General features: G+C 33.3%; 51 protein-coding genes (2 of these 51 only partly in view). 21 read left to right on the top strand and 30 right to left on the bottom strand.

Translation table 11 applies throughout. The features are described 5' to 3' along the window. Together I130_RS03860 and I130_RS03855 are read right to left on the bottom strand one after the other, a co-directional pair. A protein-coding gene (locus tag I130_RS03860; RefSeq protein ID WP_157480495.1) for a hypothetical protein crosses the window boundary here: on the bottom strand, positions 1–221 show its beginning. The gene continues 325 nt to the left of window position 1, outside the view; only the first 221 of its 546 coding nucleotides appear in the window; it begins with the start codon at positions 219–221; its stop codon lies off the left edge, out of view. A gap of 589 nt (positions 222–810) precedes the next feature. Then, positions 811–2,376 (bottom strand): hypothetical protein, encoded by a 1,566-nt coding sequence (locus I130_RS03855; RefSeq protein WP_034919697.1) that lies wholly within the window; start codon positions 2,374–2,376, stop codon positions 811–813. Positions 2,377–2,732: 356 nt separating this feature from the next. Here I130_RS03855 and I130_RS03850 point away from each other — a divergent pair, with 356 nt between their 5' ends. The 9 genes from I130_RS03850 (at position 2,733) to I130_RS03805 (ending at position 15,246) form a co-directional block, all read left to right on the top strand. Next, positions 2,733–2,957, top strand: coding sequence for a hypothetical protein (locus I130_RS03850; RefSeq protein ID WP_034919696.1), 225 nt, complete (start codon positions 2,733–2,735; stop codon positions 2,955–2,957). Beyond that, positions 2,957–3,382: a hypothetical protein gene (locus tag I130_RS03845; protein WP_034919693.1), complete on the top strand. Its 426-nt coding sequence runs from the start codon at positions 2,957–2,959 to the stop codon at positions 3,380–3,382. The genes I130_RS03850 and I130_RS03845 overlap by 1 nt, the downstream gene beginning before the upstream one ends. Before the next feature lie 159 nt (positions 3,383–3,541). Further along, positions 3,542–5,950 carry a type I restriction-modification system subunit M gene (locus tag I130_RS03840; protein WP_034919691.1) on the top strand — a complete coding sequence of 803 codons (2,409 nt, stop codon included), beginning with the start codon at positions 3,542–3,544 and terminating at the stop codon, positions 5,948–5,950. Continuing rightward, complete coding sequence (locus I130_RS16180; RefSeq protein WP_051119602.1) at positions 5,941–7,137, top strand: restriction endonuclease subunit S; 1,197 nt, start codon at positions 5,941–5,943, stop codon at positions 7,135–7,137. The genes I130_RS03840 and I130_RS16180 overlap by 10 nt, the downstream gene beginning before the upstream one ends. Before the next feature lie 24 nt (positions 7,138–7,161). Then, positions 7,162–8,982, top strand: coding sequence for a DUF262 domain-containing protein (locus I130_RS03825; RefSeq protein ID WP_034919689.1), 1,821 nt, complete (start codon positions 7,162–7,164; stop codon positions 8,980–8,982). Next, positions 8,975–11,074 carry a DUF262 domain-containing protein gene (locus tag I130_RS03820; protein ID WP_034919686.1) on the top strand — a complete coding sequence of 700 codons (2,100 nt, stop codon included), beginning with the start codon at positions 8,975–8,977 and terminating at the stop codon, positions 11,072–11,074. Before I130_RS03825 ends, I130_RS03820 begins: the two co-directional genes overlap by 8 nt. Before the next feature lie 7 nt (positions 11,075–11,081). Then, complete coding sequence (locus I130_RS03815) at positions 11,082–14,192, top strand: type I restriction endonuclease subunit R (RefSeq protein WP_034919684.1); 3,111 nt, start codon at positions 11,082–11,084, stop codon at positions 14,190–14,192. Then, positions 14,192–14,905 carry a M48 family metallopeptidase gene (locus I130_RS03810; protein ID WP_034919682.1) on the top strand — a complete coding sequence of 238 codons (714 nt, stop codon included), beginning with the start codon at positions 14,192–14,194 and terminating at the stop codon, positions 14,903–14,905. Before I130_RS03815 ends, I130_RS03810 begins: the two co-directional genes overlap by 1 nt. A 131-nt stretch (positions 14,906–15,036) precedes the next feature. After that, positions 15,037–15,246, top strand: a complete 210-nt coding sequence (locus I130_RS03805; RefSeq protein ID WP_034919681.1) for a DUF6140 family protein — start codon at positions 15,037–15,039, stop codon at positions 15,244–15,246. Between the two features lie 87 nt (positions 15,247–15,333). Here I130_RS03805 and I130_RS03800 read toward each other — a convergent pair whose 3' ends face one another. From I130_RS03800 to I130_RS03780, 5 genes are all read right to left on the bottom strand, one after another. Then, the gene (locus I130_RS03800) at positions 15,334–15,870 is read right to left on the bottom strand and encodes a hypothetical protein (RefSeq protein WP_034919679.1); all 537 of its coding nucleotides are present in this window, start codon (positions 15,868–15,870) and stop codon (positions 15,334–15,336) included. After that, complete coding sequence (locus I130_RS03795; protein WP_034919676.1) at positions 15,861–17,852, bottom strand: dynamin family protein; 1,992 nt, start codon at positions 17,850–17,852, stop codon at positions 15,861–15,863. Before I130_RS03795 ends, I130_RS03800 begins: the two co-directional genes overlap by 10 nt. A gap of 1 nt (position 17,853) precedes the next feature. Next, the gene (locus tag I130_RS03790; RefSeq protein ID WP_034919674.1) at positions 17,854–19,653 is read right to left on the bottom strand and encodes a dynamin family protein; all 1,800 of its coding nucleotides are present in this window, start codon (positions 19,651–19,653) and stop codon (positions 17,854–17,856) included. After that, positions 19,653–21,443, bottom strand: coding sequence for a dynamin family protein (locus I130_RS03785; RefSeq protein ID WP_034919672.1), 1,791 nt, complete (start codon positions 21,441–21,443; stop codon positions 19,653–19,655). Before I130_RS03785 ends, I130_RS03790 begins: the two co-directional genes overlap by 1 nt. Before the next feature lie 75 nt (positions 21,444–21,518). Next, positions 21,519–22,178, bottom strand: coding sequence for a hypothetical protein (locus I130_RS03780; protein WP_034919670.1), 660 nt, complete (start codon positions 22,176–22,178; stop codon positions 21,519–21,521). A gap of 460 nt (positions 22,179–22,638) precedes the next feature. On the opposite strand from I130_RS03780, the gene I130_RS03775 reads away from it, so the two are divergent. Beyond that, complete coding sequence (locus I130_RS03775; RefSeq protein WP_034919668.1) at positions 22,639–22,908, top strand: hypothetical protein; 270 nt, start codon at positions 22,639–22,641, stop codon at positions 22,906–22,908. A gap of 56 nt (positions 22,909–22,964) precedes the next feature. Here I130_RS03775 and I130_RS03770 read toward each other — a convergent pair whose 3' ends face one another. The 16 genes from I130_RS03770 to I130_RS03695 form a co-directional block, all read right to left on the bottom strand. After that, entirely contained in the window at positions 22,965–23,855 is an 891-nt protein-coding gene (locus tag I130_RS03770) for a helix-turn-helix transcriptional regulator (protein ID WP_034919666.1), read from the bottom strand. A 9-nt stretch (positions 23,856–23,864) separates the two neighbouring features. Continuing rightward, positions 23,865–24,356 (bottom strand): YqiA/YcfP family alpha/beta fold hydrolase, encoded by a 492-nt coding sequence (locus tag I130_RS03765; RefSeq protein WP_034919663.1) that lies wholly within the window; start codon positions 24,354–24,356, stop codon positions 23,865–23,867. A gap of 2 nt (positions 24,357–24,358) precedes the next feature. Then, complete coding sequence (locus I130_RS03760) at positions 24,359–24,586, bottom strand: hypothetical protein (RefSeq protein WP_034919661.1); 228 nt, start codon at positions 24,584–24,586, stop codon at positions 24,359–24,361. Positions 24,587–24,950: 364 nt separating this feature from the next. Further along, positions 24,951–27,830 (bottom strand): histidine kinase, encoded by a 2,880-nt coding sequence (locus tag I130_RS03755; protein WP_034920465.1) that lies wholly within the window; start codon positions 27,828–27,830, stop codon positions 24,951–24,953. Between the two features lie 82 nt (positions 27,831–27,912). Further along, the gene (locus I130_RS03750) at positions 27,913–28,665 is read right to left on the bottom strand and encodes a LytR/AlgR family response regulator transcription factor (protein WP_034919659.1); all 753 of its coding nucleotides are present in this window, start codon (positions 28,663–28,665) and stop codon (positions 27,913–27,915) included. Positions 28,666–28,813: 148 nt separating this feature from the next. Further along, positions 28,814–29,419, bottom strand: coding sequence for a hypothetical protein (locus I130_RS03745; protein ID WP_157480492.1), 606 nt, complete (start codon positions 29,417–29,419; stop codon positions 28,814–28,816). A gap of 539 nt (positions 29,420–29,958) precedes the next feature. Then, positions 29,959–30,846, bottom strand: a complete 888-nt coding sequence (locus I130_RS03740; RefSeq protein WP_034919655.1) for a dienelactone hydrolase family protein — start codon at positions 30,844–30,846, stop codon at positions 29,959–29,961. 360 nt (positions 30,847–31,206) lie between these two features. Further along, a complete protein-coding gene (locus tag I130_RS03735; protein WP_034919652.1) occupies positions 31,207–31,569 on the bottom strand; it encodes a BfmA/BtgA family mobilization protein in 363 nt (120 codons plus the stop codon). Positions 31,570–32,155: 586 nt separating this feature from the next. Then, a complete protein-coding gene (locus I130_RS16175) occupies positions 32,156–32,821 on the bottom strand; it encodes an ATP-binding protein (protein ID WP_051119601.1) in 666 nt (221 codons plus the stop codon). Next, positions 32,814–33,617 (bottom strand): hypothetical protein, encoded by an 804-nt coding sequence (locus tag I130_RS03725; protein WP_034919650.1) that lies wholly within the window; start codon positions 33,615–33,617, stop codon positions 32,814–32,816. Before I130_RS03725 ends, I130_RS16175 begins: the two co-directional genes overlap by 8 nt. 4 nt (positions 33,618–33,621) lie before the next feature. Beyond that, complete coding sequence (locus I130_RS03720) at positions 33,622–33,852, bottom strand: helix-turn-helix domain-containing protein (RefSeq protein ID WP_034919649.1); 231 nt, start codon at positions 33,850–33,852, stop codon at positions 33,622–33,624. Positions 33,853–33,965: 113 nt separating this feature from the next. Beyond that, positions 33,966–34,340, bottom strand: coding sequence for a hypothetical protein (locus tag I130_RS16590; RefSeq protein WP_157480491.1), 375 nt, complete (start codon positions 34,338–34,340; stop codon positions 33,966–33,968). 422 nt (positions 34,341–34,762) lie between these two features. Next, positions 34,763–35,866 (bottom strand): Fic family protein, encoded by a 1,104-nt coding sequence (locus tag I130_RS03710; RefSeq protein ID WP_034919644.1) that lies wholly within the window; start codon positions 35,864–35,866, stop codon positions 34,763–34,765. A 586-nt stretch (positions 35,867–36,452) separates the two neighbouring features. Beyond that, positions 36,453–37,256, bottom strand: a complete 804-nt coding sequence (locus I130_RS03705; RefSeq protein WP_034919641.1) for a hypothetical protein — start codon at positions 37,254–37,256, stop codon at positions 36,453–36,455. A 176-nt stretch (positions 37,257–37,432) separates the two neighbouring features. Next, positions 37,433–38,470, bottom strand: coding sequence for an endonuclease/exonuclease/phosphatase family protein (locus I130_RS03700; protein ID WP_034919639.1), 1,038 nt, complete (start codon positions 38,468–38,470; stop codon positions 37,433–37,435). Positions 38,471–38,574: 104 nt separating this feature from the next. Then, on the bottom strand, positions 38,575–39,072 hold the full coding sequence (locus tag I130_RS03695; protein ID WP_034919638.1) for a DUF456 domain-containing protein: 498 nt from the start codon (positions 39,070–39,072) through the stop codon (positions 38,575–38,577). Between the two features lie 107 nt (positions 39,073–39,179). Here I130_RS03695 and I130_RS03690 point away from each other — a divergent pair, with 107 nt between their 5' ends. The 4 genes from I130_RS03690 to I130_RS03675 all read left to right on the top strand — a co-directional run bounded on the left by I130_RS03690 (position 39,180) and on the right by I130_RS03675 (position 42,668). Further along, positions 39,180–39,539, top strand: a complete 360-nt coding sequence (locus I130_RS03690) for a BlaI/MecI/CopY family transcriptional regulator (protein ID WP_034919636.1) — start codon at positions 39,180–39,182, stop codon at positions 39,537–39,539. A gap of 1 nt (position 39,540) precedes the next feature. Next, positions 39,541–40,995 (top strand): M56 family metallopeptidase, encoded by a 1,455-nt coding sequence (locus I130_RS03685; protein ID WP_034919634.1) that lies wholly within the window; start codon positions 39,541–39,543, stop codon positions 40,993–40,995. Then, positions 40,988–42,130 (top strand): tetratricopeptide repeat protein, encoded by a 1,143-nt coding sequence (locus I130_RS03680; protein WP_034919632.1) that lies wholly within the window; start codon positions 40,988–40,990, stop codon positions 42,128–42,130. Before I130_RS03685 ends, I130_RS03680 begins: the two co-directional genes overlap by 8 nt. 61 nt (positions 42,131–42,191) lie before the next feature. Beyond that, positions 42,192–42,668, top strand: a complete 477-nt coding sequence (locus I130_RS03675; RefSeq protein ID WP_034919629.1) for a hypothetical protein — start codon at positions 42,192–42,194, stop codon at positions 42,666–42,668. 98 nt (positions 42,669–42,766) lie between these two features. On the opposite strand, the gene I130_RS03670 is transcribed toward I130_RS03675, so the two are convergent. Beyond that, a complete protein-coding gene (locus tag I130_RS03670; protein WP_034919627.1) occupies positions 42,767–43,921 on the bottom strand; it encodes a glycosyltransferase in 1,155 nt (384 codons plus the stop codon). 114 nt (positions 43,922–44,035) lie between these two features. Between I130_RS03670 and ruvC the strand changes: the two genes are divergently transcribed. Genes ruvC through I130_RS03650 form a run of 4 tightly spaced genes read left to right on the top strand, consistent with a single transcriptional unit; the run spans position 44,036 to position 46,912 of the window. Continuing rightward, positions 44,036–44,593 (top strand): crossover junction endodeoxyribonuclease RuvC, encoded by a 558-nt coding sequence (gene ruvC / locus I130_RS03665; RefSeq protein ID WP_034919626.1) that lies wholly within the window; start codon positions 44,036–44,038, stop codon positions 44,591–44,593. Between the two features lie 17 nt (positions 44,594–44,610). Beyond that, positions 44,611–44,970 carry a four helix bundle protein gene (locus I130_RS03660; RefSeq protein WP_034919624.1) on the top strand — a complete coding sequence of 120 codons (360 nt, stop codon included), beginning with the start codon at positions 44,611–44,613 and terminating at the stop codon, positions 44,968–44,970. A 32-nt stretch (positions 44,971–45,002) separates the two neighbouring features. After that, positions 45,003–46,130: a radical SAM family heme chaperone HemW gene (hemW, locus tag I130_RS03655; protein WP_034919622.1), complete on the top strand. Its 1,128-nt coding sequence runs from the start codon at positions 45,003–45,005 to the stop codon at positions 46,128–46,130. A 35-nt stretch (positions 46,131–46,165) separates the two neighbouring features. Next, a complete protein-coding gene (locus I130_RS03650) occupies positions 46,166–46,912 on the top strand; it encodes a cyclase family protein (protein WP_034919619.1) in 747 nt (248 codons plus the stop codon). A 66-nt stretch (positions 46,913–46,978) separates the two neighbouring features. Here the strand turns inward: I130_RS03650 and tsf are convergent, their stop codons facing one another. The 4 genes from tsf to rplM all read right to left on the bottom strand — a co-directional run bounded on the left by tsf (position 46,979) and on the right by rplM (position 49,849). After that, positions 46,979–47,803: a translation elongation factor Ts gene (gene tsf, locus I130_RS03645; RefSeq protein WP_034919617.1), complete on the bottom strand. Its 825-nt coding sequence runs from the start codon at positions 47,801–47,803 to the stop codon at positions 46,979–46,981. A 93-nt stretch (positions 47,804–47,896) separates the two neighbouring features. Next, positions 47,897–48,850 carry a 30S ribosomal protein S2 gene (gene rpsB, locus I130_RS03640; protein WP_034919615.1) on the bottom strand — a complete coding sequence of 318 codons (954 nt, stop codon included), beginning with the start codon at positions 48,848–48,850 and terminating at the stop codon, positions 47,897–47,899. Positions 48,851–49,007: 157 nt separating this feature from the next. Further along, positions 49,008–49,394, bottom strand: a complete 387-nt coding sequence (rpsI, locus tag I130_RS03635) for a 30S ribosomal protein S9 (RefSeq protein ID WP_010231655.1) — start codon at positions 49,392–49,394, stop codon at positions 49,008–49,010. Beyond that, positions 49,394–49,849 (bottom strand): 50S ribosomal protein L13, encoded by a 456-nt coding sequence (rplM, locus tag I130_RS03630; RefSeq protein ID WP_034919612.1) that lies wholly within the window; start codon positions 49,847–49,849, stop codon positions 49,394–49,396. The genes rpsI and rplM overlap by 1 nt, the downstream gene beginning before the upstream one ends. 383 nt (positions 49,850–50,232) lie before the next feature. On the opposite strand from rplM, the gene I130_RS03625 reads away from it, so the two are divergent. After that, the gene (locus I130_RS03625) at positions 50,233–50,817 is read left to right on the top strand and encodes a DUF5004 domain-containing protein (RefSeq protein ID WP_034919610.1); all 585 of its coding nucleotides are present in this window, start codon (positions 50,233–50,235) and stop codon (positions 50,815–50,817) included. Between the two features lie 133 nt (positions 50,818–50,950). Here the strand turns inward: I130_RS03625 and polA are convergent, their stop codons facing one another. Together polA and I130_RS03615 are read right to left on the bottom strand one after the other, a co-directional pair. After that, the gene (gene polA, locus I130_RS03620; RefSeq protein WP_034919607.1) at positions 50,951–53,782 is read right to left on the bottom strand and encodes a DNA polymerase I; all 2,832 of its coding nucleotides are present in this window, start codon (positions 53,780–53,782) and stop codon (positions 50,951–50,953) included. A gap of 471 nt (positions 53,783–54,253) precedes the next feature. Next, the gene (locus I130_RS03615) at positions 54,254–55,249 is read right to left on the bottom strand and encodes a N(4)-(beta-N-acetylglucosaminyl)-L-asparaginase (RefSeq protein WP_034919604.1); all 996 of its coding nucleotides are present in this window, start codon (positions 55,247–55,249) and stop codon (positions 54,254–54,256) included. Between the two features lie 233 nt (positions 55,250–55,482). Here I130_RS03615 and I130_RS03610 point away from each other — a divergent pair, with 233 nt between their 5' ends. Beyond that, positions 55,483–56,967 (top strand): sodium/pantothenate symporter, encoded by a 1,485-nt coding sequence (locus tag I130_RS03610; RefSeq protein ID WP_034919601.1) that lies wholly within the window; start codon positions 55,483–55,485, stop codon positions 56,965–56,967. Next, positions 56,964–57,671: the 5' portion of a class I adenylate-forming enzyme family protein gene (locus tag I130_RS03605; RefSeq protein WP_034919598.1), read on the top strand. Its footprint extends 816 nt past the window's final position; 708 of the gene's 1,524 nt are visible here — the first part of the coding sequence; it begins with the start codon at positions 56,964–56,966; its stop codon lies off the right edge, out of view. Before I130_RS03610 ends, I130_RS03605 begins: the two co-directional genes overlap by 4 nt.

Here is a 57,671-nt window from a genome sequence, read left to right as displayed (position 1 = left end):
GATCGTATGGTTTTTACCTCGGCCGGGTCTATGACGCTTTCATTTCCTGCCTCATCTTTAAACTTCAGCTTCACTTCTGCCGGATTAAAAATTTTGGTACCCCGGGTAACACTCCCATAGATAGTATCCTTGGATTTGGTTACAATATATTCCCGTTCCTGGGCATGGCTTAGAACATTCATAAGAAAAAGGGCACACAGTAGAAGGAATTGTTTTTTCAAAGGTGATAGCTGTTGAAGGTAAAAAACTTAAAATTTAATAGACCAAATGTAGTATATATTCGCATTCAAAATACCGGCACCCCCGTCAGTTTGAATGAATTTATTTCGACCGTCAGGGAGAATAAATTTTTATCGAGAACCGTAGGGGAGAAACGTGTTCGCCTCTGTTCTCGATACATTTTTTTCCTCAGCTTTCGCCTCGGTAAAAAACACTCGCCTATCAGACGGGCATACTCGCACTTACGGCTTATTGGAATGTTAGCTTCAGAAAATTACATGAATTGACGGCTAAGAATTAAAAGAGAAAAAATATCAATTAAACCTGAGGTACCCATCCCCGTCAGTTCGAGTGAATTTCAAAACCCTGAGAGTTCTTTTTCAAAATTATATTCTTTTTAAAAACACTGCCTCAAACAAATTTTAATTTTTCAATATTGGGAATTATTTAATTAAAAAAATAAAAAATATCGGGGATTGAAAACCCGATATTTTCTACCGCTACAGCTTTTTTAATAAACTCATATTTATAGATAACCTATTCCTTTAAATAATTGCAAATCCTATGATATTTGCAGCATTCAACATATATTTATATACATAGGTTTTCCTCAAATTCGATCACTTCTTGATCTATAATTATGATCTCCCCAGATGGGGTGATCCTTAAATGAAATCTGTCTATCTGTAAAGGCGTGCAATAACTTACTATTTTATTCACAATTAACTCGTAACCAGTGCAGGTCTCTTTTATGGCTCCATTTTCAATATTGTTTGTACTCCAATAGTAATCTTTCGACAATGCTAATAACAAAGCATCGCCTTTGGAATCTATGCTTCCTAAAAATTCCAGTAGTTCTTCATCGGTAGAAACCAACTGATTTACACCATCTGTTTGGTGTCTAATGAATGTATAGCAACCTGCAGGAAGACAACTAATATAAAATCCATCTTCAGCAATAAGATTATTGAATTCGTTGATGCAGGTTACCATATCTAAAGCATCCGCACACAATTCTCCTTGGGAAAAACTAAATAAAATCCCATCCAAATAATTCACAATTTCGAAATAATCTACAGGGTCTTTCGGGATAATTTCATTATAAAAGGATGATTCGGGAATGGCTTCAAACTCACCACAGTCCGGGGAGGTATCACAATTAATAAAAACATGTATGTATTCCATAGTATTTTTATCATCATTGAACAAGACATTTATATCATTCCAACTTAAGCCTTCTTCTGCTAGTGCTGTGTTGTCTATATCTCCATAAGCATCTGAATTTTCAGGGGAAATGGTATAGAATAGATAATTTTGATCATTTTCTATCCCTTCTGGTGGGCCGGGAATTACCAAACAAAGTGGTTGGGAAAAATATTCACCATTTTCATATTGACCAGTTATTGGCTTGGCATTGGTATCCCCATTATTGTATAATTGAATACGGACACCATTAGCATCCTGTACAAAGAGATCTAAACTATAATTACCTGGATAGTGCCTGCCATCGGAATGACAATAGTTTGCGAAGAAACAAAGCTTAAAAAGTTTTTGCGGGATCAGCTCTAAGAACGAATATCCATATTCATTAACCATTTGCTGGTCAAAGCAAAACACCTCTATTGCCTCATATTTTTTGGTGCCGGGGCGGACAATGATATCCAAAGGTAGTAACTTATCTACATAGCCTAGAAAGTCCCCATCTCCAGTGGGAGCTACCCAAATTAAATTTCCGGCTCCATCTGGATCACCATCATAGATCAAAAATTCTGAAAGGGTCACCGTAGTGTAATCATTCTCATTATCACCATCATCACTAACTACTACAGGAATTTTCAGGTCGTTAGAATAATCGGTATAATAATTAGTTCCATTAGTAAGGATGTCTACAACCACGGTTTTAGTTTCCCCGTTAAAGCTAATGCTGAGCCTTGCCACTGCTGGGGCTGCATCATCATTACAATTGGGTATCTGATTAAAATTTTCTTTACTGATCACTTTGTTGGATAGATCATTGAGCAATGCGCCAAGCTCTAGCGAAATGCTTTGTGTGTAGGAGTCATTATTTACAGCGACTTCTTCTTCCTCCTTACTACAACTTGTAAATAGTGGTGATAATAGAATCATAAAAGCTAGATAACGTGTATTTGTTTTCATACTGTTATTATTTGGTTAATAAAGTAATTATTACTTCCAAGGTGTGTTTTGTGTAACTATTTGTAGGGTGCAATACAGGGAGAGGGAGATCAAAAAAAATGATATTATTAAGAATAGAAATTAAGCAATTCTACAGGACGCGCCTATGGGGCAATTCCCTTAAAATTAAAAAGACATTATTCTAAGCATTGTGTACGTTTCGAAATATCATGAAGAAGGAAAAACTTCATATTTAACACCTAAATATTTATCGAGGCTCAATCTAGTGAAGAAATGCGGTAATTAGGTGCGTCTAATATTTTAAGCGACACCTCTTGTCCACTTTGATTTTGACCTTTGGTCATCAAATTAGAAAGATGAGAAAATTAGAGATCATCCTTACCGAGGAACAATATCAACATTTTATAGAAGAACGTAGTTATGGCAACCGTACCAATCTTGCAGAAGAAACCTTTGGAGGTTATGAGTTATGCTTGCATGTGGGCAGTCCTGACGTCTTTCCTGCTACCCTAGAAATGAAAATGATCAATACCATAAATCTGGGAGAAGTGGAGTGGGAGTTTAAAAAAGTGCGAGGCTAATGGGACTAAAGGATATAGCCTTTTTTAGAGGACTTAATAAAACAGGTGCTTTTGCCCGATTATCTTTATTTACTGTTAAGGAAAGTGTTTTAGCCTGTGTTCTGGACGATTTTGAACCTCAGTCTTTTGTAGTTGAAAATCATGAAGAGAAATGTATAACCTATTACAATTCAGAACATTTAGTTTTTGTATTAGTTGAAAATAATAAGATGGTACTGTTAGAAATAAATAAAGCAGTAAAACAGATCAAACATCTCAATACTATTGTAATTCTAATAGAGCAGGGTGTAAAGGTAGCTATGCCTAAAAATTATTATAATTTAGGGGTGCCCGATATTATTGCAGGCGCTAAGAAAAGAGATATTCCCAGTAGAAATTTATTCTTGAGTTTTTTAAAGATTCTTTTTGATTATCCAAACCTTTAATAATTATGGAAACCCATAATTATGGTTTATAACATTTCATTATTTTGCATTTTAAACTTTCAAAGTTTTAAGAAAACATTTAGATTTACGACAAGACTAAACCTGCATTTTTACCCTACTTCGCAGTTAATAATATTACTACAAAATCACATCCTATAAATGGCAATAAAAAAATCTGAATTATACAGCTCCCTATGGGCGAGTTGTGACGAATTACGTGGAGGAATGGACGCAAGTCAATACAAAGATTATGTATTGGTTATGCTCTTCCTAAAATACATAAGCGATAAATGGGCTGGACAAGCCTATGCACCTATAACGATTCCTGAAGGGGCAAGTTTTAAAGATATGGTTGCCTTAAAAGGTTCTACCGATATAGGTGACCAAATCAATAAAAAGATTATTTCTCCTATTGCAGAAGCGAATCAGTTGGCAGATATGCCAGATTTTAATGATGTTTCCAAATTAGGAAGCGGAAAAGAAATGGTAGATCGCTTAACCAATCTAATTTCCATTTTTGAAGATCCAAAACTTGACTTTAGTAAGAACTTAGCCGAAGGTGATGATATTTTAGGAGATGCCTACGAATATTTGATGCGTCACTTTGCTACTGAAAGCGGTAAAAGTAAAGGCCAATTTTATACTCCTGCCGAAGTAAGCCGAATATTGGCTAAAATTATTGGTATAGATAAAGAAGCAACCACTGCCGAAACTACTGTTTATGATCCTGCATGTGGTTCGGGTTCTTTATTATTGAAAATTAGCGATGCAGCCAAGGGTAAGGTCACTTTATATGGGCAAGAAAAAGATGCAGCCACCTCTGGTTTGGCTCGTATGAATATGATTTTGCATAATGAACCAACCGCTCTCATAAAACAAGGAAATACCTTAGCGAATCCGTTGTTCGAGAATAAAGACGAAAGCCTTAAAACCTTTGACTATGTGGTTGCCAATCCTCCATTTAGTGATAAACGTTGGAGCAACGGATTAAACTTGCCAGAGGATAATCCTTATAACCGTTTCCAAGACTACGGAATTCCTCCCGAAAAGAATGGTGACTATGCCTTTTTACTTCATATTGTACGCTCTTTGAAGCGTAACGGAAAAGGAGCTGTTATCTTACCTCACGGAGTATTGTTTAGAGGAAATGCCGAGGCAGAAATACGTGAAAACTTAATTAGAAAAGGTTATATAAAAGGGATTATTGGTTTACCTGCCAACTTGTTTTATGGTACAGGTATTCCTGCTTGTATTATTTTAATTGATAAAGAAAATGCCCAGAATAGAAAAGGTATTTTCATGGTAGATGCCGGTAAAGGTTTTATAAAAGATGGGAATAAAAACCGTTTAAGAGAGCAAGACATTCATAGAGTTGCAGATGTTTTTAACAACCAAGAAAATATACCCGGTTTTAGTAAAATGGTATCATTAACCGATATTGAAGCCAATGAGTTTAACCTAAATATTCCCAGATATATTGAAAGTCAGGAAACAGAAGACATTCAAGATATTGAAGCACATTTATTAGGGGATATTCCTAATGTAGATATTGAAGCTTTACAAAGCTTTTGGGAGGTCTATCCTAATCTTAAAAAGGAAATATTTACCCAAAGCAACCGTCAAAAATATTCGGCTTTGAAGGTAAATAAAGAAGAAATCAAAAATACCATTTTCCAGCACCCGGAGTTTGTGACATTCAGCACACAAATGGACACCCTTTTTGAAAATTGGAAAACCAAAAGCACAACATCTTTAAAAGATATAAATAAAGGATTTAATCCCAAAGAACTCATACATAGCTTATCTGAAGATCTACTGATGCAATACCAAAATAAAGCCTTAATAGATCCATACGATATGTACCAACATTTAATGTCATACTGGTTTGAGGTAATGCAAGATGATAGCTACCTCATAACCCAGGATGGTTGGAAAGCGGAAACCTATCGCATTGTTGTAGAAAACAAAGCGAAAAAGTTGGTAGATAAAGGTTGGACGTGTGATCTTGTACCAAAAGACTTGGTGATTAACCGCTATTTTATAACCGAAAAAGAAATCTTAGAAGCCTTCCAAGCTGAAAAAGAAACCACTGTCAGTGAGCTAACCGAATTAGAAGAAGAACACAGTAGCGAAGATGGTTGTTTTGCTGAAATGGAAAAAGTAAACAAAGCCACTATTACTGCTCGAATTAAGGAATTGAAGGGTGAAATAGATAGTGCTGATGAGCTAAAAGTACTCAAACAATACATTTCTTTATCAGACAAACAAACTGCAACCAATAGAAAAATAAAAGAAGCCGAAGCTGATTTAGACGCAAAACTCTATGCGAAATACCCAGCCCTAAATGAGGACGAAATAAAGCAATTGGTTGTTAAGGATAAATGGATGCTTACATTAGAAAGAACTATAAAAGACGAAATAGACCATATTAGTCAACACTTAACCAATCGTGTAAAAGAGCTGGCAGAACGTTACGAAAACCCTTTGCCTGTTATTGATACAAGGGTAGAAAGTTTAGAAACTAAAGTAAATACTCATCTACAAAAAATGGGATTTGTATGGAATTAACTAAAACTAACTATAATCAAACTGAACTTGGTCTGATTCCAGAGGATTGGAATATAAGTATGATTTCGGAATGCGCTATAAAAATCACAGATGGTGAACACTTGACACCAGTAAGAACTGAAAGTGGATATTATTTACTTTCAGCTAGGAATATCCTAAATGGAAGAGTTGATACTTCAGATGTCGATTATGTTGGTAAAGAGGAATATACGCGAATAAGAAAACGTTGTAATCCCGAATTTGGGGATGTATTGATTTCTTGTTCTGGTTCAATTGGACGGATAGCTATTGTTCCTGAAAATTTTGAATGTGTTATGGTTCGTAGTGCTGCTCTTATAAAACCTGAAAATTTTAAGACAGTAAGTCTATACCTTCAATATTTCCTGCAATCTTCATTAGGTCAAAAACAAATTTTTACGAGCATGAATCAAGGTGCTCAACCAAATTTGTTCTTAAATCACATTAAGAATCTTCAAATTGTATTACCACCACTCGCAGAACAAAATGCCATTGCTCAAGTATTAGACGATACGGATAAATTATTACAAGCCATAGAACAAAAACTCGCAAAAAAAAGAGCCATTAAACAAGGCGCTATGCAACAATTGTTGACTCCTAAAGATGATTGGGAGGTTAAAAAGTTAACAGAAGTAGTTAATTATATACATGGAAAAGCTCACGAAAATCATATTGTAGAAGATGGCAAATACATAGCTGTGAATTCAAAATTTATTTCTACAGAAGGTAAAGTATCTAAAAGAAGTAATCACAATTTTTGCAAGGCAAGGAAAGGTGATGTTTTAACAGTTTTAAGCGATTTACCAAATGGAAAGGCACTCGCCAAATGTTTTTACGTTTCTGAAGATAAAAAGTATGCAGTTAATCAACGAATTTGTATTTGGAGAAGTAAAAGTGCAATCCCACTGTTTTTATTTTATCTATTAAATAGAAACAAATATTTTTTAAAATTGGATGATGGGGTAACACAAACACATATCTTAAATCATCACATTGAAAAGTGTGAAATTTCAATTCCAAAATCTGCTGAAGAGCAAAGCCAAATTGCCACCATACTTTCCGATATGGATGCAGAAATAGCACAATTAGAGCAAAAGCTTTCTAAATATAAATTGCTAAAACAAGGCTTAATGCAAAACCTGTTAACGGGTAAAATAAGGTTGGTGTAAATTAATTAAACTTAAGTTTTTAAAATGAATATAATAGAATTAAAACCTGTAGGTAAAATTATTTTAAATGAAAATACTCCTGATAGAGATCCAAGATTTGAGCACTATTTAATTCCATATTACCAAAGGGGTTATAGATGGGGCGAAGAACACGTTTCTGCCTTGTTGGAAGACCTTCACAATTTTATGCTCACAGATGAGAAAAAGTATTGTCTGCAACCTATTGTAGTTGTACCTGCAATAGATGCTGATGGACTAAATACTTGGGAGGTAATTGATGGGCAACAACGGTTGATTACGATGCATATCATATTCAATTACCTTAATAGACCTAGATATTCTATATTATTCGAAAAAAGAGCTAAAAGCACTCAGTTTTTGGAAAATCTTTCTCCTGAAACCTTTAATGATGAAAGTCCAGATTTCCATTTTATGAGTCAGGCTTTTAATATTGTTAAAGATTGGTTTGATGAGAAAACAAAAAATGATGTAGGTTATATAGATGAATTCAATTCGACACTAACCAAGAAGGTTGAAATTATCTGGTATCAAATAGAAGAGTTAAAGGGATTAAAAGACCTTGATGAAATTGAAAGCCGAAAAATAGATATTTTCAATCGCTTAAATATTGGAAAAATACCCTTGACCGATGCAGAGCTAATTAGAGCATTATTGCTTTCAAAAATAAAACACGGATTAAGTGAACGTGAAGCTATTTTAAGGCAAGCGGAAATTTCAAATGAATGGCACCGTATAGAAATGGAACTTCGACAGGAAGAGTTTTGGTATTTTCTTAATAGCAAAGGCTTAGATGAAACTTCATCAACCATTGAATTTATTTTTAAACTGATTGCAGAGAACAACGATAAAAAATATTCAACCTATTTATGGTTTGAGAAGCAGGTGAAATCTGAAGACCCTGAAGTGGAGAAGGAAAATGCCTTAAAGTTATGGGCCCGTACTAAAGAATATTTTGGTAAACTGAAGTATTGGTATGAAAATGATTATTTATACCATCATTTAGGATTTATTCTTGCCATAGACGATAGTTCCATAAAATCGATCCGTAATATGATTGAAAATTCGAACTGTAATAAATCGAAATTTAAGGAATGGGCTCTTCAAGAGGTAAAAACGAAAGTTTCAGATGTTGATCTAATTGACATAAATTATAAAAACGATACCAAAGGATTAAAAAAAATATTTCTGTTACATAACATAGCCACCTCTGCTATTAACCAAAAAGCGCAGAAAAACAGATTTCCTTTTAATCTTTACAAAAAAATGGAGAAGGATGGAGGTTGGAGTATTGAACATATTCACGCTCAGCAATCTAAAGAGATGAAAGAACAAAACAGTATCAGAAAATGGTTAGAGGATACGTATGATGCAATTAAGGACATTAAACAAATAGATATGGAAGCTAGAGATCCTGTAGACGATTCAGCTTCAATTTCGATCAATGAAGATTATAAAGAGAGAATCTCTAATTTGCTAGGTCAAGAAAGAATTGTTGAGGAAGAGTTTAATCAATTAAAGAACGAATTAATTCAAACCTTCGATTCTGAATCAGTACATATATTAGATAATCTAGCACTTTTATCAAAAAAACAGAATTCTTCTCTAAATAATGCCATTTTCCCTGTTAAACGAAAGAAGATACTTCAGTTAGAGAAAGAAGGGATGTATATACCTATTACTACTAAAAATGTTTTTTTGAAATATTACACCTCCTCAGATTTACAGCCTTATTATTGGAGCAAGGTAGATAAAGAAAATTATTATAGAGATATAGAGGAAAAACTTGAACCATATTTAATCAAAGAGACCGTTGAAAATGAATAAAAAATATACTTTCTGGGAACTATGCAATGCTTATCATAAAATTGAAGTTCCTATCATTCAAAGGGATTATGCTCAGGGCCGGAGTACGCCTGAAGTTCAGCGACTAAGAGAAAAGTTTGTTGATGATTATTTGATTGCCTCAATTCTTAAAGATGATCCAATAGAGCTTGATTTTGTGTATGGTTCTATTTTACCTGAATTAAAAGGCGATGAAAAACAAAAAATATTTATTCCATTAGATGGTCAGCAAAGACTAACAACACTTTTTTTACTGCACTTTTTTATTGCTATAAAGGAAAATAGGCTCCATGAGATAAAAGATGTTCTTCAAAGATTTTCATATGAGACACGTCCCTCCGCTCATGATTTTTGCAAATTGCTTCTAGAAGTGGAATCCGTGGGAAAATTATCTAATATAAAATCGGAAATTGAAGATTCTGTCTGGTTCAATGAAGAATGGAAGAACGATCCAACCGTTTCAGGTATGTTGAATATGCTCAAAACCTTATCAAGTAATGAGAACTTGATTAATGCACCGGATGAATTACTTGATAAACTTATTGGGGATAAGAGCAATTTAGTAACCTTCTATTTTACAGATCTAGATGAATTTGGATTGACTGAGAATCTCTATATAAGAATGAATGCAAGAGGAAAGATGCTCACGGAATTCGAGAATTTTAAATCTGAATTTTCAAAGATAATTAGGTATAATCATTCATTACTAGAAAAGGTAAAGGACAAAATTGAATACGAATGGGTAGATAATCTTTGGGACTATAGGGATGAAGATTCTTATATAATTGATAGTCCATTTATGGAATACTTGAGATTTATAACTGAGATGCTTTATTTTAAGGATGCGGAGTTTAGAGCAAAATCTTACGAAAATGATTTCTTAGATTTTAGAGTCTTGAAAGAGGTTTACGCTAAGGAGGAAAACTTAAAATTTCTAATATTTTCATTTGATTTTATAAAGGATGTAAAAAATCACAATGAAATTATATTGTGGGATGGTGAAACCTTACATAGTATCTTAAAAGATATTTTATCAGGCAGGCGGGATATCAATCAATTGTATGTTTTCTTTTTAACACTTTTATATAGTTTTAAAGAAAAGCCTGAAGCGAACTTAAGTGATTTCATCAGAGTAATTAGAAATTTAATCGAAAATACTCTTGATAATTCTAGACGTGAATGGCCAAGATTAATATCTTCACTACAAAACCTTATTTCAAATGATAATGTTTATAAGGTGTTAAATGAATTAAAGGATGGTAATAAGTTAATTGGGTTAAATGTAGAACAGAGAAAAGAAGAAATATTTAAAGCCAAATTAATATTAGAGTTTAATCAATATAAAAAGTTAGTTGGTAAAATAGAAGATCATAAAAAATTCAAAGGGAATATTAGAAATATACTCTTAGCTCCATTCTCCAATTCGGCAAGCCAGTTTGAGGGAAAGGAACTTGAGTCTTTCAAATATGATATTCCAAATTTTGATTTACTAAAAGAAATATTTAGAGGCTATAGAGAAATTTCGAAGAGCGACTTCAATATTATTTGGGGTAATATGCTAATCACAGATCTATATACTAAAACTTATGAATCTCGTTTTGTTTTTTCGCACTCATATAGAAAGCATCCTGCGATACTAATTTTCGCTAAAAAGTTTGCTGAGTCTAAATTGGATTTAACCAATTATCTTCTAAAAATTCAAAAGGAGTATATTTTGAATCTAGAAAGCAAATATGAAGACTTTTCAGATATCAGGCTAGTGGAAGACCAACTCTATCTTTACTACATTATTACCGAAAGGATTTACAAATTGTCTTTTGAGCAATTTTTCAAAAATCATAACTTCAATTTTGGTTGGCTTGTAAAAGAAACAGGGTATAGATCTTTATTTTCAGAAGGGATAGAAGATTGTCAGTATTTCCCATCAAATAATCCCATTTTTCAGGTTTATAATCAACAATTTAGATACAATCTAGGGCTAAATAAAAATAACACACTGAATATTGAGATTGTTGGTGGAAATAAGAAAAGAAATCCTTTTGATTTAATAAAAGATTGGGCATCCCAAAATTAAGAGAAATATGACTAATGTAGGTAGTATAGAACGTATTACGCAAAATAGAATAGTAAAATTATTTCAGGAAGAATTAGACTATAGCTATTTAGGTAATTGGGAAGAACGTGAAGATAATAGCAATATAGAAGAAGCCTTGCTAACCGGTTGTTTACAGCGGAAAGGTTATAATTCGGCTCAAATTACCAAAGCTATTTACGAGCTAAAAACAACTGCGAACAATTTTAGTGATAGTCTATATACCACCAACAAGAACGTTTATGAATTATTGCGTTATGGTGCAGACATAAAAACAGAGGTTGGCAAAAATACCGAAAAAGTACATTTTATAGATTGGAAACATTGGGATCAAAATGATTTTGCCATTGCTGAAGAAGTCACCATAACAAACAGCAAAACCAAAAGGCCAGATATTGTTATTTATGTAAATGGGATAGCATTAGGCGTTTTAGAGTTAAAAAGGAGCACCATTCCAATAGGTGAAGCTACCAGACAAAGTAATGTTAACCAACAGGGTGGTTTTATTCAGAACTTCTTCGCTACGGTACAATATATCTTTTCGGCAAATGATACGGAGGGCTTGGCGTATGGAACCATAGGAACTCCACAAAAGTGGTATTTAAAATGGAAAGAAGATATACAAGATAACAGCAGATTACTTTCCGATAAATACATCTTAAAGATGTGCAGTAAGGATCGATTTTTAGAGATCATTTACAATTTCATAGTCTTTGATGGTGGTGTAAAAAAGTTGGCAAGAGTCCATCAATATTTTGGTGTTAAAGAAGCCCAAAAGCATATTAATAGATATGAAGGGGGTATTATTTGGCACACACAAGGAAGTGGTAAAAGTATTACTATGGTGTATTTAGCCAAATGGATTTTGGAGACAAACCCAAATTCCAGAGTGGTTATCCTAACTGATAGAGACGAGCTGGATAAGCAAATAGAAAGTGTATTTAAGGGTGCCAATGAAAAAATTTACCGTACAAAGAGTGGTAAAGATTTAATGCAAAAATTAAGCAGTCCTACTCCAAGATTGTTATGCTCTTTAGTTCATAAATTTGGAAAAAGAGATACAGATAATTTTAATCGATATATCAAAGAATTAGAAAGCCAGCCTTCGCAGACGGTAGGGGAGTTATTTGTATTTGTAGATGAGTGTCATCGTACCCAAAGTGGTCGATTACATCGCACTATGAAAGCCATATTGCCTAATGCGGTTTTTGTAGGTTTTACAGGGACTCCATTATTGAAAAAGGATAGACAAACAAGTTTAGAAGTATTTGGCAAGTACATACATACATATAAATTTAATGAAGGGGTAGAAGATGGTGTTATTCTAGATTTAGTATATGAAGCTCGAGATATAGACCAGCGGATTACCTCTCAGAAACGAATTGATGAATACTTTAATATTTCTACGAAAAACTTAAATGATTTCCAAAAATCGGAACTCAAAAAGAAATGGGGAACGATGCAAAAAGTGTTAAGCAGTCGCTCCAGAATGGAAAAAATAATTAGCGATATTATTTACGATTTCAAAAAAAGACCAAGACTCAATGATAATCGAGGTAATGCCATTTTAGTTGCCAGCTCTATATATGAGGCGTGTCGTTATTTTGATTTATTCAATAATACCAATTCAGAGCTTAAAGGCAAAGTAGGTTTGATTACTTCTTATAGTCCTCAAACAAGTGATATAACTACAGAAGATACTGGTGCAGGTACTGAGACCGAAAAACAGTTTATGTATAATTTGTATCAGGATACACTAGGCACAAAATCAACAGAGCAATACGAAGATTGGGCAAAGGCCAAATTTAAAGATGAGCCAGCCAATATGAAACTTCTTATTGTAGTTTCTAAACTGCTTACCGGTTTTGATGCTCCAAGTTGTACCTACTTGTATATTGATAAAAATATGCAAGACCATGGTTTGTTTCAGGCTATTTGTAGGGTTAATCGTTTAGATTCTGCCGATAAACAATTTGGATATATAGTAGATTATAAAGACTTGTTTAAAAATTTAGTTAATGATGATGGAACTGGGGCATTGCAAGTTTATACATCAGAATTAGATTATGATGAATTTGAAGCTAAAGACATTGAAGTTATGCTTCAGGACAGGTTAATAAAGGGAAAGGAACGTCTTGATACCGCTTTGGAAGAACTTCACATTTTATGTGAGGCTGTTTCTTTACCTAGAACTTCCTTAGAATATCAGCATTATTTTTGTGGCAATACAGAACTGGAAACAGAATTGAAAGCTACCGAGCCACAGAGAAATACGCTTTATAAGAAAACTGTTTCGCTAATTAGGGCTTATGCCAACTTGCAGGAAGACATGGAAGAGGCTGGTTATTCCATAAAGGAGCAAGAAAACATAGACAGGGAAGTAGATTTTTATATTAAATTAAGAGAAGAGATTAAACAAGCAAGTGGTGAAAAACTAGATGTCAAAGAGTTTGAGGCGGATATGCGTCATTTAATAGATACTTATATTCAGGCTGATGAACCCGAAACAATCTCCCCCTTTGCAGATATGTCCTTGTTAGATATTGTAGTAAAATCCGGAATGGCAGATGCTATAAATTCATTATCTGGAGGTATTAAATCTGATCGAGGTGCCATAGCAGAAACTATTGAAAATAATGTTCGGAAGAAAATTATCAAAGAACACTTAATTGACCCAGCATTTTTTGAGGAAATGTCCAAACTATTAGCTGAAATAATAAAAGAGCGCAAAGCGAATGCTATTAGTTATGAGGCATATTTAGATAAAATTGCCGAATTAGTCAAAAAAGTAACCGAAGGAAAAAGTGAAGAAACTCCGGAAGGTTTAATTACCGCAGCACAAAGAGCTCTATATAACAACTTGAATAGTAACGAAGACTTAGCCATGCAACTTGATCAATCCGTGAAAGAAGTAAAACGTGATGGTTGGCGGGGTAATCTAGCTAAAGAAAGAGAAGTTAAAGCTGAGATATATAAGCAGCTCTCCAAGTATGCTGTAGATACAGGTATAGACATAGCGAATGAACCACCACAACCATACGGAATTGAAAATAAGGTAGAAGTTATTTTTAACCTAATTAGAGAGCAAGAAGAGTACTAATGCAGCAAATACAGTTAGGAAATATAAATATTGAGGTGGAACACAAGGATATAAAAAATATTCATTTGAGTGTTTATCCGCCAAATGGTGTTGTTCGTATTTCAGCTCCCAATAGAGTGGATTTAGACAATATTCGTGTGTTTGCATTGAATAAGTTAAGTTGGATAAAAAAACAGCAAGAAACCTTTAAAAATCACGATAGAGAAACACCAAGAGATTACTTAACTAAAGAAAGTCACTATTTTTTAGGTAAACGGTATCTTTTAAAAGTAGTGGAGCATGATCAACCACCACATATTATTCTAAACCATAGTGAAATTGTATTATTTGTAAGACCAGGTACTACAACAGCAAAAAGAAAAGAAATTATTGATGAATGGTATCGTTCTGAATTGAAATCTATGCTCCCTAAACTAATAAGTAAATGGGAAAAAGTTATTGGTGTACAATCTAACGAATTTGGTATAAAGAAAATGAGAACCAAGTGGGGCACATGCAATACTGAAGCGAAAAGAATATGGCTTAATTTAGAATTGGCGAAAAAACCGGTAGAATGTATCGAATTTATAATAGTACATGAACTGGTTCACTTATTAGAAAGAAGTCACAATGATAAATTTGTAAGTTATATGAACGAATTTATGCCTAAGTGGAGAATGTATAGAGAAGAGTTAAATAGGATACCGTTTAGTCATATAGATTGGAAATATTAAATGGGCTTAGAAATAACTTTTCAACAAGGCGGAATGCTCGAAGACAATTCTAGATATTTACCTGTACTATAGATTACTAAACAATGCTGGAAAATATTTACACTTATAAAAATTATTAGACAACTTATAATATGGCAACATTTGAAATCAAAACTAAACATTCAATGAATGTACAAGGTGAATTTATAGACGGTGGACTTTCCGTTCAAATAAGTTCAATGTTTGCAAATCCCTTGGATGAAAAAGAAAAAGTTCACAATGCATTTATGAGAGTACATGGTCTGGATCTAAAAACTGAAGGATACTTAAATACAGGGTTTTTAGAGTTTAAAAAGGCCTAAACCATCTTCAAAACTTCTAAATAAAAAAAAGGGTCATATTTTTGAAAATATGACCCTTTTTTTTAGGAAAATTGATAGCGCAATTTACTACAGTGCATTAGAAGAATACTTTGTTTTATAATGCAATAAGTCTTCCTGCAACTCTTTCTTCAGTCTGTTAGAATCTTCTTCAGGGATAAGATTTTTAACACTATCAACAGCTCTCATCTTACCTTCAATTCTTGAGATTTCAGTAATAAACTCTAACTGGTCACTAACTGGAACTTCAATTTTATACTTTTTACAAATTACTTTGCTTACATATTTTTCTCCAGTAAGAATCTGATTGTAATTAATAATGCTACTAAGAGAACTTACTCTCTTTGTTTCAAAAACATAGGTGTTTTCTGTTGCTAGATCCTTTATATTATATCTAACCCCAAGATAATTGATCCTATATTCATTATAAAAATCTATAATTATGCCTTCAATAAATGAATTAATAGCTTTCTCAATTTCGCCACGATTTTCTATCTCCTCGTGGTTTGAGGAAGTTTCAGATGATTTTTTATATAGGAGATATCCAATGAATACAACGGCTACACCAATTCCTACTCCAATTCCTAATTCCTTTTCTATATACATTCCTGTAACGTTTTAAAATGAGACTTTACAAAATTTAATCTTTCCTGTGTTTCAACTATTCCTGATTGAAGGGTGACCTTTTCCTCCTCATAATTTTTACTACTTTCTAACAATGAGTTAGCATTGTTTTGGATCTTTTTCACCTCGGTATTGACATTATTATAAACCTCATTAATATTATTTTCAATTACATTACCAACATTTGCCAATACTTTCTTTATAATTTCATCTATATTACTTTCGAATACCTCTTTAATCTTTGCGAAAATTTGTGTTTTTACATCCCCTTTATTTATTCCCCAATTGGAGCCACAAACTTTTTTTAAATCCTCTACCGCTAATTGGTCAAAAGAAATGCTTTCTATAATGCCGTTGGGGTTTTCTACAAAACAAGAAAGAGAGTCATCATAAATTTTTACATTCTGAATAATTAATTGAAATTTATTCGAAAATGTTGCTAAAAGTTCATTAATTTCTTCCTTAATCGATAAATTATTTAATAATGAATTATGAATCTCATCACAGGCGTCTTCTAAATGTTGTTTCGTTAAATGTGTTGCTAGATTTCTCAAAGCTTTAATGGAATCGTCTGAAGCATCCTCTAGATTCTTTTCTAAATTTTTATATCCACGTTCTCTAAATTTCTTTAATTCTCTCTTAAGGTTGGATTTTAATCTGGCAACAAATTCGTCCTGAGTATTTCTTTTAAATTGTTTTTTAAAATTTTCTATGTTGTCAAGCGTCTTATCTAAGTAAGCTTTTTTTTGCTTAAGCTCATCATCAGACAATTCAAGATCATTTAATTTCTCTTTTTTTGTGTTAAGGTCAGATTGCAGCGATGTTTCATTAGTTTTGTAGATGTCAAATAAAAATGCAGTTGCTTTATCTATAATGGCTTTTCCTGTTTGAGTCATTAAATGACTTTTAAGACCATCTGTAAACTCTTCTATAAAGCCATTATTTTTAATGAAAGAAGGACTTACCTCTGTGATTCTTTCTAAATGAAATTCTTCGTCCTCATTAAGTTCTAAATTATTTTCTTGTTTATAATTTATTAATGCAGATAGTGTAGAAATAGGATAGACACTTTTATTTGAAGTAATAAATTTCCGTTTTTTAAGTTCTATATCTTCTTTTAAGGTTCTTTCTACAAAAGCTTTTGCACCCTCATAATCTTCACTAATATCAGCTTTTGTTAGTGCGAAAAGAATTTTGTCTGTTGGTACAGAACTGAGATGTTGATCTATAAATTCATAATCTGCTGTACTAAGTGCTTGCCCCGCATAGAACAAATAGATTACCGCACAAGACTTTTTTATCCAGTCTTCAGTTACTTTAGATCGAAGCTCATTTCTGTCATTGATACCTGGAGTATCTACAAAGACAACACCTCTAGCCAATTCGTTATTCACTTTAATATCTACCTGTTTAACGAAAGGAGTCTTGTGCCCACCTTTAGTAACGTAATCTTTAAGGTCATTTAGGGCTACACCAGATACTATCTTATTATCGGTATTGATGTAATTCTCCACTTGTAACCCTGCCAGAGCGGCATTATTCACATCTTGCTTTAAAAATTCATCATAATAGGTTTTTGCAACTCCTTCATCATCAATAATCTGCTGACTTTTTAAGAGTTCCCATTCCTTTTGGCTATAATATGTTACGGTAGCTTGGTTTTCTTCTCCATACCTTACTGTAGTTAATTTTGCAGTCCATGGAGTGTCATCTGCAGGTAGTACTTCCTTTTCGTTGAAAAGTAAATAATTTAGAAATGAAGATTTACCAGCATTTATTTGTCCGCAAACACTAATAGTAAATTCTTGGTTATTTAAATTATCCTGAACCTCTTTAATATTTTCTTTGGTAAAGGATTTTTCTCCGTGAGTTATGGGTACAAGGTTATTTGTCTCAAGATCTTGAAATGCATTTTTTAATTGCTTAACCTTGGCAGTATATTCTTTTAATATGTTTTTTTTCAACTTAATTTAATTTTAGCAGTAGTTTGTCGATCATATTTATAATTTCAGAGGTGCTGGACTTTAGGGATTTCGCAACATTAACTTTTGACTCTAACTTTGGTAAATAGTAAATTGTTTCAGCATGAATTAAATCATATATTAATAAATTGCTAATCGAATTTTCCAATAATTCATCTGGAACTACTAGATCTATATTGGTTTTATGAAATTCCAGAGCGTCTATGTAGGAGTCTATTTTTTTATCTGGTTCGAAATTTCTATGATAACCAGTAATCGCTTCCACACTACTTTTAGCTAAACCATTTACCAATGCCCTAATTAGATGATGCTCTTCTTCGCGAATTTCTTGAATTTTGGAGTACACGTTGAAAATAGAATTCTTTATTATTTTGTGATATATGTCAATACTTTCTTCTAAATATGAATGAAACTCTTCAGAAATAAATGTATACAAGGATTCTTTGAAATTTTCATCATTCAAATTTTTCATACGTATATGCACATCATCAGAAAATACTCCCGAGTCAACATATTTAACAAATAAGAAGCTTCCAAGCTCATCAAAGAAAGCAGTGTAAAAAACTTTAAAACTAGAATTTATCTTATTTACAAAATCATCCTTTAGATTTTCATATATGGAATCAGATTTCTCAATTAAATCATTATTTTTTTGAATTATTTTTTCATAATTTTTAATATCCTTTTTTAAAACATCTTTATAAATGAGTAATTCACTATTTATTAAATGTCTAAATCCATTGTATTGATTTACTAAGTTTTGATTTAGTAATAAATTAATGTCATTTCCTCTGACGCTATCCATTTTATCGATAAGCGTATCATAGTACTCGGTATAGTTTGTTTTTTTAATAGGAACCAAAACAAAAGGTTTTATTTTAGTATCGGTCTTAAAACTAATTTCTGAGCCAGATTTCTTGATTTCAAATTCCTCAAAATTATTTACTCCATTCTTAATTTCAGTATTGATATCCTCCAAAATTTCATTAAAGGAACTGAGGTTTATAAACTCATCTAATACCTTTTTTGATGAATAAAAGTATACATCATCCAGTAATTTTTCATTTAAAATTTCCGTCCTAATTTTATCTCGTACTCCAGGAGACTTAGTGTCAATTTTGTTTATTACCCCAATAACCTTCGTGTTGCTGAGTAAATCTTTAATTTTATCGTACTCCTTTTTATCGCCTACTTTATTAGCGTCGAAAATCCAAATAAGTAGATCTAGCGTTTTGATACAGTTTTTTGTTAGCTCATCATCTTCCTTTGAAGTAGAGGAAAATCCCGGAGTATCTGTTATTGTAAAACGAGATAGATTTTTAGAGGGATATTTAATGTTGTAACGCAATAAATTTTCTGTTTTGTTATTTCTATCTGTGCTTTTCTTTTTATATTCTGATAAGGAAATTTCATTATACGAAAGATAGGAGTCCTTATTTTTAGTGACTTCTAAAACTTCAAATTTGTCTCCATAGCTTAATTCTGTAATTTGAGATGTAGCGGGCTCTAATTTTACTCCTAAGATTTCTTCTCCTAATAAGCTATTTATCATAGATGATTTCCCTGTACTGAAGCCACCAACAAAACCTACTCTTAAAGGTTTGGAATGAGACTTTATAGTGTTTTGGTAATCCTCGATCTCATTTTTTATTTCCTGAAAGCCACCAATGTTTTTAAATATTTCTTCAGCTTTCTCATTATGTTCCTGTTCTTGAAAATGTTCAAGCATTTTTTTGAGAATCGCTTCAAAATCCTGAAAAATTATGTCATGTTTTGAATCCATTAGTTTGCTATTTTATATAGGGTTACCAAATCGTCAGAAATCTTATTTTTAGCTGTTTTTAATTGCTCAGACGAATTGGAAAGTTCTGCTTTAACTTCCTCAATAGCAGCCTCTTTAATTCTAATAGGATTATTTATTTCGGCATCAATCTTTTGAACAATAATTATATTAATTCCAGAGAAAATATCATTAATAATATTATTTGAATTTTCTTTTAACGCTTTATAAACGTTGCTTTTCTGTGTAGCTTCAGTTATTTTATTTTTAGCAAATTCTGTAACATTCAATTGGTCTAAAACAGTAAGGATTGTCGTAGCCACAGCTCTTTTCCTAGATACAGGATTACCATTGATCTGTTTTTCGGGTAACGTATTAATTGCTAATTCTTTGCTATCATTAATTAATCTAGAAACTTCTTCTTTTGTTTGATTATCTTCTATGTGTTTTTCCGCTAATTCTAATACTTTTCCTCCTGCTTGAACTACTATCGTTTCAGCAACATTTGCAATTAAACTAGTGCCTCCAGTGGATGCAGCAATTGCAGCTGCATTAATTAAACTAGGTAGTTTATTAGCTATTTGAAATGTCATACCTACTTTATTATTAATGCTATTTACTGTGGAATTGGCCAGCTTGTCAAGAATATAGGGAGGTAAATTATAATTTTCAACAGAATCTATGTGTCTTTGTAAGACAGTCGTTAATTCACTAGTATACTCTGCTGTAACTGGTTCTAAGCTATCGTTATTTAAACCATTTATAAAAGATGAAACATAATTCTTATTTAGAACTTCAGCTGCATTAATAGTCTTTTCTTTCAGCTCATCAAAATCTCTAAAAATCTTATCGCTTTCTTTTTTTAGCTCTTGTTTTTCTAATTTTAATTCTTCAATTTTTTTCAAAAAATCACTCTTATCCAATTTTAGATTTTTCTCTTTTTCCTGCAGGAAAAATTTTAGATCTTCTCTTTGTTTTTCAATAGCTTCTACATACCTCGCTTCAGCGATTATTTTATGCGTTTTTGGTATTTCAAACTTAATAACTTCTTCTATTTTACCAACGCCACTTTTTTCAAACAACTCTCTATCATTTGAAGTGTTTGCTTTTATAGCAACTTTAGAGGAAACAACAATTATATTAGCGTTAGAAATGAATTCTTCTAAGGATTGTTTAAACTCTGATACTAATTTCTCAATTTGACTAGGTGATTTGGTATCCTTAAAGTTTAACACAAAATGTAGTTTTTCCTTTACATTTTCTGGGCATCCTTCAATAAATGATTGTAAGCTCTTAGAAATGCTACCCATATTTATGTTCACTACCATAAATACCACATCCATGTAAGGTAGATAACCATAAGTTACCTTAGAGTGCATTTCGTTTATAGATGAAACTCCTGGAGTATCAATTAAAATAGTGTTGTCATCAAGTAAGTCGGAATCCTGAACTTCTATTTTCAGAATTCTATTATTTCCTTCTTTTTGAACCTCCTCAGCCAGTTCACTAACTTCAATATCTTTCTTAGTTATAGTGCCATTGACTGATTCTAATACGTAAAAGTGGTTTTTTTCACCTTTAGTAATTTCGGTAATAATAGCTGTTGTAGGCTTATCAAAACTTGGTAGAAACTGTTTTCTCAAAAGAGCATTAACTAACGTGGTTTTTCCTGAAGAAAATTCTCCTAAGAATGCTACAGATGTTTTGTATTCTTCTTTATTTAAATTCTTTAATTTCTCAGCAATAGATTTTGCGTTATTCGCTTCAGCGATAGATATCAATTGGTCTTTCATTTTTAATTTAGATTTTAGGTATGTACTGCTTATTGTTTGTAGATTATTTAAATTCTCCTACTGTAAAGAAGTTAGCTAGATTTGTTTTGCGAGAATTTCCTTATTTATTATGCTCCCTTGATTTCTTTTATATCCAAGAACCATTGTGTTTTGTCCTATCAGGAATGATCTGTGAAAATCTGATTTTTCTTGCTTGTATTTTTCCGGAAATAAAATCTGTACTTCATCAAAAGCCTTGAAGCCTTCACAGACTATCGTAGTAGGCTCTAGTATTTCAATGATCTTCTTAGTCCAAACTCTTCCACATTCAAAGATTTGAGAACTTAAGTCCTTTGGCAATAAACTCATGAGTTCATTAAAGTCCGCTACATTATCAGTTGCCCAGGGATAGAAGTTTATTTTTACAGTGGAGTTTTCTAAATCATTCTCTTTACCTGCCAGTGCAAAAAGGCTTTTAGTTTGTTCTCCTAAACTATGTTTATTGAGATAATATTCTAATTCAGGCATGGGGTCAAATTGTTCAACAATTTTCCCATGCCATTTATGGTAGCCTCCTCCAGGGTTAAAACCGATCAATAGGAATTCCGGCTTTTCAAACAATGGACTGAAAAGGACTTGACATCCTTTATAAATTTCATTAATACGAGGATTATTTTGGCATTCCTTGAGAATCAAGGAGTGATATTTTTTGATTTTTTCTGTGATTGCAGAGTAATCTGATACAATTTTTATCATAAGTAGGTTAGAATGCTTAAGATGCTGTTTTTATAAGGGACTTATATTTAACCAACATCTGTAAATCTAAATTTTAAGTTAAAGCGATGTTTGACCATTTAGTAAACGTGTTGAAATTGAATGTTATCGTTTTTATTTTTATGTTTCCAAAGGATATCCACAACTGCCGGGATTTTTTAGAAACCACTTTATGATATTTTAATTATTAATGCCCTACCATTATTAATCAGTCATTTACATAAAGCGGTGTTTTAGGATTTTTTATGTTTCAATTTTCAAATTAATGCGTTACTAACGTCAGGAGATGACGTTTATGGATTTATTTTTAAATGACGTGACTTGTCGCTATCAAGTTCTAACATTGATTTTTAATTAGTTGATCATGCATTACAAATGATATATAATTAATAGATGATTCAAATTAATTAAAAGTCAATATTTATTTAGATAAAACCCTTTTATGAAGTTAAAAAAAATAATTAAAATAGTTTTAATACTCTTTCTATTTCTTAGCGTTACATCATGTGCCCCTACAGGAGTAACTGAACAAGAATATGGTTTCTTTTCAGGTATGTGGCATGGCTTAATCTTACCTTTCTCATCGATAGGAAGCTTATTTAATTCTGATATAGGTATTGTCGCAACGGCAAATAACGGAATTCCCTATTATTCTGGATGGGGAGTTTCCATTTTGATTTCTCTAGGATTTTATTGGTCTTTATCTACTTAAGTAAAGAGAGTTAAACTACTCAAGAATCAATTGTCTATTAATATTCTTTCTAAATTCTAATAAGAATTTAGGGCACTTTGGAGTTGTTCTCTGATTTCATTCTGCAAACTTCTTGGTTCGACTATTTTCACCTGATCTCCATAGGAAAGAAGCTCCATTTTAAAATCATAGGTAGGTCTAATGAAATAAGTAAACTGATACTCTTTATCATCCTTTGAGATTAGTTTCTGACTCCTATGTAGCGGAAGAGATTCTACATATCTGCCTTCCCTTGGGGTAAATGATAAAAGTACGTTCACTGGTTTTTCATCAGTGCCATTAATAATTCCAAAAGTGTCTTTAAATTCTTGATGTACATTATATAAAATGGGTTTGAATTTGATTTCGGTTATTACAAGCGACACAATTCTGTCCAAAGCAAAATTCTTTATTATAGTATCTCCATCTTCCGCAATAAGATACCATCTGTTTCTTGCTTCCTTTAAAGCAATGGGCATGACTTCCCTTTTGCTATCTGTATCATCATAAAATTTATGATAATCAAATTTCACTTTTATGTTATTTTCAATACCATGAAGAAGTCCTGCCATATTTTGAGTTCCTAGAGATCTACGCTCTTCAAAAACCAAACTATTTCCTAAGCTTTTTGACAATCGAATTGCATTTAAGATTTCAAAATTCTCCCGCAATCTTTGGGAATGAGTTTCTTCCAGATCATCTTTAATAAAGTATTTACTCTTACTTCGGTCAGATACAATTTCAATTCCATAAATAGATGCAATGTCAAGAATGTCTCGTTGAAATGTTCTTTGAGAAGTCATTAAACTTTCTTCTATAGAATCTGGATCTATATTCATTTCTTCCTGAACTTCTTCATAACTCATAGCTCTAAGTCTTAAAAGAGAAATAATTTTATAGTGGCGTTTAATTGTTTGGCGTACAGACATGTTTTTATATTAATAGCAAAGTTTAGAAAAGAAGAGTTTCGTTTGAGCTTCAAACAGCTCCAGTGGAATTCTGTGACCCAATTTAGGATCGATATGGATATCTATTTTTTCTTTTTGAGTGTGATTCGCCAAAAAGGATAAAGTCTCTCTGGGATCTACAACATCATCTATGCCTCCCAATACGATCTGTTTAAAGGAATTGCCTTTTAGATAGTACGCGTGAATCTGATTGTTGTCAATATGTTTAGCTAGGGGTGGATTAAAAAGCAAGCAAGGTCTCCCAATACTATCTGATATTATATAGGAATTTAATGCGCCCATACTACTTCCAATAATTACATTGATCTCTATGCCTTTAAGCGATTCAAGAATAAGCTCTGGCTGAATATGTTTTAAATTATAATCAATGTCTGGGGCATAGACTTTTCCATATTTTTCGAGCACTTCTCGTTTTTCAGCCTTTAATTTGCTTTTAAGTCCGTGTAGGTAAAGTATGTTCATAGTTATTTAGTTAGTTGTTTGTTAGTAAAATCACTTCTATAAGATTTTCCGTCTTTAGGCCAGTTCCAGTTGCTGGAAACTTCCTTTAAATCGGGTAATTCATATTTCGAATCCGAAAGTCTTTCTTTTACCAATCTTCTCAGTTTACGATTCGCTAACTGTTTTTCAGCTTTTTCGGAAACTGAAAGGCAATTGGGAAGTATTGGAAGTTTTCTTTTAGAATTACTCATGTTTCGGTCACAAAGAACAAATTAACAAAAAGTAAGCGACAAAATATGTCGTCTTTGTTTTAGGTTTATATTCTGAAGTCGTAATGTGTAATAATCACACAAAAAAACCACCATCAAACCTAAGTTCGAAAGTGGTTTTGTATTTTAACAAGTAACCGATTTATAAAAACGGTTAATGCTTCAAACCTTGGAGAAATTACAGTTATTATAGCCCATCAAAAATATTAAAGCCCTACCTAAAATATTTTCCGGAACTATAAACCATTAAAGCTACCGCAACCTCTCCTAATTTGTAGTAAAACTAAATTTTTTGTTAAAGCGATGAGTGGTCGTTTAGTAATCGTATGGAATTTGTAAGTAATCGTTATACCTCTAAGCTAATGGTGACAGTAGTACCTTTATTCTTAGTGGATACTATTTGAACTGCGTGATCTATATTATGACCAAGCAATGACAATCGTTCCTTCACTAAATTAACTCCTTTAGACTCGTGCAACGAATTGGTGGAATTAGGTGAAAACCCGATCCCATTGTCTTCAATTTTGCATTGCAAGATATTCTCCGACACTAATATAAAAATGACAGTTAATGTAGGCTTACTGATACTTGGAGGGAAGGCATGTACGAATACATTCTCTACAAAAGTCTGTAGTACCATCGTGGGGATCTCCATCTCATAAACATCTATTAAAGGATCTATTTCTATTAGCACCGTAATTCTATTTCTAAAACGTGTGTTTTCAACCCGAATATAAGAGCTTAAATATTCAATTTCCTCCACTAATAAAATCCTTGGCTTTGTGCAGTGATCAAGGTTTAGCCGAATTAATTTAGCAAAATCACCTAAGAAAATGCTGGCATTATCTACATCACTGTCCATAATATAGTTTTGAATTGAATTCATGGCGTTAAAAATAAAATGCGGATTCATTTGTGCAAGTAATGCTTCCATTTTGGTTTCTTCAAAACGCTTCTGTATCAAACTTTTTTGTTCTTCAAACTTTCTGTTTTGCCTTATTTGATAATTAATAATGCTATATACCACCAAACCTACTAATCCGATCATCAACAATATAAACCACCAGGTTTTCCAGAAAGGAGGAAGGATGGCAAATTTCAACAATGTTTGAGTATAATTTAAACCGGTGCTGGCATCTATAACTCTTATAGCTACATTATAATTATCTGTGGGTAAAAAAGGTAGGAAGATCTCGGGTTTGGAAGAGGGGAGACTCCATGTTTTATTTGCATTTAAGCGGTATTGATAACTTAATTTATGCGGATTAGGATGTGCGTTCGTACTAAATTTAAGCAGTACGGTATTTTCATTGTGTGATAACTTTATTTTCTCTTTGTCCGCAATATTTTCAGAAAGAAATTTATTGTTATTAATATAGATCTCTTCGAGTTTTAATTGACTTACTAAAAGCTCAGGATCGCTAATTGCATCAAGGTTAATGCTATAATAGCCATTTTTACTTCCAATTAACAAGTTGTTCCCAACTGCCTCTGCACTTAATAAAGGTTGTTTAAGTCCTTGTTCTTCATCTATGAAGATAAAACGCTTATTCTTATAAAGTGTTAAGCCTTTTTCTGTTCCAATTATTAAGTAGCCTTTATATTCCTTTAAGAATGAAATTGTATTTCCTTGAATCTTAGCCCGAGGAATTTTCTTTAAAAGTTTAAAGGAAGCTTCATCATTTAGAATGAATACATCCCCAAACTCACTGGAAATCGCGTAATTTTCACCTAAGGTGGTGATATGTCTTAACTTCTTTTCTTTCCAGATCCCATTATGTAAATAGGATTTAAACTCATTATTCTCCAATACAAATAGTCCCGAAAACACAGATAAAAAATAGGTTTTTAGATCCTTTCGTAAGCTATTTACCACCATGGTGGGGGTTTGGGGGTCTTCTTTTTTAAAATGAGTATATTTTAAAATGTCCAGATCACTATATATTCTTAGTCCTCCATAAGGATTTGTTTCAATTAGATCCCCGGATTCCGTAAAATTTATTTCTTCTGAATGCAGGGGTAAATACCTGTCCAATGTTCCTGAAGGTTTTATAGCAAATACACCTATATTGGTATTTATCCAATACCTGTTTTTTGATACTTTTATATCATAGAAACTGATGTCCCTTGCCTTCGTGCTATAGTCCAGTTCATAAAAAGAATCCTGGTGTTTTGGCAATGATAGTTTGGTGTTTAAAAGATATTCTTCTTGCCATTTTTTAAGTTGTTGTAAATTAAGTGTTTGTTCCTTTTCATTGCCTTTTAAAAGTATGCCTTCGTCTAATAATACAGCAGAAGAGTTCTTTGTTCTAGCAAATCTAAGGACATTCTTTCCTTGAATTTCGTTGAATTTTATTTGTGGATTCAGTTTTACTTCAAACAGACCGGCGTCTTTGGTTCCAATATATAATTTTTCAAAGCGGCCATCATAGGCTAAGGAAATTACTTTTTTACTGCCAATATTAAAATCTGATGCTCTGGAAATAAGTTTATTATTTGCAACTTCATAAATTCCTCCATTACTATCGTAAATTCCCCATGCTGCTGCAAAAATTTTATTGTCCTTACTTTTAACATAATCCCAGATAATAGAAACTCCAAGTTTTTTTGAGGGTATGGTATCTATTTCATTTACAAAATCTACAATACTATTTTTTGTAAAAAAGCCTTTATTACTGCTGTAAATACTGTCATTATCCACAAAAACAGAATAATTGTATGTATAATCATTCACTTTTACCAAAGCGGGTTGGTCTTTCTTATGGTCAATTTTGAAGACTCCGGTATTATAGGTGACCACATAAATTTCATCCCTATATTCAAAAAAGTCCTGAACCCTAAATAGTGCATTATCTAAATGATTATTTAAAGAAAGAACCTCAAGGGTATTGATATTTATAATAGAAACCCCATCACTGGTTCCCACATACATATAAATTCCATTAGCAAAGAGTTTAGTTATTTCGTTGTGAACCAACCCCTGTTCTTGTGAAATCACATCAAAATCGTTGCCGTTATAAATGCTAACTCCTTCACCGTAGCTTCCAAACCATAATTTTTTGTTTTTATCTTCTGCAATGGCCCAGCAACTGTTTAATGCCAATCCATCCTCTTCAAAAAAGTTTGTAAAAACGTCATTTTCCTTCTTTACAACTCCATTTTCAGTACCTATCCAAAGAATATTATTGGAGTCTACCAATAAAGACCTAATGGTATTGTTTGGCAAATCCTTGGATGCAGTGAAATTTTTACTCGGATAATTTTGGGTGAAGGCGATAGAAGCCCACAAAAAAAAGAGAAGGAAAAGTTTAATTGTTTTGTAAGATGGCATTTATAAATTCTTCTTCTTTTCGAAAAGAAACAGGAAGCTTCTCTCCATTAGTTAATTCAACTTCCTTATTAATCTTGTTGTACCTAACTATATAATTTAAATTAATAACGTAGGTTTTATGAATTCTTATAAAGGACGTGGCTGGAAGTATTTCTTCTACATATTTTAATGTTTTTGTAACCGTTTTAGAAATGCCTTCAATTTTTTTAATACAACAATAGTTGCTTTCTGCCTTGCAGTATAATATTTGATTTGAATGAATTAATTCAAAGCCTTCAATGGTTGGAAAGGCTATTTTACTAACGTTTTGGTCGTTTACATTCAGATTTTCGAGTAATAAAGATAATTTTTTATGAGCGAAATTCCCTTTATTTCTGTTTTCAAATCTTTTGATGGCTTCAGCTAGATCCAGATGATTAATGGGCTTCAACAAGTAGTCTAAAGCACTGCGCTTAATTGCTTTAATAGCAAATTGATTATATGCAGTGGTAAAGATGACTTCAAATTTTATAAGCTCGAAATATTTAAACAGCTCAAAGCCATTTTCTTCAGGCATTTGAATATCAAGAAACACCAACTCAGGTTCGTATTCCTTAATTGCACGCACCCCTAAATCTACTGAATCGCATTTTTCCACAATATTAAATTTATTTGGAAAATACCTGTTTAGGGTTTTCTCCAATAAATCTTGTGCATTTATTTCATCGTCAATTATTACCGCTTTAATCATAAAGTAAAAGTACAAATATATGCTAAGTTGTTAAGTACATTGCATTGCATTCGAAAGGAAAACACAGCTTTTTCTGTTTATCCATTCTCTGAATTTAATGTATGACACTTTAAATTTTCAGTAAAAAAATAGCGAGGCTCAACTAGCACTATTTCCCAGGATTTTCGAGAAGTAGTAAATCAATATTAGCAAGAATTTCTTCAAATCTGGAAATGTCTTTGTCTAAAACTATTCTGATTTTTTCCTTCATTCTAAGCATATTACTGGATCTGGTCTCTTCTCTTTCCAGGTATACGGTTCTAAAATACTTTATCTGATTGGTAATATAATCCCTATAATCACCAAAAAAATTTGAATCTACCAGTAGGCGATTAAAATGCTTCAGGCTGGATTTATCATTTTTTGCATAATAGCGATTAAGTGCTACCAAGTTTACTTTTTCAAGAAACTTATCATTGAGGGAAACAGATAATACCGGGTCTACCACTTTATCCAGATCTAATGATTCTTTAAATTCCCTAAGGTCTGCGATTGCATATTGTATGGAAGATCTTAATCCCGGAAGCGAAGCTTTAAAAAACCTCTGAGCATCTGTAGCCTTGTCTTTTCTTTGTACTTGATAAAGCCAGAAGGCGATTATAAATCCTAGTAGAGTCAATATTACCGCGGTGCCATCCATGAGCATAGACCATTGGTTTGGATCCAAACTCCAATTTTTAAATAGAATATAATAATTGTCTTGCTGTTGTATCAAACATCAAAATTTAAAGCATTAAAAAATTATTTATAATATATACATTCTCTACTAAAAATCCTTCGTGATCTCAAATTTACTTAAAACCTTAGTTAAAGCTCGTGATTGAACGATAATTAAAGATTTCTATTTTATAGCTGAGGAAGTAGACGGATTTTAATAAATATATCAACTCTGACTTGCCCCCAAATCTACCATAACTAATCTGCGCGTGGTTCCTGTGCTGTTTTTATAGCGTTCGGGAAGATAAGCGTTAAGTAAAAACAGCAGAGGGCGCATATATGCTATTAGTTGAAATTGAAGTTTAACTTTATTAAAAAGATACTGTATCTTATTCTAATCAGCTTTTAATTTGCTTTTGAGACCATATAGGTAGAGTATGTTCATAGTTTCTTATTAAAAAAGAGATGTTTTAAAGTTATATGGAAGAAAAATTAAAACAATGATAACGACAATATATGTCGCCATTAAAATTAAATTAAATTGTTTTCTTTTCAAATAATTTTTGAAAGCGTTTATCAGTATTTAAATCAAAACAATCAAACCAGTCGCTCCTTAAAAAATGCCACAGTACGTTGCCAAGCAAGTTCCGCAGCAGCTTCATCATATCGTGGGGTGGTTGTGTTATGAAATCCGTGGTTTACTCCTTCATAAAAATGAACAGTATAATCAACGTTATTCAATTTAAGTGCCTTTTCGTAATCGGGCCATCCATCATTAACCCGAGTGTCAAGTTCGGCATACTGTATTAATAGTGGAGCTTTAATTTTTGCGGTTTCTTCGGATGTAGGCTGTCCGCCATAAAATGGCACTGCCGCTTTTAATTCAGGCACTCGCACCGCCATCATGTTTGATATCCATCCACCAAAACAAAAACCAACTACACCTATGTTACCGTTGCAATCCTTGTGGTTTTTCAGATATTCAAAAGCAGCTATAAAATCTTCAAGCATATCGTTGCGATCGCGTTGTTTTTGCAATTCTCTCCCGGCATCATCGTTTCCCGGATATCCGCCAAGCGGGGATAGTGCATCGGGTGCAATACTAATAAAACTTTCCAATGCTGTTTGTCTGCCCACATCTTCAATATAAGGATTCAATCCTCGGTTCTCATGCACGACAATTACTCCAGGTAATTTTCCTGACATTTCTTTTGGAGTGGATAACAGCGCTTTTATACTTCCGCCACCCTTGGGAGAATCATACTGAATATATCCAGAATCCAGTCGTGGATCGTCTTTACTAACCAACAATGTAGTTATATAATCCGGTGACATAAAACTCAAAAGAGATCCTACTGTTAGACCGCCAATAGCGTACAATGAGAGTTTCTCAACAAACTGGCGTCTATTTAGTTTATTATGGGCATAATCATCATATAGGTCAAATACTTCTTGATTGATGTCTTCTTTCTTAAGGTTTTTCATGTTGGTAACGATTTATTGATCAACAAGATATGATTAATTATTGCTGAATTTACACCTTGATTTTGAAATTTAAACACTTAAGATAGCATGAATAATTAAGTTTTTTTTGAATATTCATATTTCAAAACTGTTATATGAGCAGTAGTAATTATTGAAAGATCACAAATTAATCAAGAATCCGAATTATATTTTTCTTATACAACCCACAAATCTACCAGAACTAACCTGCGCGTGGTTCCTGTGCTGTTTTTATAGCGTTCGGGAAGATAAGCCTTAAATAAAAACAGCATAGGGCGCATTGCTAGTTTTGATTTGTATTGTTCTTATTTGAACTGAAACTACATTTTTAAAATCTTTATCTTATTTATAAAAATCGGGATGCGTATCATCCTCTTCATAGGCCTTCTTTTCAAGATGTCGCGTCCTATTTTTAGGGTCTGCTAATTTTATAATATCAAGCAGAATTTTGAGTGTAGGCTCTAAAGTATCTTTTTCCATTTGACGTAATAGACTTTCTAGGGCATCCATTCTTTTATTAAATATATGTAGTAATCTGTAGTTCGTAAGAGGGAATGGTTTAAAAGGAGAGATATAATTCTTCTCAAAAAAGTCCAACATTGCTTCTAAGGTTTCAGTATAATTCACCTCATTTTCTATTGCGTATTTTTTAAATCGATCTACCGTTTCAGAATGAAAGTTAATTCGGGAGAAATTCTTACTCATGGTTCTTATTTTTTAAAGATTAGGATAATTAGTTGTACTGTTTATAAGGCTTGCCAACCAATTGCGGTAAATTCTATTTTGAAATAATTTTATAAACTTTCGAATTAATTTATAAAATGCTAATAATCAATTATTTATGAGAAAATGAGAATAACCTAACATCGCGCAGCGTGTTATCCTCTTGCTACTCATTTTCCTTCGCTTTCAGCTCATCAAAAGAGTACTTTTCTTGAGATTATTATCTTTAATTTATCTTATAAATCAATTTAAATAATGACTTTTTTTAGAGTGTTTTTTGAAAATTTGAAACATAAATTGACTCTTTAATCAATGTTATTTCCAATAATTTTTAAAGTCAACTGGCTCATAATTATCTAATAAAATATTTCAGAATTACGCCAGCGAACTTCAACCAAAACATTTTGAGGATAGATTTAAAGTTCGAAATTCTCTAATTTATAAATCTGCTTTTAATTTGCAGTTTTGGTTGGTGTTCAATATTTTTACAGACGAACCTCTTTTTTCAAAGATTTTATTTTTAAACATTGTGAAAAATGTGGTGAGGACTTATAAAACGAATCGATCTTTATTCTCTCCAGCTTTTTCCTTCCCATTTAATGATATTGAACATTTCTGGCAATCGGTCTCCAATATGATTACCATACCTAGCAGTTATTGCCGATGGGTTGTCATTAGTAGTTACAAAAGTTTTAAATTTTCTGTGATGTCTTTCAAAGAGTAATTTTCCAATGAGTTCTTCTCTGTTGTAAGCCTTATCTTCTTTACCCAAATCGTCCAGATATAATTTTCCTTGATAATAATTTTCCAATTTAAAGTTGCTGCCTAGATTTTTTTGAGATTCGTAATACTGACTAAGCATGTGTACAGTTGATATGCGCGGAAACCATAATTGGGTATTTTGGGTTTTAGAAACGATTGTTCTTCCCACTTCATGAATGGCGTTAAGGAGTGTGGATTTTCCAACTCCGTAATCCCCGTATACCAATAAGCCTTTTTCCAGATCTGCCTTATTCTTAATAACTCCGTATTCATTAAAATTCGGAAGTTGTAAAAAATACCTGAAAATGCTGTAAATTATTTCTTTGTTTTCAGGTTTTATTATGAAATGAGGTGCCTGCAAGCGGAATAACTTCCAAAAAAGTTGTTTGGTGATCAACGGCTGTATATTGCTAACAGACTCTACCTCGGGTGAGGTGCTAGATAATACGATTTTTGAATTTGTACTAATCATAGCTTTTAATTTTATTTTGAACTCTCATGTCCATATCTTTAATTTCGACTGCTTTTTTACCTTGGGCGATAAGCTGACTTATTTTTTCCCGAAGTTTATTAGTATTTAGAATAATCCCTTTCCAAAATTCATCCGTTTGAAGCTGTTCATATGCCAATTGTAAATGTGTTTCAGTAATCCCATCATTTTCTAGCATTTCTCGAATAGGTTCAACGAAATCCTCAAAGTTCACTTCTTTTATTTTTTTTAAGGGAGCGCCTTTTAATTTTAAATTGTTCAGGAAAAGCTCCTGAAACTTAATCGCCCAGTTAAATGAAAGTTTTTGATCTATGTCAACTTCGAAATCCTTAATTTCTATTAATAGCTTTTTTTCTAAAGTTTTAAGGTTTATAGTTTTATAGTTTTCTTGTTTATCTATACTAGCAATGCCTTGGCTAGAGCTATGGACTTGCTTAGGATTATGGCTGAACATTGCTTTGTCTAATGCTTTTAGAACTGGTTTGTTGTTTTTTACCAAAGCAATGATATTTGCAGTGTACTGATTTTTGCTTTTCTGAATCCATTTTATAAAACCCCAATCGGCTAGATCTTGAAGCGCACAGATATAGGACTTATAATTTTTAATACCCAAAGCTTCCATTGCTAAATCGGTGGGAAATCCAAATTCCTCTTTCCACCCTAACCGATTGCAGCGCTCTATGGCAAAAAAGTAGATAGCGGTATGATTGGGTTTTATTTTATGTGTGTTTGCGAAACTAAAATCAAACCAAGTGCGAGAATATTCGTAGCCAGTCATCACACTAAGGATTAAATTTATTTAATAGCCAGGAATTAAGTTTTTCCCGTTCGAAATAAATCAACTTCCCTCGAGGTTTGCAATAGGGAATTTTTTCAGAAGAAGTAAGCTTGTACATATAGCTTCTTGAAATACCAGTATACTGGCAAGCTTCTTCCAATGTTAATACTTCTTTGTTTGCTAGAAGTAGTTGCTCAATGCGAATCAATCGATCTTTAAATTCTAAATGTTCCATAATTGCTGTTTTTTAAAGTCAACACGTCTTGTTGTCTATTAATTATAGAAACAAATGACCAACCAAAATCCTTAAAAATCAATAGGGTAAGAGGTAATCTAGTGGTAATTACCCTATAGATTCTTCTTGATTAAATCGGAGATATTATCGAGATAGGAAGCGTCGTTCTTTTTCCAGTCTGAAATGTTTTTGGTAGATATGGTCTTCTCGATTCCATCTGAATTTTTTAGAACGAAATAATAATTTGCAAGTTCTATCATCTGCTGATTTTCTAAATTTTCAAATCCAGTCAAAAGCTGACTTAGAAATTCCAACAGGGTTTGTCGGTTAACTTGTTTGGGTAATTTAGGAGAAGAATCTTTCCATACCAAACGTTTAATTGGTGCAACTGGTGTTAGCTGAGTTAATGACTGAAAAGCTTGAAAATCTCCGTTCCAGTATTTTTCTGAAAAAGCTTTAAAAATTTTAGAGGCTTGGACTTCAGTCAAAGGAATTGATACAAGGTTTAGATGATCAAATTTCTTCGATTCATCTTCAGTTAAATAATAAACTTCAAATGAATTTGAATTCCTTCTGATTCTTTTTCGTTTAAGCTGGAAATAAATTACAGAAACACAGATTAAGAAACATAAGAAGTAAATAATGCTGAAAATAACTTTGATCCAAAGCAATGCAGAAAATATCCATACATAATATAAAGTCAGTGTTAAAAACAGAAAACAGCCTAGAAATAGGAGAGGGACGATTTGCGTTTTTGTTTCCCGCATGAGAAAATTGAGAAAAGTTTCCAGCTTTTCCTTTAGTTGAAGTGTGAAAATTGCAATGCGTTCCAAAAACATGCTACTATTCTTACTATTAGCTAATTAAAGATAAGGAAAAGCAGAATGTTTAGGTGTTTAAAATATTCTGATTATATCAAATTCAAAAAGTAAGAGGTGCTTCGTCCACCACCCTCCCGGGTAAGAACACCTTTTTCGCAAAGATCTTGCAAGTCTCTTGTGGCAGTTGGTTTGGAAGTTTTATTTAGGGAAATATATTTTCTGGTATTCATTCCACCATCAAAACCTTTTGAGCCAGATTTAAGCATACGTTGAATAGCTTTTTCCTGCCTTAGGTTTAACTGATTTTTATATCGGTCAAAAAATTTAGCTTTTTTAAGGCTAAATTCAATCAAGGATTCGGCATCTATCTGCGCAGAAATAGTGGTCTTTACAAAGTAAATGATCCACGGAGTGATTTCGTTTGATCTTTGGGCCAATTGCAAAGCAACATAATAATCTTTCTTTTTCCCTTCCATTGCTTTAGAAAGACTCAATATTATGGGCCTGCCCATATACTGGGACAAGGCTTTTTCTGAAATGGCCCTTCCAATCCTCCCATTTCCATCTTCAAAAGGATGGATTGTTTCAAAATAAAGGTGAGCAAGAGCAGCACGAATTATCGGTTTTTTAATTTCTTTTTCTCCTCCACGACCGGTTTGGTTAAACCACTGGATAAAGTGGTTCATTTCTTTCGAAACTATTTTGGAAGGAGGAGCTTCATAATGGATTTTTTCTTTCCCCATAGCTCCCGATATCACCTGCATTGGTTCCTCATGGGCGCGCCATTGCCCGGCCTGAATTGAGGTGTTCCCTTTCATTAACAACTTATGCCAGTTCAGCAGACTTTCATTATTAATTTCTTTTTTGAAAGTATTTTGGGCATCTATCATTAAATCCGCGATACCTTCTGCGGTTTTATCTTTGGAAATAACAGCAGTTTTTAAACCAAGATTCCTTTTAATAGAGGACATCACATCTTTCCTGCTAAGATATTCTCCTTCGATTTCTGAAGTTTTAATAGCTTCGGAAACCAGTAATTCTATAATGGCTTCACTCTTTGTCTCTTCCGGCAATCCTTCCAGGATACCGTTAATCTTTCCCGCTCTTTGTGAATAATCGAAAAGCAATTCTTCCACCTCTTCGGTAGAATATCGAAAATGTGGCCAATCTGCCTGTTGCCAATTATATTTCATGAGCCGATTATAAATCTTATTCGGCTCAAATATACATAATAAATGATTTGATTAAGAAGAATTATTCGGCTCATAATTTTCGGACTTAGAATTATAGCATTCTTTAACCTTATCAGCTAAATAAAGCGAAAAGTTTATTTGTATAGTAGAAATAAGAAATTGTATATTTGCCAGCCCTCTTTGAAAACTTAGGTTTACATCGAGTTTGTTCTTAATAAATAGCATCCGAATATCATCATTTGTATTCAAATAGTATTCTTTGAGTATATACTCTTCAGAAACTGTTAAAAATACGTTAAAAGGTTCGAAATTCGGTGCGTTCGAAAAATAGGCCTTTGAAGAAGCCTATAAATAAAGGGATTACGTGGTTGGTTCGAGTCTCGTCCAAACCATAAGATTGCAAATAGAAACTTCAAGAAATTGAAGCTTCTATTTGGCAAGTATAATGAAGTTGTGTTGTGTGTCTCAAGAAGTTGAGACAACGTGGTTAAGATACTGTTTTTCCAGTATTTACCAATGAGAAGCTTTTTTCCATACTATTGGAAAAGGGCTTTTTTCTTTTTAGTGAGTTTTGTATTGCTTTATTTTACAACCATTCTAATTGAACACTCACATCAATACCATATTCTTCACTGCTAATATTAATATCTGAAGGTTTAGAGTCTCTATAGTCGTTTAATCTAATGTTCAATCCTCGAAAACTACGCGTTAAATCATCCCCAATTCCATCTCCATCATCATCTCCAATACCAATCTCAAATATAGAGCGGTCAGAAATATAAAGCTCTTCTTGAGAAAGGTTCCACTCTAATTGTTGCTGATTTGGGTAAACGGGTGAAAGATACCAATGTGTCAAACTTTGTTTGGGGTTTGAAAAGTGAGCTGTGTTCAATTTTTGGAAAGAAAATATAATATCAGCTAACCTGTTAGGGTCATCCTCTGCATATTCGGCATCCCAAGTTCCATTTATATTATAAAAGGAATTAATCTTAAAGCCTATTAGTTTCACTGCGCTTCCACGAACTACCTCAAAATTAAATGTTTTATAAGCCTTTTTTCCGCTGGTGCTAATAAATTCAAATTTCGCATCTTGGTTTCCAAGTGTTGCGAACTGTAAATTCAGAATTAAGAATTGATCTTCCAGAGCAGTTCCTGGCATCGCAGCTACAATTCCTTGACTACCATTGTTCGTGATTCTATTAATTTCATAAATAGGATCATTAGATTCCACTTGGATTTGAAATGGAACATCCACTAGAATTTGACTTTTTGGAGTTATGAAATTTACATCAAATGTTTTCTCTATCTCTGAAACTTCTTCATTCTGTGAATCTGGACTACAGGAAAAGCAAACTACTAGTAACCATAATAATATGAGTTTTTTTGACATATTCGGTTGTTTAGAAAAGCAAATAAATATATCATAAAAACAGATCCGAAATTTTTTATTTTTTAGTTCAAAAAGTTAAATTTTTGAACTTGTATTTAAACGAATAAGGGGTAGCTAGCCTTGTTTAAGTAGAATTATTAAAAAGAGTTTTTTACCTTCTAAAATGGTTTTTCTTTTTATAGTTTTTGATCTATGGATAATTTCGCGAATAACGGAAAATGATCTGAGCCGAATTTTGATAGCCGTTTAAATTCTACTACTGCTATTTCTTCAGAAACGAAAAAGTGGTCTAAAGGCCACCTCATGATCATTGATTGAGCATCGAATGTATTAAATAAGCCTCTACCAATTCTTACATCTTTTAGATTTCCATTTTGCCCGAAAAGGCGAGAGGTATTAGACCAAGACACATCATTAAAATCTCCCGCTACTATAGTGGGCTTTTTATTTTTAGAGACTAGCATACCTACTTTTTCCAGAGCCACTTCTTTTTGCTGATCTTTTCCATTTTCTCCTATATTTTCTGGGTATTTATCGCTTGGAAATGGTGCTACAGGATGAACTCCGTGAAATTTGAATGTGTTACCAGAAGGCAATGTGACCACCGCATTAAAAGATGGGACTTTAGAATGATTCAAAAACTGTATTTCTGTTTCAATTAAAGGAAATTTAGAGTAAAGTGCCATTCCGTAGGCATTATCTAAAGGATACTCCATATAATATGGGTATTCTTGTTTTAAAGAATGAAGTTGTTCTACCCACCATGAATCTACTTCCATAACCAAAACTAAATCTGGATTTGAACTGCTAATTATATCTAAGAATTTTGAAGAATTTTTATTGGTGATAAGTACATTGGCCAATAGAATCCCTACAGTTTTTTCAGTGTTCACTTCAGAAAAATCTACTGAAGGGACTGCTTTTTCTCCTAATAAATATGTAGATATAAAGCTAAAATGAATAAAAATTGCTGCAAATAATCCTATAGTAAGAGCTATTGATGTGAGTTTCCATTTTCTATTTAAAATAACAAAGAGAATTAGCATGAGAATGCTTGCAATAAATTGCTGAAGGCGTGGAAAATCAAGTATTTTCAAGTACCATTTTGGAATATTATATAATAAGGATAGCAAGCTGGCGAGTATGAGCAAGAAGCTTATTGTAATAACAATATATAAGATAATATTTCGGAACTTATTTTCTTTTATTCTCATAACGCATTCTTTTAAACTCATTTCAAATTAAGAATTTTATTATTTCTCTAAATTGAAAACTATGATTTTTAGTAAATGTTGGACTTTTAATTGAAAGTAAAAACTTAGAAAAGTAAATCTCGAAAATCCCAGACCTTATAGATGTAAAGAATTAAAAATCCGAAAGCAATTATAAATTCCATAAAACTGGAAGCTAAAAATCCAATAAATGATCCAAAAGCAGCCTTAAGTGCCGACTTAGAATTGCTTTTGTTAATGATTTCACCAAGAAAAGCCCCTATAAAGGGTCCAATTAATACTCCGAATGGGATTGGTGCGATTAATCCAACAACAAGACCAATAGTGGCTCCAATCATTCCTGCCTTACTTCCACCAAAACGTTTAGTTCCCATCGCTGGGATAATTAGATTTAAAGCATATATAAGAATAGCAATAACCAAGGTGATACCAAGCAGCCAATAGTTCATTGGAATAGAAGGAGCAAGATATAAAACTAAAAGCCCGATCCAGCTTACTGGAACTCCCGGTAACACCGGCAAAAAACTGCCAAATAAACCAACAATCATTAAAATGCCACCAATAATTATTAAAAGTAACTCCATATCTCTAATGTTTTCAGCTAAAATATCGAATTAATTAAATATTTAAACTAAATTGTTAGTTCAACTAATAATTTAGTTCTATATTAGCTTTAATAAATTTATTAGAAATGAAACAGCTAACGAAAGCAGAAGAGGAGATCATGCAGATCTTATGGCAACTTAAGGAAGGGAATGTTGCGGGGATCATTGAAGAGATGCCCGATCCAAAACCCGCGTATAATACGGTCTCTACTATCGTAAGGATTTTGGAATCCAAAGATTTTGTTGGCCATAGGAAAGAGGGGAAAGGCTATATCTATATTCCTATTGTAGAAAGGGAAACCTATAGCAACCAAAGTATGAATAAGCTCATGGATAATTATTTTAATGGTTCTTTTAAAAGCATGGTTTCATTTTTTATGAAGAAAAATGATCTTGATACTAAAGAACTGGAAGCTATTTTAAAGGAAATTAATAAAGAGGATTAATATGCAGTCTTATATTATACAAGTCGTATTATTTCAGTTGGTATTCCTGTTGGTGTATGAATTCTTACTGAAAAAGGAAACATTTTTTAACTATAATCGGGCTTACTTACTTCTTACACCTGTATTAGCATTTTTATTACCCATAATTAATATTGAGATGTTATCTGGCTTTGTACCACAGGAATCTGTGACATCCATTTCAAGGTTTTGGCTTCCGGAAGTAAATATTGGAGGTGTTACGCAAAATACACAGCAACTTCCTGAAATAGTATTATCTGAAAAAAGCCATTCTTTTAACTGGATGATAATTATTTATTGCATTGGTGCCATTGTAAGTTTAGGGATCGTTGGTAAAAAGCTTTTTAACTTGCGCAAATTGTTCAAGTTTAATGTTATTTCAGAAGTAAAACAATTTAAGATTGTCGAAATTCCTTCCTCTAATGTCGCCTGCACTTTTAATAAAACCATATTTTTAGGAGATGAATTAACTGCAATCGAGAAGGAACAAATTGTAGCACACGAGTTAATTCATGTGGAGCAAAAGCATAGTTATGATCTTGTGTTTTTTGAAATATTAAAAATCATTTTCTGGTTTAATCCGCTAATTTATATCTACCAGAATAGAATAGCCGCTTTGCACGAATTCATCGCAGACTCCAACGTGGTTAAAATAGTAGAAAAGCGAAGTTATTATGAACAATTATTAAACACTGCTTTCAACACACAAAATATTTCATTCATCAATCAATTTTTTAATCATTCATTAATCAAAAAACGAATAGTTATGTTACAAAAATCAAAATCTAAAACCATCGCAAAGTTCAAGTATTTGGTAATCTTACCGCTACTGCTGATTATGCTGACAATTGTTTCCTGTGCTCAGGAGGGTCCTGAAGAAATGGCTAAGGAAAGTTCAATTTCTAAGCAGTTAGTCGAAATTAAACAGGCATTAGATGAAGGCAAGGAACTTTCCGAAGTTGAAAGAGAACAGTTTTTTAGCATTATGGAACAGATAGTTAAAGATGAGAACGATTTACCTCTTCCTCCTCCTGCTCAATACCCAGATAAATCTTCATCGAATGGTTTCCCAGGAACAGATGTACCATTTGCATTAATAGATCAAGTGCCACTTTATCCAGGTTGTGAGAATTTAGCCAGTAACGAAGAGCAAAAGAAATGCATGTCTCAAAAAATACAAGAACATGTAATTGGAAACTTCAATTCCAATTTAGGAAAAGAAGTAGGACTTACAGGAGTAAACAGAGTGATCGTTCAATTTAAAATAGATAAAACTGGGAACATTGTAGATGTGAAATCTAGAGCTGCGCATCCGAAATTGGAAGAAGAAGGGAAACGCGTGATTAATTCTTTACCACAAATGACTCCTGGAGAACAAAACGGAACTACAGTTGGTGTAATGTATTCACTTCCTATAGTATTTGAAGTAAATGAGTAAAATTAGCTTGTTAATTATGTTGATGGTTTTTAAAGTCGGGGCGCAAACCCCAACTTTAGCTATTGCAGACAGTTTATATGCAATTGGCAATTATACGGAAGCTATTCAGCAATTGGAAAATCTTAAGGAGAGTTCAGATGCTGTGCAGCTTCGGTTAGCAAAAGCTTATGTTGCCTCAGGAAAGCTTGATTCTGCTATAAAAACCTATAAAGTAATAGTACTTCAAAATCCAAATAAGTTGCTTTCTGCTATAGATTATGGAGAAGTGCTTATAAAAGCTGGAGAATTAAATTCCGCAGATAGTTTGTTTGACCTGCTATCAGCAAAATATCCCAAGACTGCCAGTTTTCAATTTCAGCGTGGAATTATAAAGGAAAAACAAAATGATAGCACCTATATCGGTTTTTTGGAAAGAACTATTGAAATAGATCCCAACCATCAACAAGCTCTATACAAACTTGCCAAAGATGCATTGAGCAAAAGGAATTTTCCTTTGGCAGAAGAACTCAGTTTACAAGGTTTAGAAGCAAATCCTTCCAATGCTTCACTACTTTCTATTTTGGCTCAAACTTATTTTAATGAAAATTCTTTTATCCTCGCAATAACCCCTTTTGAGAAATTATTGGAATTAGGGCAAGGAAACGAATTTGTGCATTCTAAATTAGGGCATTGTTATTATCGTCTCCATTATCATATAGAGGCAATTTCACAATATAATTTGGCTCTTGGATATGAAGACAGAAACTCTGACACACATTACAATCTCGGCAAATTATATGCGAGAACTGGAGATCTTAAGAAATCTGAGGCTCATCTGCTACTGGCACTTTTAATAAAAAAACAGCCCGTAGATGCCGAATTTCTTAGTCTTGCTTTAACTTACAAGCTGCAAGAAGATTATAAAAAAGCACTTCAATATTTCAATAGCGCATTAGAGGAAAACCCAAATAATGAGAGGGCTTTATACGAGCGAGCGATTGCGGCAGATAATTATTTTAAAGATAAAAAGTCAGTTCTAAACTATTATCAGGCCTACCTTGATAAGTATTCAAGTAAAGGAAATTTTGAGTTGATACATCTAGCACAAATTAGAATTAAAGATATTAAGGAAGAATTGCACCTAAACGGAGAATAGTTTTTCCTAAGCTGCTTAAATTCACTATTTTTGGAATTCCATAGACTAGATAGTTAGCTGCATGAGAAAAACATTACTTCTGCTTATTTTTCCAATTTTGGTGTGTTGTAATAATTTTGAAACCAAGAAGATCTCTTCTGAAGAGGTGCTTACCCAAGAATCACAATCTTTAAATTGGAAAGAAGTAGATGAATATCCTGCTTTCGAAAATTGTAAATCTGTCAAAGAATTAGCCAAGGCAAGAAGTTGTTTTGAAACGACAGTTGCCAATTCTATTTACGCATATTTAACCAAACAGCAACCAATCGTAACCCAAGCTATAGACGATACCTTATTCTTGTATCTGGAGATCTCTAAATCTGGAAAGCCCATTGTAGACTCAGTTAGAGTAGATACAATAATTACTAATCAACTACCAGAATTGGAGTTATGGGTTAGGCAAAGTGTGGATTCCTTACCGAAAATATACCCCGCAATAAAACGAGGAATTCCTGTTTCCAGCGTATTTAAAATGCCAATTCTTATTAAGGCAGAGTAGATTTGCAATAATCAATAATCAATAAACAATTAGCAGTTGGCAGCGACAAGTCATTTCGACTTCGCTCAATACAGGTTATAGTTGAGAAGTGACTTTTTCTATTTTCTAAAATTTCTTCCTTTCCATTGGAATCCACTGAATAAAGATGCAATCGCTACTGTTGTGGAGAAAAATGGATATAAAAGGCTAGACCATAAGTAATGACTCAGTATCAATTGCTTTCTGAAGAAAATTGCTGAATGATAAAGTAATATGAAATCCACCAAAAACTTTATAAGAAAACTGAAGAGCACTAGTTCATAATTCACTTTGTTTAAGAGAGTCAAAATAAGTCCAATCACCAAGAATAGATTTACCAATAAAACGATTAGTCCAACGAGCTTTGCAAAAGTGCTTTTATAAGCTGTCGCTTTTGCTGCCCACCGAATTCGTTGTGAAAACAGTGATTCTAAGGAGGGCTGAGGTTTCGTTTTTACAATAGCAACTTCAGATTTTAAGTAGGATACCGGGTAATTTAATTCGATAAACTTCTGAAGTAGAAAAACATCATCTCCACCAGAAATATTTGAATTCCCTACATATCCTTCTGCATTTAAAAAGGCATCTTTCTTATAACACATATTGGCGGCATTACACATAAAAGGTTTTTTTAATCCGAATGCTCCTATGCTGACAGCTTGCAGACTCATAAAATCCAAATCTTGAAAAGCAATCAGATAGTTTAAGAACTTTTCTTTATTAGATGGTCCATTTAGAAAACTTACAGGCCCAGCTATTAAGTTAGCCTTGGTTCCTAGAACACTTTCATTATATGCTTCCAGCCATTTGCTTGGAACTATACAATCTGCATCTGTAGTTAAGATGTTTTCAAATCTGGACGCTTCAATAGCTGTTATTATGGCATCCTTTTTTGGAGAGTTTGTTTTTCTATTATTATTAATTATAGAAAAAACGAGATTTGGGTGAGATTGTTTAAAATTAAAACAGGCTTGCAGAGAATTGTCTTCAGAATCATCATTCACCAGAATGATTTCAAAATAAGATCTTGGATAATCCAAGTTGGATAGTGAATACAGCAGAGCTGGTAAATTTTCGGCTTCATTTCTAAAAGGAATTATTATGGAAAATTTGTTTGCCGGTGTAACTCCCTTCAATTTAAACTTTTCGACCTTTTTCCAACCAAGGAGGAGTGCAATTATCAAAACCGCATAACTTAGGGTGAGCACAATCATAAAAATTATAAATAATTGCATGTTTACAGATCGCCAGATTAACAGAATTGCTAAGTAGAATTATGTAGCTTTGTAAAGCCTATTCAAAAGTAAACAAACTATTAAGAATGGGTAACCGCTAAAGACTTTCCGCTTTTGAAAAACGAACGAATTATTTTAGGAATCGACCCTGGAACCACCATTATGGGGTTTGGTTTAATCAAGGTAGTGAACAAAAAAATGGAGTTTTTACAACTTAATGAGTTGTTACTTCAGAAATATAGCGATCCTTATATTAAACTGAAACTAATTTTTGAGCGTACCGTGGAGTTAATTGATACTTTTCATCCAGATGAGATCGCTATAGAAGCACCCTTTTTTGGGAAAAATGTGCAATCTATGCTAAAACTCGGGAGAGCACAAGGGGTAGCCATGGCTGCCGGATTATCCAGAGAAGTTCCTATTACAGAATACTTGCCCAAAAAGATTAAAATGGCCATTACAGGCAATGGGAATGCCAGTAAGGAACAAGTGGCTAAGATGCTGCAAAGTTTGTTGGGTCTTAAAGAATTGCCTAAGAATTTAGATTCAACAGATGGATTGGCAGCAGCGGTCTGTCATTTTTACAATTCCGGTAGAGTGGAAGTGGGTAAAAGTTATACGGGTTGGGATTCCTTTGTAAAGCAAAATCCGAGTAAACTCAAAAAGCAATAAACTAATATCAATTAGCAATGAGTGAAATTAATAACCCACTTTCGAAGAAATCTTATGATTTTGCATTGATAATAATAAGTATTTACAAAAATCTTATTGCTTATAAAAAGGAGTTTGTATTATCCAAACAATTATTGAGATCTGGCACCTCTATTGGAGCTAATGTAGCTGAAGCAAATGGAGCGATTTCCAAAGTTGACTTTTCAGCAAAAATTTCTATAGCTTATAAAGAAAGTCTTGAGGGAAAATATTGGTTGTCACTTCTACAAGACTCAGAAAATTTGGAGGTAGATACATTCCAAAATTCTTATGAGATAGCAAATGAACTATCCAAAATAATGTTTTCAAATTTGAAAACTACAAGAATCAAAAATTGATTATTGCTAATTGATCATTGTTAACTGAAACTATGTCGTCTCTCTATATACATATCCCTTTTTGTAAGCAGGCCTGTCACTATTGTGATTTTCATTTTTCTACTTCGATTAGAAAAAAAGGAGAACTAGTGAGTATGTTATGTGAAGAGATTAGGCTTCGAAAGGATGAATTACCCGGAAAGCAGCTGGATACTATCTATTTTGGTGGAGGGACTCCTTCGTTACTTTCTTCAGAAGAATTGAAGCAGATCTGTGATACGATAAACAATAATTTCGAAGTTAGGGAAGATGCAGAGATCACTTTGGAAGCAAACCCAGATGATTTGACTCTTGAGAATATTAAAATCTTTAAAAAGGCCGGAATAAATAGATTGAGCATTGGGGTGCAATCTTTTTTTGAAGAGGATTTACAATTAATGAACCGAGCACATAATGCAACCGAAGCTTTGGAAAGCATACAAATGGCTAAACAGTTTTTTGAGAATATATCCATAGATCTTATTTACGGAATTCCAGGAATGAGCAACGAGCGTTGGAAGACAAATATTGAAACTGCTTTGTCGCTTGGTTTACCACATTTCTCATGTTATGCGTTAACTATCGAGCCTAACACAGCTCTTAAGAAAATGATTGAAAAAGGAAAGGTGAAGCCGGTAGATGATGAAGCTGCAAGAGCACATTTCGATATTTTAACCATGCGACTGAAGGAGAAAGGCTTTACTCATTATGAATTTTCTAATTATGGAAAACCAGGGTTTTTCTCTGAAAATAATACAGCCTATTGGTTTGGAAAACCTTATTTAGGAATTGGGCCTTCTGCTCATTCTTATGATGGAGAAAACAGAAAATGGAATATCAGTAATAATACGCTTTATATGAAATCTATAGAAATGGGAAAGTTGCCTTTAGAGCAAGAAGAACTTTCCACTACAGATAGATATAATGAATATGTAATGACTAGACTGCGCACCATATGGGGAATTGATATTAATGAAGTGGAAGAGCGGTTTGGGAATTTATATAAAACCCATTTATTAAATGAGGCTTCCAATGAAATTAAATTAGGATTATTAAAACAAAATGAAAATGTAATTACGGTCACAAAAAAAGGGAAGTTCTTAAGTGACGGGATTGCCAGTAATTTGTTTTTTATAAATTAGAGAAAATATTATAGACTCCGGACAAGAGTATTTAGATGAAAGCAGAAATTGAACATAAAAATAAATCTTACAATATAGATCTCTCTAAGCCATTGGATATTTCTCTTGTTTTAAGGGGAGATGATAAGAATCCGATTGCTTGGTACTTGAATCCGCCTAAGATCCAGCCAGTTGTGGATGGTGATTTTACAGGGAAAGTAACTGCTGGGAGTTCTACCAATTTCAATAATATTTATTTCAATCCTCATGCACATGGCACGCATACCGAATGTGTGGGTCATATAACACGAGAATTTCATGGTATAAATGAAACCTTAAAGACTTTCTTTTTTACTGCTAAAGTAATCTCCATTGAACCAGAGAATCAGGGAGAAGATTTAGTGATCACTGAAGCTCAAATTAAAAGTTTGCTAAAAGAAAATGAGGCTGAAGCGATTGTAATTAGAACATTACCAAACTATATTGAAAAGCGTAGTAAAAAATATTCTCATACCAATTGGCCTTATTTAGAGGAGGCTGCTGCCAGATATATTAGAGAATGTGGAATTAAGCACCTTTTAATCGATCTACCTTCTGTAGATAAGGAAAAAGATGAAGGAAAGCTATTAGCTCACAAGGCCTTTTGGGATTATCCTAAAAACACAAGATTTGATACTACGATTACAGAACTAATCTATGTGGCTAGTAAAATTAAAGATGGAATGTATATTTTAAATCTACAAATAGGTTCATTTGAGAATGATGCTTCGCCTAGCAAACCGGTGCTGTACAAAATAGAATAAATGCTAAAAATTAAAAACCCGTTTCAAGTAACTGAAACGGGTTTTTTTATAATATAAAATGATTGCTTAACCTAAAGCAACTCTTTCAAAAGAAACAACTTTAAGATCTTTGTCTACAGACTTAATGTAAGCAGAGATGCTCATTTTGTTATCTTTAATATAATCTTGGTTCACTAAAGTGTTATCCTTAAAGAAACGCTTGATCTTGCCTTTAGCAATGTTATCTAACATTTCTTCTGGCTTTCCTTCTTGTCTTAATTGATCTTTAGCGATCTCGATTTCTTTGTCGATGATAGTTTGATCTACACCTTCTTCATTTAAAGCAACTGGGTTCATAGCTGCAGCTTGCATAGATACGTTTTTAGCAGCTTCTTCAGCTCCTTCAACATTCTTTGAAAGTCCAGTTAGAACAGCAATTTTATTACCTGCATGAATATAAGAACCTACAAAAGGAGCTTCCATAGTACGGTAATCTCCTATTTCAATTTTCTCACCAATAACTCCGGTTTGCTCAGTTAATTTATCCTGAACAGAAATTCCGTTGAAATCTGCTGCTAATAGTTCTTCTTTAGAAGAAGTAGAAAGTGCAATTTCTGCAATTTGAGTAGCCATAGCTACGTAAGTATCATTTTTCGCAACGAAATCTGTCTCACAGTTTAAAGAAACAATCACACCTTTAGTAGCGTCATCATTAACTTTAGCAATTACAGCTCCTTCAGAAGAATCTCTGTCGGCACGTTTTGCAGCAACTTTTTGACCTTGTTTACGTAACACTTCGATTGCTAATTCAAAATCTCCATCAGCTTCCACTAATGCTTTTTTGCAATCCATCATACCGGCACCGGTAGATTTTCTTAATTTATTTACTTCTGCGGCTGTTATATTTGCCATGATGTTTAAAATTTTTTAGTTTTTAAAAAATAAGTCGTTTAGCTTTGTTTGAAGAAAGATCTAAACGACTTATATATTACTTAAAAAGGTATGTTATTCTTTCTCTTCCGTAGAATCTGCAGCTTTTTCAAGTGTTTCTTCTTTAGATTCTAATTTCACATCTTTTTTAGCCTCTTTCATCGCTTTTTTATCTTCAGCATCTGTAGAAGGAACTTCTACATCAGCTTTAGCTTCTTTCGTTGCTTTTTTATCTTCAGCATCTTTAGAAGGAGCTTCTACTTTATCATCAGATTTTTTTGCTTTAGGAGCTTTGTCGGCTTTCTCCTCTTTGTTGTCTTCTTTAGCATCTTTGTTAGACTTTCTTTCAGAAAGACCAGCAATAATAGATTCTGCCATGTAAGAAACAACTTTGTCAATAGATTTTGAAGCATCATCATTAGATGGAATCACATATTCTACTTCACGAGGATCAGAATTTGTATCAACCATTGCAAAGATTGGAATGTTTAATTTTTGAGCTTCTTTAACCGCGATATGCTCACGGGTAATATCTACAACAAATAGAGCAGAAGGAAGACGGCTCATTTCTGAAATAGAACCTAAGTTTTTCTCTAACTTAGCTCTTAAACGGTCTACTTGTAAACGTTCTTTCTTGGAAAGAGTGTTGAAAGTACCATCCTTTTTCATTCTATCAATAGAAGACATTTTCTTAACTGCCTTACGGATAGTGATAAAGTTTGTAAGCATTCCACCAGGCCATCTTTCAGTGATAAAAGGCATGTTAGCTTTTGCTGCGTGTTCTGCAACAATTTCTTTAGCTTGTTTCTTGGTAGCTACAAAAAGTATTTTTCTTCCACTAGCAGCGATCTTATTAAGAGCTTCACCAGCTTCCTGCATTTTTGCAGCACTTTTATATAGGTTTATGATGTGAATCCCATTGCGTTCCATATAGATATATGGGGCCATGTTCGGGTTCCATCTTCTTGTAAGGTGTCCAAAATGTACACCTGCATCAAGTAATTCTTTTACTTCTACTTTGTTTGCCATTTTTGTAATAGTTTACGTTCTGTTGAGATAGCAACCCCGCTAAAGCGTGGTTTAGATGCTAAACTAACCTCCTACTCGTCAACACGCTCAGTGTGACATCGGAGCAACAACAAAAATTTTAATTTTTAAATGAACTTTTGGGCAATGCCCACTGATATTAACGTTTAGAGAACTGGAATTTCTTTCTAGCTTTCTTCTGTCCGAATTTCTTACGTTCTACCATTCTTGGATCTCTGGTCATTAAACCTTCAGGCTTTAATGTAGCTCTGTTTTCCGGGTCTAATTCTACCATCGCTCTAGATATAGCAAGACGGATAGCTTCAGCTTGTCCAGTGATACCACCACCGTAAACATTAACTTTGATATCGAAGTTCTCTTCGTTTCCAGTCATGTTTAGAGGTTGCATTACCTTATAAACTAAAGGTCCTGTAGTGAAATAATCGTTAAGATCCTTTTTGTTGATAGTAATGTTGCCTTTTCCTTGTCCAACATATACACGTGCAACAGCCGTTTTTCTACGGCCAATTTTGTGAATAACTTCCATTACAAAAGATCGTTTAGGTTGATAGTTTTAGGCTTTTGTGCAGATTGATCATGTTCTGATCCTACATATACCTTTAAATTACGGAATATAGCTGCGCCTAATTTGTTTTTAGGTAGCATTCCTTTTACCGCATTTTCAATTAACCTTTCCGGTCCTTTATTGAAAAGTTCGGTTGCAGTTAGACTGCGTTGTCCCCCAGGGTAGCCAGTATGGCGAATGTATTCTTTAGAATCCCATTTCTTTCCTGTTAAGTTGATTTTCTCGGCATTGGTAACAATTACGTTATCACCGCAATCAACGTGTGGGGTGAAGTTAGGCTTGAATTTCCCTCTTAGTAATTTTGCAACCTGAGTAGAAAGACGACCTAAAGTCTGACCATCAGCATCTACGTGTACCCAATCTTTGGTCACGGTAGCCTTGTTGGCCGATACTGTTTTGTAGCTTAATGTGTCCACACTAATTAATTTTACTTGTTATTAAACATTCCATTCCCTGTCCCCTAGATAAATCTATCGGGAAATCAGGGGTGCAAATGTACAATTATAAATTCAGAATGCAAATAGACCTTCATTAATTTATTAGAACAGAAATCATTGACTATCAATACTCTTGATTTACTGTGAAAAGATGGTCTAGATGAAAGCTTAACGATTGGTATTAGCTAAGATAAATTAGAAATTAAATAGCGGTCAAAAATTAAAAATATTCTCCAAATTCTTAAACGTTGAAATACTATATTTAACGATGAGTGGTAATTTTCGTGTTAATATTGTCACAAAATACCTACATAATACACTACGTTTGCACTTTAGATTCCCTAATATCAAATACCTACATTATGAGATTACCAAGTATCACTCTAATTATAGCACTATCCTTCTTAAGCTTTTCTTGCACCAAGGAAGATGCTGCCGACTCCAACTCTTTTAAATCAAGCAATTTTTCAACAACTATTGATTCTGATGATCTTATTGGAGAGTGGAAACTTTCTGCTATGCAGGCTGATACTTTGGTAGATCTTAATCAAGATGGAACTGGAGATAACAACCTAATAAATGAATCCGCTTGTTTTAATGATATGAAAGTGACTTTTAATAAAGAGACTAAAGCCGATGGAAGTGTAGTAAGAGAATTTGCTACCACCAATGCACGTTTAGATTTTAATGGTGGAACTACTAATGCTGAATTTGTATGTGTTAAGAATAGAGTTGATTTTGGAACTTGGGATGTTGAAGGCACAGATCTTGTTCTTAATATCAATATAGACGGAACCATATACACAGATAGAAAACCATTAAACTATAATGCAACTACATTTGCATTTGATGTTTCAAAAGCAGAATCGAATATATATGTAACAGATCCAGGAGATACCTCAGCATCAAAAATTAGGATTCTGTCTCTGGAATATACTAGGCAATAATACAGTTTCCATTTTAATAAAAAAGCTGTCCTTTTTAAGTGGGACAGCTTTTTTTTATATAAATCTTAAAATAATTTTTATTCAGTTTAAAATATTTATTTTCTACTAACTACTAACTACTAACTACTAACTACTAATGTGCCTCCAGCCAATTTTTACCTTCTCCTAAATCTACATCCAAAGGAACTTCCATCTTAAAAGCGTTTTCCATTTCCTCCTTAATCATTTTTCTCATTTCTGGTAATTCTTCATTGTAAGTATCAAAAACCAATTCATCATGAACTTGTAAAAGCATTTTAGTTTTATAATTACCCTCTTTTAATTTGAGGTGAATATTGATCATCGCTAATTTTATAATATCTGCTGCACTTCCTTGGATTGGTGCGTTCACTGCATTTCGTTCTGCAGCACCACGAACTACTGCATTTTGTGAATTGATATCTTTTAAATACCTGCGCCTTCCAAGCACAGTTTGCACATAACCATTATCTCTTGCGAAATCTACTTGCTCTTGCATGTAGCTTTTCAATTTAGGATATGTGGTATAATAGGTTTCTATAAGGTCTTTTGCTTCCCCTCTGGAAAGATCGGTCTGATTGCTCAATCCAAAAGCGGAAACCCCGTAAATGATTCCAAAATTTACCGTTTTTGCATTGCTCCGTTGTTCTCTGGTCACTTCCTCTAAAGGAACATTAAATACCCTGGCAGCAGTAGATGCATGAATGTCTTCTCCTTTCTTAAAAGCTTCGATCATAGTATCCTCTTTGCTCAAGGCCGCAATAATTCGAAGTTCTATTTGGGAATAATCTGCCGCTAGTAAAGTATAATTCTCATCTCGCGGAATAAATGCCTTTCTTACTTGTCTTCCTCTTTCTGTTCTAATTGGGATGTTTTGCAAATTTGGATTATTGGAGCTCAATCTTCCAGTAGCAGCAACTGTTTGCATATAATCTGTATGCACTCTGCCAGTTGTTTTTTCAACCTGAGTTGGTAAAGCGTCTACATAAGTATTCTTTAGTTTTACTAGGCCTCTGTATTCTAGTACGCTTTTAATAATTTCATGATCTGAAGCTAAATAGGAAAGCACATCTTCACTTGTAGAATATTGACCTGTTTTAGTCTTTTTCGGCTTTTTTACTAATTCTAATTTTTCAAAAAGAATAACACCTAATTGTTTTGGAGATGCAATGTTAAATTCTTCTCCTGCTTCTTCATAAATATGTTTTTCTAGGCTTGCGATATCTTTTTCTAATTCTGAAGAAAGCGATTTTAAGAAATCTTCATCTAGATTGATGCCTTCCAATTCCATATCGGCTAAAACTCTTACCAGCGGAATTTCTATATCATTGAATAATTTTTCAGTCTCAGCTTCTTTTAATTCTGGCTGAAATTGTTGTTTTAGCTGAAGCGTAATATCTGCATCTTCAACAGCATATTCTGTCTGATTATCCAAAGGAACGTCTCTCATATTTCCCTGATTCTTTCCTTTCTTACCAATAAGTTCTGTGATAGACTGCGGAGTGTAGTTGAGATAGGTTTCTGCGAGCACATCCATATTATGTCGCATATCAGGATTAATAAGATAATGTGCGATCATGGTATCGAATAATTTGCCTTTTACCTCAATATTATATTTTGCAAGAACCTTTATATCATATTTTAAATTCTGTCCAATCTTTTCAATATCTTCTGATTCGAAAAAGGGGCGTAATTTCTCAATGATCGCTTGCGCTTCCGCATCATCTTCCGGGAATGGCATATAAAACCCTTTTCCTGCTTCCCATGAAAATGCAATTCCAACCAATTTTGCTTCCAACGGATTTAAACTAGTAGTTTCTGTATCAAAACATACGCTGGTTTGCTTCAATAAATTTTTCAGAAATAACTCAGTCGCCATATTACTGGTTAGACTTTGATATACATGCCCAGAAGTTGACAGGTCTTTTCTACTAGAAGTTTCTTCAATAACAGTAGCATCTCCACCAAATAAAGAAAATTGTCCAGCACCTGCGGTTGAATCCTTTGCTTGCGCTTTTGCTGTCGGAGTTCCTGAAACTTGAGTAGGCGTAGCCGTTTGTTCTCCTGAAAATAATTTTAAAAACTGATCTTTCAATCTTCGGAACTCCAGTTCTTCAAACAACATCTGAACTTTATCTCCATCTGGTTGAGACAATTCGTAATTTTCAGCATGAAATTGTACATCACAATCTGTGATAATAGTTGCTAGTCTTTTCGAGAGGGTTCCTAATTCTTTATTGGCTTCAATCTTCTCTTTCATTTTTCCTTTCAGCTTATCTGTATTTGCTAAAAGTTCTTCCATGCTTCCGTATTCAGCTAAAAATTTCTTCGCTGTTTTTTCACCTACTCCGGGAAGTCCGGGGATATTATCTGAAGCATCTCCCATCATTCCAAGAAAATCTATTACTTGCTCCGGGCGTTCTACACCAAACTTCTTCTGAACTTCGGGAATCCCCAAAATTTCTATTCCATTCCCCATTCTTGCAGGGCGATACATAAAAATATTTTCTGAAACCAACTGTGCAAAATCCTTGTCTGGAGTCACCATAAAAATCTTGTAACCCTCTTTTTCGGCTTGTTTAGCCAAGGTTCCAATTACGTCATCTGCTTCACAACCTGGTAATTCCACCACGGGAATATGCATTGCATGAAGGATATCTTTTATATAAGGAATTGCAATAGAAATTGGTTCAGGAGTGGCATCTCTGTTTGCTTTGTATTCGGAATATAATTCGGTGCGTTCATGGCTGCCATCCTTATCAAAGCATACCGCTAAATGATCTGGCCTCTCTCTACGAATTACATCAAAAAGAGAATTTGTAAACCCCATAATCGCAGAGGTATCCAAGCCTTTAGAATTAATTCTCGGATTTTTTATAAATGCATAATATCCTCTAAAAATTAAAGCGTAAGCGTCAAGTAGAAATAAGCGTTTTTGGTCTGCCATGGGTAAGAATTTATTCGAATCTCAAAACTACAAAGTTATTGTTGAATAACGGGTTTTGAAATTTTAAAACTGAAATTTATTGGTTAATCACTTCCATCTGATGGTTTTTCAAAAACTTAATAAAAGTGACAGAAAGTCTAGTTATTGCTGTATATCTTCAAAAAATTTAAGTAAATATTTACGTTTTGTTGGATTGAAAATTTAACTCAAAGATTATTTTTTTACCTGCCCTTCATTTATTTTGCTCGTCCAAAATAAACGAAGCAAACAAAACGACGCCTTTTTCAAGGAATTTTTTGGCGAAAATGCCAAAAACCGTACTAAAATTTCCGCGGATAGGCGATGGAAAAATCACCCATTCTGAATCTCGGAAATTTCACCACATATTCTGCAAAAAAGGATTTAAGAAAAAATTCTAACTTCTAGATAGATATCCAAGGCGTTTTTCGGGGAAAAACCCTAAGTGAGCGTTTAAAAATTATAAGAACTAGGAATATTTTCATTTTTCCCATCTTGATATTTCACATAACTGAAGCCTTTCTGGATGCAATGAGAACCAATTTCTCCTTTCTTATTTACTGCGATAAATGCCGCCTGAAATTCCTTGAAATTTGGATTGGCTTTAATAATTCTGTTTATCGCTTCTTCACAAGCATCTTGTGGGGATTGTCCTTGTCTCATTAATTCTACGATCAGGAAACTTCCAACACTTTTCATAATTGCTTCTCCCATTCCTGTTGCAACTGCACCACCAACTTCATTATCCAAAAATAATCCAGAACCAATTATTGGGGAATCTCCAACGCGACCATTTATTTTATATGATAAACCAGAACTGGTACATGCACCAGCAATATCTCCATTCTTATCTATACATAACATTCCAATGGTGTCATGGTTTTCGATATTTATTATTGGTTTGTATTCTTTCTTTTTCAGCCATTCTTGATATGCCAATTTTGAGCCTTCAGTAAAAAGCTCCTCCTTTTCAAATCCTTGCTGAATTGCAAAAAGATCGGCTCCTTCTCCCGCTAACATCACGTGCGGAGTTTCTTCCATCACTTTCCTAGCCACAGAGGCTGCATGAGAAGTGTATTTTAAATAGACCACTGCGCCGGCATCCCCGCTCGGGGACATAATGCAAGCATCTAAAGTGACATTTCCATCCCTATCTGGTGCGCCACCTTTACCAACTGTGGTATTTCTAATATCTGCTTCTTCTACCATCACTCCTTGTTCTACAGCGTCTAAAGCGGTGGCTCCTTCAGCTAACAATTCTCCGGCTCTTTTACTGGCATTCGGAAAATTCCAAGTGGCTATGGTTAAAGGGAATATATTTGATTTATATGATATCATTGCTGAATTTTTTAATGATTTATCTAGGTTGAATGCAGTTACGGAATTAGAAAAAATTCCTAATACTGCAGATCCCAAGATTGATTGAAGTATAAAATTCCGTCTTTTCAAACTGAAACTGATTTTATCGAAGCCTAAATTTAAATATTACACTTTATTAAAAACAGCAATCTGGAAATTAGTTTGTGAATATTTAAGTCCTAAACAAAGTATCCTTTAATTTGTAGCTGATTTGGACTATATTTATAAAAATATAACTTAGGTCGCACTTTAGTTTTATTTAAATTAAACTTTTAGCGGAAGTATAAATATTAATTTCACTTTTCATTATTCTCCACAATTCTATGTTTGCAAGTGAAACTTGGTCTTTATACGTTACTCTTCTCCTTATTGTTTATTCATTGGTAATAATATTCTTTGTGGTTCGCGGAATGCGAAAAACAAAAGATATAGATGATTTCGCACTCGGTAGCAAAGGATTCCCGGCATGGGCGGTTGGCTTGTCTTTAGCTGCATCTATGACCAGTGCGGCAACCTTTATAATAAACCCAGGGTTTATTGCTTTATATGGTTTTTCTGGCCTGATCTCTTTTGGGTTTGTAATGCCTATTGCAATTTTTTGCTCTCTAATTTTCTTTACCAAAGCATTTCAAAAATATGGTTCTACCGTAAAAGCTTTGACCATGGCTCAATGGATCGGTAAACGTTATGACAGCAAAGGCTTAACTATTTTCTTTGCTTTTTTATCATTATTGTTAATCACTTTCATTGTTTTGATCTGTGTGGGTCTAACTCAAATAATTTCCAAGTCTTTAAATCTAGAACCATTTTATGTTTTGTTAGCTTTAATAGTATTTGTGTTTGGATATATGATGTTTGGAGGTGCCAATTCTATGGTTTATACCAATTCTATCCAAGCGATCATCATGTTTGTAGTGGCAATTATTTTAATACTATCCGGGGCTGAATATTTTAATGGAGGGCTAGATGGATTTGCCAATATACTGGATAATATAGACCCAAATCTTACCCAAACCACCAATGAAAAGAGCTTTTTGTTTCGTGATTATTTCGAAATAATTTTCTGCCAAATTATTATAGGGATCGCTATTGTTTGTCAACCTCATATTATTACAAAATCTTTATTTTTAAGGGATGCTAAATCTGTAAATAAATACCTATTTATCGCAATTGGCTGTATGACGGTTTTCTTTTTAGTGGTTATGGTTGGTTTTTATGCAAGAATTACATTTCCAGATCTTACTTTAGAAGGAGTTCCTCTTAAAATGGATGAACTGGTTTCGGCTTATGTAGTCAAAACTTTTTCAGCCGGAGTTGGAGTTATAATAGTTGCCGGACTTATCTCGGCAGGGCTTTCAACTTTGGAAGGATTAATTCAGTCTCTGTCAACCACTATAAGTACAGATCTTATTACTCCGTTATTTCCTTCAGTAAAAAAAATAAGCGGATTTGCATTAAATAAGATTGTGATTATAGCACTGGGAATTGTCAGTTTTTTACTGAGCTATGATCAAATTTTAAACCCAGATATTAGTGTAGCAATCTTTGCTCAAAATGGAGTGTATGCATATTTCGCTGCAGCTTTTGTACCAGTACTGTTTGGGATCTACTTTAAAAAAGTAAGTAAAAATGCGGTGATCATTGCAAGTGTTTCGGCGGTTGCTCTACACTTTATCATTTATTATGGTCGGTTTACGCCTTACATGCAGGAGCCAGTGAATAATCCGGGAGTTTCGGCAGCTATTGCTATTGTGGCCTCATTTATAATTGGTAATTCTCTATATTTATTTAGTAAAAAGAAGGTATGAATTATTTAGACTGGGTCTCCAAATGGTCATCTTACAAACCAAATAAAAAGGCAGTGATGTCTTTGGATACCGGTCTTAGTCTCAGTTACAAACAATTGGATGATAAGTCTCGAAAGGTAGGTTCTTATCTTTTAAATCATTTTCAGCTTAAAAAAGGAGATCGAATTGCAGTTATAGCGGCACATTCTCCGGAGTATTTAATGCTATTTATTGCAGCTCAACGCCTCGGTCTCATCCTGGTGCCCTTAAATTTTCGAGCTACAGAATATGAATTATTACATTATATAAATGATGTAAATCCCTCTTTGATCCTAGCCGAACTCACGCAATTTAATTTGCTGAATGAGCAGTCTGAAATCAAGAATATTCCGACAGTAAAATTTGAATCCTTCTTTGCTGAAGCTAATAAATTAAGCCAAGATGAGGAAAACATCAAGTTCATAATAGAAGTAGACCAGCCTATTTTTATTTTTTATACATCGGGAACAACAGGAAAACCAAAAGGGGTGATATATACTAATCGGATGATGTTTTGGAACAGTCTCAATACCTCTATGCAGCTTGAGTTAACTTCCTTAGATCACACTTTAAATGTATTACCACCATTCCATACCTCTGGATGGAATGTTTTATTGCTACCTATGTTACATCGTGGCGCAAGAGTAGATTTTCTAAAAAGATTTAAGCCGAAAAAGGTATTAAAC

The sequence above is a fragment of the Gillisia sp. CAL575 genome (assembly GCF_000403785.1).
Taxonomy (GTDB): Bacteria; Bacteroidota; Bacteroidia; order Flavobacteriales; family Flavobacteriaceae; genus Gillisia.
Note: the sequence above shows the minus strand (reverse complement) of the source record. Positions and strands in the feature narration are given on the sequence as shown.

Excerpts from the sequence above, each read along its gene's own strand:
- I130_RS03855 (WP_034919697.1), bottom strand. The coding sequence starts at position 2,376 with ATGAAAACAAATACACGTTATCTAGCTTTTATGATTCTATTATCACCA.
- I130_RS03850 (WP_034919696.1), top strand. The coding sequence starts at position 2,733 with ATGAGAAAATTAGAGATCATCCTTACCGAGGAACAATATCAACATTTT.
- I130_RS03845 (WP_034919693.1), top strand. The coding sequence starts at position 2,957 with ATGGGACTAAAGGATATAGCCTTTTTTAGAGGACTTAATAAAACAGGT.
- I130_RS03840 (WP_034919691.1), top strand. The coding sequence starts at position 3,542 with ATGGCAATAAAAAAATCTGAATTATACAGCTCCCTATGGGCGAGTTGT.
- I130_RS16180 (WP_051119602.1), top strand. The coding sequence starts at position 5,941 with ATGGAATTAACTAAAACTAACTATAATCAAACTGAACTTGGTCTGATT.
- I130_RS03825 (WP_034919689.1), top strand. The coding sequence starts at position 7,162 with ATGAATATAATAGAATTAAAACCTGTAGGTAAAATTATTTTAAATGAA.
- I130_RS03820 (WP_034919686.1), top strand. The coding sequence starts at position 8,975 with ATGAATAAAAAATATACTTTCTGGGAACTATGCAATGCTTATCATAAA.
- I130_RS03815 (WP_034919684.1), top strand. The coding sequence starts at position 11,082 with ATGACTAATGTAGGTAGTATAGAACGTATTACGCAAAATAGAATAGTA.
- I130_RS03810 (WP_034919682.1), top strand. The coding sequence starts at position 14,192 with ATGCAGCAAATACAGTTAGGAAATATAAATATTGAGGTGGAACACAAG.
- I130_RS03805 (WP_034919681.1), top strand. The coding sequence starts at position 15,037 with ATGGCAACATTTGAAATCAAAACTAAACATTCAATGAATGTACAAGGT.
- I130_RS03800 (WP_034919679.1), bottom strand. The coding sequence starts at position 15,870 with ATGTATATAGAAAAGGAATTAGGAATTGGAGTAGGAATTGGTGTAGCC.
- I130_RS03790 (WP_034919674.1), bottom strand. The coding sequence starts at position 19,653 with ATGGATTCAAAACATGACATAATTTTTCAGGATTTTGAAGCGATTCTC.
- I130_RS03785 (WP_034919672.1), bottom strand. The coding sequence starts at position 21,443 with ATGAAAGACCAATTGATATCTATCGCTGAAGCGAATAACGCAAAATCT.
- I130_RS03780 (WP_034919670.1), bottom strand. The coding sequence starts at position 22,178 with ATGATAAAAATTGTATCAGATTACTCTGCAATCACAGAAAAAATCAAA.
- I130_RS03775 (WP_034919668.1), top strand. The coding sequence starts at position 22,639 with ATGAAGTTAAAAAAAATAATTAAAATAGTTTTAATACTCTTTCTATTT.
- I130_RS03770 (WP_034919666.1), bottom strand. The coding sequence starts at position 23,855 with ATGTCTGTACGCCAAACAATTAAACGCCACTATAAAATTATTTCTCTT.
- I130_RS03765 (WP_034919663.1), bottom strand. The coding sequence starts at position 24,356 with ATGAACATACTTTACCTACACGGACTTAAAAGCAAATTAAAGGCTGAA.
- I130_RS03760 (WP_034919661.1), bottom strand. The coding sequence starts at position 24,586 with ATGAGTAATTCTAAAAGAAAACTTCCAATACTTCCCAATTGCCTTTCA.
- I130_RS03750 (WP_034919659.1), bottom strand. The coding sequence starts at position 28,665 with ATGATTAAAGCGGTAATAATTGACGATGAAATAAATGCACAAGATTTA.
- I130_RS03740 (WP_034919655.1), bottom strand. The coding sequence starts at position 30,846 with ATGAAAAACCTTAAGAAAGAAGACATCAATCAAGAAGTATTTGACCTA.
- I130_RS03735 (WP_034919652.1), bottom strand. The coding sequence starts at position 31,569 with ATGAGTAAGAATTTCTCCCGAATTAACTTTCATTCTGAAACGGTAGAT.
- I130_RS16175 (WP_051119601.1), bottom strand. The coding sequence starts at position 32,821 with ATGATTAGTACAAATTCAAAAATCGTATTATCTAGCACCTCACCCGAG.
- I130_RS03725 (WP_034919650.1), bottom strand. The coding sequence starts at position 33,617 with ATGACTGGCTACGAATATTCTCGCACTTGGTTTGATTTTAGTTTCGCA.
- I130_RS03720 (WP_034919649.1), bottom strand. The coding sequence starts at position 33,852 with ATGGAACATTTAGAATTTAAAGATCGATTGATTCGCATTGAGCAACTA.
- I130_RS03710 (WP_034919644.1), bottom strand. The coding sequence starts at position 35,866 with ATGAAATATAATTGGCAACAGGCAGATTGGCCACATTTTCGATATTCT.
- I130_RS03705 (WP_034919641.1), bottom strand. The coding sequence starts at position 37,256 with ATGTCAAAAAAACTCATATTATTATGGTTACTAGTAGTTTGCTTTTCC.
- I130_RS03700 (WP_034919639.1), bottom strand. The coding sequence starts at position 38,470 with ATGAGAATAAAAGAAAATAAGTTCCGAAATATTATCTTATATATTGTT.
- I130_RS03695 (WP_034919638.1), bottom strand. The coding sequence starts at position 39,072 with ATGGAGTTACTTTTAATAATTATTGGTGGCATTTTAATGATTGTTGGT.
- I130_RS03690 (WP_034919636.1), top strand. The coding sequence starts at position 39,180 with ATGAAACAGCTAACGAAAGCAGAAGAGGAGATCATGCAGATCTTATGG.
- I130_RS03685 (WP_034919634.1), top strand. The coding sequence starts at position 39,541 with ATGCAGTCTTATATTATACAAGTCGTATTATTTCAGTTGGTATTCCTG.
- I130_RS03680 (WP_034919632.1), top strand. The coding sequence starts at position 40,988 with ATGAGTAAAATTAGCTTGTTAATTATGTTGATGGTTTTTAAAGTCGGG.
- I130_RS03675 (WP_034919629.1), top strand. The coding sequence starts at position 42,192 with ATGAGAAAAACATTACTTCTGCTTATTTTTCCAATTTTGGTGTGTTGT.
- I130_RS03670 (WP_034919627.1), bottom strand. The coding sequence starts at position 43,921 with ATGCAATTATTTATAATTTTTATGATTGTGCTCACCCTAAGTTATGCG.
- I130_RS03660 (WP_034919624.1), top strand. The coding sequence starts at position 44,611 with ATGAGTGAAATTAATAACCCACTTTCGAAGAAATCTTATGATTTTGCA.
- hemW (WP_034919622.1), top strand. The coding sequence starts at position 45,003 with ATGTCGTCTCTCTATATACATATCCCTTTTTGTAAGCAGGCCTGTCAC.
- I130_RS03650 (WP_034919619.1), top strand. The coding sequence starts at position 46,166 with ATGAAAGCAGAAATTGAACATAAAAATAAATCTTACAATATAGATCTC.
- tsf (WP_034919617.1), bottom strand. The coding sequence starts at position 47,803 with ATGGCAAATATAACAGCCGCAGAAGTAAATAAATTAAGAAAATCTACC.
- rpsB (WP_034919615.1), bottom strand. The coding sequence starts at position 48,850 with ATGGCAAACAAAGTAGAAGTAAAAGAATTACTTGATGCAGGTGTACAT.
- rpsI (WP_010231655.1), bottom strand. The coding sequence starts at position 49,394 with ATGGAAGTTATTCACAAAATTGGCCGTAGAAAAACGGCTGTTGCACGT.
- I130_RS03625 (WP_034919610.1), top strand. The coding sequence starts at position 50,233 with ATGAGATTACCAAGTATCACTCTAATTATAGCACTATCCTTCTTAAGC.
- polA (WP_034919607.1), bottom strand. The coding sequence starts at position 53,782 with ATGGCAGACCAAAAACGCTTATTTCTACTTGACGCTTACGCTTTAATT.
- I130_RS03610 (WP_034919601.1), top strand. The coding sequence starts at position 55,483 with ATGTTTGCAAGTGAAACTTGGTCTTTATACGTTACTCTTCTCCTTATT.